The sequence below is a fragment of the Proteus faecis genome (assembly GCF_030286765.1).
Classification (GTDB): domain Bacteria; phylum Pseudomonadota; class Gammaproteobacteria; order Enterobacterales; family Enterobacteriaceae; genus Proteus; species Proteus faecis.
This window is the reverse complement of the sequence record NZ_JASVWV010000004.1, coordinates 115,344-173,014: the sequence shown is the minus strand read 5'-3', so window position 1 is coordinate 173,014 and position 57,671 is coordinate 115,344. Positions and strand designations below refer to the sequence as shown.

The following is a 57,671-nucleotide window of genomic DNA, read 5'->3' as shown; positions in this document are numbered from 1 at the left end:
TTTACGGTGCCATTTTCAGCCGTGCCCGACATGCTAAAAGAAGGTGTATATCGCTATAACGTGATACTGGGGGAGTCACGGATTAATAATACTGATTACCGACCTAAATTTGCACAAGGTGAGTTTCATTATGGCTTAAGTAACCTTGTTACACTTTATGCTGGAGGCATTGCCAGTGAAGATTATTACTCTGCGTTGATAGGTAGTGGTTGGAATTTTAGATTTGGGGCAATTTCAGCAGATATAACACATGCAAGCGCAGATTTACAGTCGGGTAAAAAAACCGGACAAAGCTTTCGTCTCGCTTATAGTAAATATATGGATGCAACATTAACCAATTTAACATTGGCTGCTTATCGTTATTCTACTCGTGATTATTATAGCTTTGTAGATTCAATTTATGCCCATGACAACTATAAAGCTTGGAAAGATTATCAAAATAATATTGTTCAACAACAAAATAATAATAATGCAATATCTGATCTTGATTTATCAACGTTTGATGCACTACGAGGTTCTAGAGCAAAAAATACGTTTACTATAAATCTTAATCAATATTTGGGTGGGCAGCGTGGTGTTGTTTTTCTTTCAGGGACACATCGAAACTATTGGAATACGGATGAGAGTAATCGCGAGTATCAGTTAGGCTATTCAAATAATTATAAAGATATTGCATATAATCTTTCTGTCTCAAAGTTAAGAAATTACGATAATCAAGAAGAGACTCGTTATTATTTTAATATTAGTGTGCCGATTTCATTTTTTGATAAAAGAGCCAATATTAATACTTCAATTTATGCGGCTGATTCACGTTACCAGCAATCTACAATTAGTATGAGTGGAACAGCAGGTAAAGATGATCTAGTTAATTATACTTTAACAGGTTCAAATCAAACAGGTGGAAATAATTTAGTCGGCGCAAATGTCAGTTATCGTCATCCATATAGCACATTATCGGCATCTTATACGGAAGCAAATAATTATCGCCAGGGAGGATTAGGTGCTCGAGGAACAGTTGTTGCCGTACCTAATCATATTGTTTTTTCAGGTAATACAGGGAATACCTATACTCTTATCGAAGCACCTATGGCCAATAATATGATGGTTAATGGAAATAAAGCCACATTAACTAATAATCAAGGGATAGTATTAGTGCCTAATAGTATCCCTTATCGTACAAATAATTATACTTTAACAAATACAGAAATGCCTTCAAATGCCGAGCTCGTTGGAAATACAACTCAGGTTGCTCCGTATTTAGGCGCAGTTAATTACCTCACATTAACAACGGATAAACGTAAGACATTTATTATTAAAGCATCTTTAGAAAATAATGAAAGTTTACCTTTCGGTACAGAAGTTTTAAATAGTAAAAAAGAGAGTATTGGTTATGTCGGACAATCAAGTGTGCTTTATTTAAAAAGTGATGAGTTACCTTCTTCACTCTTTATAAAATTAAATAAAGCTGAAAAGATGGAATGTGTTGTGGAGCATTTAATAAATACGATGGATAAAAATAGTAATATTTGTCGATAAAGGAAAGCGCTATGAAATCACCAGCTTTTATATTTATAATTTTATTAGGTGCGATAAGCCAACAGGCAATTGCTAATTGTAAACCTGAGGAAACTATTACGGCACCCAATATTAACTTTGATTTATCTACAGATTTAAATGCAACTTCAACAACTGTAACAAAAACGAGTAGAACAATATTTCCGGGTACCTTTAAATGTAATGCAAGAGGAGTATTATTTCCTAATACTGTGGGTATTGCCTCACCTTTTAATGATGGTCGAACGGGAACAATTGGTTTTAATGGTGGGAAACAGTTTGTCTCTATTACATTAACAGCATTAGAAAAAGATAATGTAACGAATATTTCAGCGGGAACACACCCTGCATCAGATTTAGATACTAATTTCACCTTAAAATTTACGCTATTGAGTAGTAAACCCTCGACCAATTATAAAGAGGTGAGTGGAAGTACAGCTATTGTTAATCCTGTTATTTTAGCGTCAGATGCATCGAATGTTGGATTAGTTCAGTGGTTACTTAATATTGTTATTAAACTTGTGCAATTCTTATTAACGTGGCAATGGCCAGTTGATCAAAATGATATTTTTTTACAACCAATGCTAATTACTTATAATCCTGTCATGACAACCTGTAATTTTTCTAATGCGGGTTTAGTTGTTTCATTGCCATTAATCAGTGTAAAAGATGCAAAAACGGTAGATAAAGCAGGATACACGCCTTTTACATTAAATTTTACGTGCCAAGACTTTTTAAGTGGTTCAAAAGCGTCTAGAAATATTAAGATGTTTTTATCAAGCCAAAGTTTATTGGCGACAGACAAAACTATATTAACTAATACAACAGCGCAAGGTGCTGGGGGGATCGGATTGCGTGTAGTAAAAAGCGATAATATCAATAGCCCCGTTATTTTTTCTGACAATATTAATTCTCAAGGCAGTGCGACCAGTATTTTCAGTGTTAATCAAGGTAACAACTTATCCTCTGCATTTTCGATAAATATGGGGGCTTATTATTATCCTTATAGTATTAATTCAGTTACTCAAGGGAAAATAACAAGTACTGCCACATTAGTGATGTCTTATGACTAAAGAGTGTATCTAATGAAAAAAATAATAAATGTTAGTTTTATTTTATTATTTATGCTTATAACATCCATAGCAAAGGCAAGTGTGGTACTTGAGCGTACACGTCTAATTTTTCCCATGGACAAATCAACACTATCATTGCAAATTTTTAATCACAGTGAACAGCCAACATTAGTTCAATCTTGGATAGATGATGGTGATATTTCATCAACGCCTGAGACGACAACAGCACCTTTTATTGTAATTCCTCCTATAATGAAAGTTTCAGCTAATGGGGGAGTACAATTAAAAATACAACAATTAGAAAATAAATTGCCTCAAGATAGAGAATCTATTTTTTATCTTAATGTGCTTGATATTCCACCTAAACCTGACAGTAGCGAAAATGCAAATACGTTACAATTAGCATTACAAACTCGCATTAAGCTTTTCTATCGCCCTAAACAACTCGAATTAACGAGTAGCACTATTTTTAAACAGATTGAGATTATAAAGAAACAGCAGAATTTAGAGATTAATAATCCTTCAGCTTATTTTTTTACGATTTCAAAAATGTATACACAAGAGAATATAGAGCAATCTTTAATTCAGACCACCATGATAGCACCTTTCTCAAAACAGGAAGTCGAATATAAAGGGCGAATTGATACTAACCAAGTTATTACAGTTATCTATATAGATGATGATGGAAATTATCAGCAAGATAAGAAGAATATACATTAGTTATATTTTTATAATAAAAAAGGCTGCATATTACTGAAGGAGTTAATATGCAGCCCGTACAGCCAACGCTTAGTCTTTAATTTATCACTTAGCTTACGTCTTCGTTATCCATCACATGGTGACGTTCAGCGTGATAGCCTTCTTCGTCATAACCAAAACGCCAATAGGGAATAGCATAAATTAAGCTACGATCGAAACCGTTATCACGGCGAATATGGCGTCTTAATGCACGAATGATTTTGTCTTCACCAGCAATCCAAAATGCCACATCTTCAGTTGGTAATTTCCACGACGTAAATTCATTAATCAAGTTTTGAGTTTGTTCTTCAACAGAACCGATTAACCAGATTATCTCTAAGCCATTAGGACGTTTAATTTCTTGGCGATGCGCTTCGTCCTCTACTCGTATAATGACTTTCCCTTGAACATTAGGTTGCATGGTTTCTATCAAAGCCATTAAAGCAGGTAAAGAACTTGGATCAGCTGCCATATAGTAATGTGACGCTGGTGCTAATAAAGGATCAGGTCCCCCCGGATTAGTGATCCCAATATAGTCTCCTTGCTTAGCATTTAGTGCAAAATGAATAGCAGGGCCAGCATCGTCATGTATTGCAAATTCAATATCTAACTCTTTTTGTTCGGGTCGAATAGCACGAACACTGTAAGTACGTACAATCGATCTTGGTTCACCTTCAGGCCATGTAGGGCCTTTCTCAGAAAAGCCTGGCACTGTTGGTTTAACTTGGCCTTCTAAAGGTAGGAATATTTTTAAATGTGCCCCCGCAGTATCTGCGGGATAAGTATCTAAATCATCACTCGTAAAGGTGATACAACGCATTCCTGGTGTAACATCAGTAATACGCTTTACTTGAACTAGGCGAGGAGGAGCGGGTTTATAAATATTTTTTTCTTGAGATATTTTTGGGTTACTCACTTTTTTTACCTGACTCATTTAATTTTTTTATTGACGTAGATATTATCATTTTCAATTAATAATGATAGTCATTATCAACACTAATGTCTATTTAGTAAAGGAATGTGTATTTTTTATTTATATAGTGTGATTAGGTTCAAATTAAAAATAAAAACATAATAATCAATATGATAAGTATGATTGGGTAACGTTGGGGCTTTAGTTAAAAAAAGTCAGAGATCAATAAAAATACGAAAATACAATGTGGGATTAGATGGGCTGGTGTTATTTTCTTTAAAGCAAGGATGTTTTCAGATAGTCGTAATAATGGTAGGAAAATCAATTAATACAGTGAGTATACTTGATCTAGTTACACTCACTGTATTGTCATATTCATTCAGTAATAGATTAAGCTTTAGGATCTGGGCCGAATCTGTTGTCACCTTTAGTACCTTCAAGGCACATAAAGACGAAAACAATTAATCCACCAACAGCAGGAATAAATGCAAGTAAGAACATCCAACCTGATTTATCTTGGTCGTGGAAGCGACGAATAGTCACTGCAAGGCTAGGGATAATAATAGCTAAAGAGTAAATACCTAAAATGATACCAACAATTGAACCTAATCCACTCATTTCACCCGTATTCATGTCTATTGATGAAATCACAATAGCATATAGGATGGTAATAATAATGGTATTTACTAGAGTAAACATCCAATATTCTTTTCTGCGAGCACGTCCTGAAAAGTTAGCATAATTATTTTTAATGACTTCCAAATACCAATTCATGATTTCATCCTTAATTTAGTAGCAACAATGAGTAAGCCTAGTGTAAGTGATCTTTCTTAGCAATTAAGATAAATCTAAATTATCAAAATATGTATTTTGAACAGACATCATCCATTATCCATCCTTTTTAATAGGGAGTGGATTTAATTCTTGAATTAATCATATGGCATATCTAAATGACACATTTGGTGTGTCTTTATAAAATAATACAGATATGAACCTGCTAGGCGGCGATATCATAATTACTTTGGAAACTTAATTCAACATTCATTCCAGCTTATTTCTAGAGGAGATAGTTTTTTACAGGATTGTTTATATCTTTATTTATCGAAATAAACACATAAAAAAGATTTTATCTCTTATTATTAATCAAAAATGATGTATTTAAAGTGATTTTATCAAGGAGTTTGATTTAAATTTAGTTAATTATGGATAAATAAAAATATTTGCTTTTGTGTTTTATGTTTATAACAAAGCAATTTATATAAAATTAGTTACTAAAAGAGTATTTAATAAGAATAGGTTAAGTTTTAATGACATTAAAGAGTCGTTCACTATCTTAAATAAAGATAAAAGGGCTGAAGATAACTCCAGCCCTTTCTTTACTTTTATTTTATAGTTTATCGTATTCGGTGTTAATTATCTTGCTGTATATACTTTACCTTTACTTGACTTTCATTCCGGCTAACGTCATTAAAAACCGAAAGAAGGAAGAAACAGCGAATAAGGCTAAAACACTACAAAACCAAATAGTAATTAACCATCCCCATTTTTTTAATAATGAGGGTTTACTTTGTATTTGTGGATCAGTGATAACCTTCTTCATAATTTGTTTTTCCTCTGAAAACGTAATAACTCCAGAATGTGTAAACGAGAATAATAGGAATGATAAACAGTGCACCAACTAGCATAAATCCTTGGCTTTCTGGTGGAGCCGATGCGTCTACAAAACTAATTGCAGGTGGAATAATGTTAGGCCAAATGCTTATCCCTAACCCGGAAAAACCCAAGAAAATTAAAGCTAGCGCACCAAAAAAAGGCAGGTAATGTCCTTGTTTTTTCACTGAACGCAAAATTAACCAAGTACTGTACAACACTAAAACAGGAACGGGTAAAAAGAAGAACAGGTTTGGTAATGTGAACCAACGTTCTGCAATTGAAGGTTGTGCTAATGGTGTCCATACACTGACGGTTGCAATAACGGCAAGCATCATGAGAGTAAGAGAGGAAGCAACCTTATATAGATTTTGTTGTAGATGGCCTTCAGTTTTCATAATCAGCCAGCCACATCCTAATAATGAATAGGCAATAATTAGCCCAAACCCACAAAAGAGTGGAAAAGGAGATAACCAATCAAAATAGCTACCCGCAAAGGCGCGGTTAATAACCGGTAAACCTTGAACAACGCTACCAACAACAACACCTTGCATAAAGGTGGCTAAGATAGAGCCAAAGATAAATGATTTATCCCAAAACCCTTTATGATTGTTGTCAGCTTTAAAACGAAATTCAAAAGCGACACCACGGAAAATTAGTGCAACAAGCATTAATGTTAAAGGCATTGATAAAGCATCAAGAATAACTGCATAAGCTAATGGGAAGGCGCCAAATAAAGCTGCACCGCCTAGAACTAACCATGTTTCGTTACCATCCCATACAGGGGCAACGGTATTCATCATTAAGTCACGATCTTGGTCACTTTTAATAAATGGATAAAGCATACCGATGCCAAGATCGAAACCATCCATCACGATATACATTAGCGTACTAAATACGATAATGATGAACCAAATAACTGGTAAATCAATTCCCATGATGAACCTCCGGTGTACCTTTGCGGATCAGTTTTAACATATAGGCATATCCAATACCGAATACAGAGCTATAAACGACCAAGAAGATCAGCAAGCTTATACTCATATGCATTTCACCATGTGCAGATACGGCATCTCTTGTCCGTTGTATGCCATAAACAACCCAAGGTTGACGTCCTACTTCTGTTGTAAACCAACCGGCAAGAATAGCGATAAGTCCTGAAGGCGCCATTAAAAACGTTAAGCGTAAGAAAGTTTTAGATTCATAAAGTTTCTTTTTATATCGTAGCCAAGTTCCCCAAACACCGATGAAAATCATTAATATGCCAAGGCCAACCATAATGCGGAAAGACCAGAAAATGATAAGTGAGTTAGGTCGATCTTCTTTAGGAAACTCTTTTAATGCTGGAACTTGTTTGTCTAAGCTATGAGTTAAGATCATGCTACCAAGATAAGGAATTTCTATCTTATATTTTGTTTCTTCGGCATCCATATCAGGTATACCAAAGAGAATTAATGGTGTTGCTTCTCCTCGTTTATTTTCCCAATGACCTTCAATCGCGGCTATTTTCGCGGGTTGATGTTTTAACGTATTTAACCCATGGACATCGCCAATGAGAGCTTGAATAGGCGCTAAAATTAAAATCATCCATAAAGACATTGAAAGCATCTTTTTCATGGCTGATGTTTTATGGCCTTTGAGTAGATGCCATGAGGCAGATGCAGCAATAAAGAAGGCGGAAGCAAGGAAAGCTGCGACCCCCATATGAGCAAGGCGATAAGGGAACGATGGATTGAAAATAACAGCTATCCAATCTATTGGAACAACTTGGTTATTTATAATTTCAAATCCTTGTGGTGTTTGCATCCAGCTATTTGAAGCCAAGATCCAAAACGTAGACATTAATGTACCTAATGCCACCATACAGGTTGCAAAAAAATGAAGTTTTTCACCAACTTTATTCCAGCCAAACAACATCACACCTAAGAAACCGGCTTCTAAAAAGAAAGCGGTAAGCACTTCATAAGTGAGTAGAGGGCCTGTAATTGAGCCCGCAAAATCAGAGAAAAAACTCCAGTTGGTTCCAAATTGATAGGCCATGACTAAACCAGATACAACGCCCATCGCAAAGTTAACTGCGAATATTTTTGACCAAAAATGAAATAGCGCTAAATAATCCTTATTGCGCGTTTTTAACCATAAACCTTCCAATACAGCTAAAAAACTAGCCAGTCCGATAGTAATTGCGGGGAAGATAATATGGAAAGAAACGGTGAACGCAAACTGGATACGCGCCAAATCAAAGGCACTTAATCCAAGCATAAAAAACCTCGTTTTATTGATATAAAAATGTAAATTGCAGGTAAATCGTGTGGATTAGTAGACCATATGACAGTAAGCTATAATAGTGACAATAAGTTTAAAAATGACTATAACAGTTTTGAGGTAAACAGTTTTATATGACTCGATATGAACAGCTTGCAGCGCAAATACGCCAACAAATTGAAGATAATATTTGGCAATCTGGCGACCGTTTACCTTCATTGCGGGATACGGTGAAACAGTCAGGTTTAAGTTTAATGACGGTTTTACAATCGTATCAGCTATTAGAAAGCCAAGGATGGATAGCTGCGCGACCACAATCAGGTTATTACGTTGCACATCGTAACAACCGCTTTGGTCAAGTGACAGCTAGCAAAGGGTTACATATGAGTGAAAATGTTGAAATAAGCACCTCTATTTTCAATGTACTTCAAGCGTGTAAAGATCCTGCTATTATTCCTTTTGGTTCCGCTTTCCCCGATCCCAGCTTATTTATTCAGCCTAAATTAAGTAGGGCGTTAGCTTCTGCTGCAAGACATTTAGCGCCCCAAAGTTCAGTGATTAATCTACCTCCGGGAAATGAAAAGTTACGCCGTAACATTGCACAACGCTATGCATTACAAGGCATTCATGTCTCTCCAGATGAAATTGTCATTACGGCTGGTGCAATGGAATCACTAAGTTTTAGCTTGCAAGCTGTTACTGAACCGGGTGATTGGGTTGTGATTGAATCACCTGCATTTTATGGTGCATTACAAGCAATAGAGCGTTTACGATTAAAAGCGATTGCCATTAGAACAGATCCAGTAACAGGAATTTGTTTAGATGAACTCGAAAAAGTGGTTGAGCAATACGAAATTAAAGCCTGTTGGTTGATGAGCCATTGTCAAAATCCGTTAGGTGGAACAATGCCTGATGAAAATAAAATAAGGCTGGTGGACATATTAACGAAGAAACAGATAACGCTAATCGAAGATGATGTTTATGGTGAACTCTATAACAGCCAGAAAGCACCTATGCCAGTAAAAGGTTTTGATAAAACAAATAGCGTTTTACATTGCGCTTCTTTTTCTAAATGTCTTGCGCCGGGATTTCGTGTGGGTTGGGTTGCTGCTGGAAAACACGCAACAAAAATACAGCAGTTGCAAATGATGAGTACAGTATCTGCGAGTATGCCAACACAACAAGCTATTGCCGATTATTTGTCACAAGGTGGTTATGATACGCATCTTCGCCGATTAAGATTATTATTAGAACAAAGACGTTATCGCATGTTACAGGCAATACAAACATATTTACCAGAAGATGTAAAAGTGAATATTCCATCAGGAGGATACTTTCTTTGGTTAGAGTTTGAATCAACATTTGATGCGAATAAACTCTATCACTTTGCATTAGAAAGAGGAGTCAGTATTGCTCCAGGTTCAATGTTTTCCACTAGCTCCCAATTTGATCATGCATTTCGTTTAAACTCTTCTTTTCAATGGAATAGTCGTACTGAAAAAGGAATGGAAATAATTGGTGAAGGGTGCAAGAAATTACGACGTAAATAGCTGACGTCAGTGCACACTTTTAAAAGTTAACTATTGATTTATTGGCGGTAATCTCCAATGATTAATCCTTAACCTCATTATCAGACTGATAGCCAGATATTGCAGGAGGATACAATGAAGCTACGTTGTTTTGATCAACAAGAGTTACCGTTTATATCATGGAATAATCAAAAAGGCACAACGCAAGAAATTGTGTGCTGGCCAGTTAATAATGATTTTTCATGGCGAGCGTGTTTAACCTCTATCGAAGAAAATAGCTCATTAGGACAGTTTCCTGACATTGAACGGCAAATAGTGTTGTTAGAAGGTAATGGTATCAATTTAATTAGTCCAGATTTTCTTAGTCATTCTGTTACAGATGCTTATCAGCCTTTTGATTTTTCAGGTGATATCTATGTTAAATCTGAGCTTATTAAAGGCGGCGTAAAGTGCCTAAATATTATGGTGCGACAAACATGCTGGAAAGCAGAGACGACCTTAGTAACACAACCGCTTATTTTGCCTAGCTCTCATGCAGGGTTAATTTATGTCACTCAAGGTGAATGGACTTTACTAGGCGCGACTTGCCAAAGTTTATCGAAAGGACAGGGGGCTTGGTGGCTACCTGATATTCGAGAAGGTGAAATAAAGCCGTTAACCGCAAATTGCCAATTATTATGGTCAGATATTCGACCACTTAAATAGAGGCATTCTTGTGGTCAAATACTGACTAGAATAATAAATAGTGCTTAGGATTAAGGCTAATTTAAAGCCAAATTAATTGCCGCAAAAGTGAGTAATCCACCTGCAATACCATCGTTATAGCGACGACGTTTTTCACTTAAACCGCCTTTTAAGCCAATATAAGCAAAAAAGGTGCCGAGTAGACCATAAATAATTAAACAAGTCGTGATAAATATCCCAGATAACAGCAATGATTGTGTTGCGATATCATTATGATGATCAATAAAGTTTGGTAAAATAGCCAGATAAACTAATAGCCCTTTAGGATTAAGAAAACTAGTTAAAAAACCTTTACGAAATAAGTGTGAGGTTTTTGAGGCATCGAGAGCTAATTGGCCTTTTTTGCAGGCGGATATCAACATTTTGACTGCAAGATAACTGATATAAAACACACCAACCCATTTAAGTAAATGAAATAAAATGGGGGATGCTGATACTAAGGCGGCAAGCCCTAATGCGCTCAATAATGCATGAGTTAAATAGCCTGATATAACGCCAGTGTTGGCAATCCATGCTGATTTCATACCCCCGGATAGTCCTTGGGAGGAGATAAAAAGAATATCGGGCCCAGGTGTACATATCAGCGGTAGAACAGTCAGTGCAAATAATAATAAAGTGTTAAATTCCATCTTTTCACCTGACAGAGATAGTTTAAGAGGAAGATCGTTTTTGCTGTGAAATTTAGCGGAAAGATTATATGATGTTTTCGAAAAAATCGGGTTGCTTTGTTGCTAACAAAAAGAATTAATTGGCAATAAAATTCCACAAATAGAATTAAGGTTAATCTTTGATGTCAATAAAATTAGATAAAATAGATAAACATATTTTGCAGGTGCTTCAGCGTGATGGCAAAATCCAGAACATTGAGCTGGCAAAAGAGGTTGGACTCTCACCTTCTCCTTGTCTTCGTCGTGTGCGTTTACTCGAAGAATCGGGTGTGATCACTCGTTATGTTGCTGTATTAGATGGTAGTAAGGTTGATGCGGGATTATCTTTATTTGCAAGAATTTGGTTTAGAGCACAAGATGCTGAAACTATTGAAGAATTTGTAAAGGCTATCAAGGTATTACCTGAAGTGGTTGAGTGCCATTTAATGGCGGGTGAATGCGATGCTCTTATTCGAATAGTGACGAAAGATTTAGCAACATATCGTCGTTTTCATGCCGATTATTTAACGCAAATTCCAAGCATCCAAAGTATAAAAACAGAAGTACCAATGGAAACGGTAAAAGTGAGTTTTGCTTTACCACTTTAATTTTCTAATCATCTAGGTTTAGTTGATTTTTAATCATCACATAATATGTTAGTAGAGAAAGCCTCTAGTTAATTTAACGGAGGCTTTTTTATAACTACTTTTTTGTAACGATAAGTTAAATTATCCCGCTTTAATAATGGAGCTAATAAATAGCTTTATTATTATATTTAATTTCTTATTTAGATTATCAATAAAGAAATTTATTTTGATTGAGATGAATTGGCAAACTCTTTTGTGACAATTTCAGCAGCTTTAGCAATAATATCTTTACGGTTTTTTGCATCTTTTTCTTGTTGTGTAAAATAAACGACTAAAATTAATGGTGCATGGTTTTCTGGCCAAATAACGGCAATATCGTTAGTCGTACCATAATCACCACTGCCGGTTTTATCGCCAACAATCCAATGTTTTGGTAAACCCGCTTTAATACTGTGATCACCTGTTGTATTACCCTTTAACCAAGTAACAAGTTGTTGACGTTGAGATAGACCTAATGCGTCACCTAATGTCAATGCCTGAAGGCTTTTAGCCATGGCAATTGGAGACGTCGTATCACGAGGATCACCATGAATTGCTGTATTTAATTCAGGCTCTTTACGATCTAGACGATAAGTTACATCATTAATTGAACGTGCAAATTGAGTGACTTTGGTTGGACCACCTAAATAATCTAATATTTTATTCATGGCTGTATTATCGCTATATTGCAATGTAGCCGCACTTAATTGAGCTAAAGACATTCCTGTTACTAAATGCTTTTCTGTAATAGGACTGTAAGCAACTAAGTCAGATTTTTTAATCGTAATGTTCTTATCTAATAATCCCGCTTGTTTTTCACTCTCTTTTAAAACAGCCGCAACAGCCATAACTTTACTTGTACTTGCCATCGCAAAACGTTCTTCACCACGGTATGTTATTTGTGAGTTATCTTCCGTGTTGATTAAAGCCACCCCTAAACGACCTTGACTGTATTTTTCAAGCTCACTTAATTGCGCTTCAATTGTATTATTGGTGTTAGCCCATAGAGTGGGGGATGCCAATAGAGATATTAATGAAACTGCGATCGCAGCAGTTTGGCGAAATGTTTTTTTAAACATAGTTATTGTTGCTCATATTAATTTAATGAAGAAAATATCAATATAAATAGACAGTTATTGCGTAGATATAGAGCCGTTTATTTATACGGTGCAATATCCTATTTAATTGATTTATTGACAATCGATAATAAATCACCTTAGCTTATAGAAAATCTAATGACTAAGCGTACTATGCGAACTCATCTCCCCCTAAATGCATTACGTGCATTTGAAGCTTCAGCAAGACATCTTAATTTTACCAAAGCGGCATTAGAGCTGTATGTCACTCAAGGGGCTGTTAGCCAACAAGTGAGGATGTTAGAAGATCGACTTGGTGTTACTCTTTTTAAGCGGTTACCTCGAGGCTTAGAAATGACGGATGACGCGCAGATCTTATTTTCTGTATTAACAACAGCTTTTAGTGATATTGAGCGTGTATTTAAACAATTTGAACGCGGTGAATATCGAGATGTGGTTTCCATTGCGGCTGTCGGCACATTCGCTGTGGGATGGTTGTTACCCAGATTGACTGAATTCAGGCAACTCTATCCAAGAATAGAAGTAAATTTGAGAACCAATAATAATGTGGTTAATTTAGCTACCGAAGGATTGGATTTTGCTATTCGATTTGGTGAGGGGTTATGGCCATTGACACATAATAAGGCACTATTTCCTGCACCATTGACGGTGTTATGTTCATCAGATACAGCGAAGCGTTTACAACATCCGACTGACTTAATAAATGAAAATTTATATCGCTCATATCGAGAAGATGAGTGGTTAAAATGGTTTGAAAAAGCAGAAATATCACCGATAAAAATAACGGGTTCTATTTTTGACTCTTCACGTTTAATGATTGAAAGTGCAATTTATGAAGGGGGAGTTGCATTAGCTCCAGCAAAAATGTTTTCAAGAGAAATTAAGAATGGACAGTTAGTACAGCCCTTTAAAATAGAAGTTGAATTAGGAAAATATTGGCTAACATATTTAAAGTCAAAGCCAATGACTGCATCAATGGAAATATTTCAGCAGTGGCTAATAAATGAAGCGCTAAAAGAGTGTTGTGAGTGATATAAAAAGCACTGATGAGTTTCAGTGCTATTTATTATTTTTACTCGCAGTATCTTCTTTCAATTATAAAGAAAAATGCTCTTTTACTATTTCTCGGCCTATTTCAATAGACGCCGTTGCAGCAGGTGATGGGGCATTACAAACGTGTAGTGAGCGTTTGCCTTTTACAAAGTGGAAATCATCTACTAATTTCCCTTCACGAGTTAACGCTTGTGCTCGAACACCCGCAGGGCCTGGATGAATATCTGCTTCACGTAAATCAGGAATGAGTTTTTGTGCATTTGCCGTAAATAGTTTTCGTGAATATGAGCGACGAAGCTCTGCCATTCCTTCACCTAAATAATTTCCAGCAATTTTCCAAAATCCTTTATAAGTGAGCACTTCAGCAAGATCTTTTAAATTAATATCGCTTTTTTTATAGCCTTCACGTTTAAATGCCAATACCGCATTAGGCCCCACATCGCGATGTCCGTTATACATGCGCGTAAAATGTACACCTAAGAAGGGAAAATCAGGGTTAGGTACAGGGTAGATAAGATGGTTTACTAAGTAGTTTTTATTACTATTAAGCATAAAGTATTCACCACGGAATGGGACTATTTTCATACCTGTGTCATAGCCTGCCATTTTAGCAATACGATCGCTAAATAAGCCGGCGCAGTTAATCAACCATTTGCTTGTAAATTGATTATTGGATGTTGTGATGGTGACAGTATCATCGGTTTCATTAATGGCTGTAACCGCTTGTCCAAACGCAAATTTTCCACCTCGTGATTGAATAATTTCAACATGTTTCGCCGCAATTTCAGGGTAATTTACAATACCTGCATCCGGAACTAATAGAGCTGCAATACCATTGACATAAGGCTCTCTGACTTTAAGCTCAGCTTCCGTCATTTTGATCACTTCAAGCCCATTTTCGATGCCACGTTGATAGATATTTTCTAATGCTTTTAACTCTGCTTCATTGGTAGCAACAATAACTTTGCCACAACGGTCATAATAGAGATTATGTTGTTGGCAAAACGCATATGTCGTAATATTGCCTTGTTTTGCTAACCTTGCTTTAAGGCTTCCTGGCGTGTAATAAATTCCTGAATGAACAACATTACTGTTATGCCCACTTTGGTGAACAGCAGGGCCTGATTCTTTATCAATCACCAGTAATTTAAGTTCAGGTTGGCTTTCTTGTAATGCACTGGCAACGCCTAATCCGACTAATCCTGCACCGATGATAATAACGTCATAAGTCATAATATTATCCATTTTACAAAGAGTGAGTTAACTGATTTTTTGTTGTAAACGCTTTAATTTGCCACGTACATTGGTTAAATGAAGACGCATTCTATGGCTTGTTTCATCGTGATCTTGTTGGCGTATTGATTCAACAATTGCCTCATGTTCTGCAATAACACGTTCTGTTTCTATTTCTCGACCTTTATTTTGGCTTAATGAATACATTAATACCCCAAGATAAAGTTCATGCATGTTATCTAAGATCCGAACAAAAAAAGGATTATGGGAAGCGACCATAATAGAACGATGAAATTGATAATCTTCTTCATGACCAATGTTTTTATTTTTTTTGGTTGCTAAAATAAAGGCTTGATGCGCGTTTTCAATAGTAAGTAATTCTTCTGGTGTCCGACGTAAAGCGGCAATAGCAGCCGCTTCATGTTCAATGACCTCACGCATTTCAAGCAAAGAATCTATCTCTTGAGGACGTGCAATTTCCATTACAATAGGTTCATATTTACTCAAGATAGAATGGTCTATAACTCGTCGCCCTCCACCTTGACGAGAGGTAATAATTCCACTCGCTTCTAAGACACCTAATGCTTCTCTGATAGGGACTCGACTGACGCCAAAGGCGTCAGCAAGTACATTTTCAGAAGGTAACTTTTCACCAATAGGGTAAGTTCCGTTGCTAATATTTTGCTTTATCTGCTCAAGAATTTGATGCGACGCTTTTTGGCGTGAGATCTTTTGTATCATCTAGTTTTCTCCAGATACATGCCCCATATTGGTTAACTGTTTTTTAGACCGTAATAAATGGAATGCACCGGTTAATAGGATCAAGGCGACACCTAAAAGGTCGGTATATAAGCCCGGTTTAATCATTAGAATTGCCGCGGCTGCAAATGCAATACGCTCAAACCACGTTGTTTTAATCATCCAGAAGTTTGCCGTTGCGATACTGAGTGCATAAATTCCGATTAATGCACTAATAACCATTAATCCAATGGAAAGTACACCTAAATTATCGCCTTGCATCAGTAAAGCAGGGTTATAGACTAAAATAAACGGAATAATAAAACCTGGAAGTGCTAAACGAACCGCATCCCATGAGGTTTGCATTGGATCAGCTCTTGCAATACTCGCTGCAGTATAACTTGCTAATGCCACTGGTGGGGTAATATTGGATAAAGCACCAAACCAGAAAACAAAGAAGTGAGCGGCTAAAGGCATTACACCCGCCTTAATTAAGATAGGTGACACTGTAACGGCTACGACAATATATAACGCTGTCGAAGGCAAGCCCATACTTAATACAATACACACCAGCATAACGACTAATAAGATCATCCATAAGGTGTTATCTGTCATTGAGACAATATTAAAGGCTAATGTTGCACCAATACCTGTCATTGTAACAACGCAGATAATGACGCCAATAGCAGCACAAGCAACCGTTACTTGAACAGAGCCTCGAGCTGCTTCAGCTAAAGCATCAGCAACTTTAGTTAAGGTCATTCGGACTGATTTATCAGGCGTTATCCAACTTGCCACTATAATGGTCAGAATACCTAAAAAGCCAGCATAAATAGGTGTTTTCCCCACTAATAAGGTGCCAATAACAATAATTAAAGGTAGTAATAATAGACCTCGTGCTTTCAATACGGCTTTAACTTGTGGAATATTCTCTTTACTTAAACCTTTTAATCCTTGTTTTTTGGCTTCGATATCAATTGCCATAATTAAGGCTGCGTAATACAGCAATGCTGGAATAATCGCTGCAATAACAATGGTGGTATAAGAAATACCTAAAAACCCTGCCATAATAAATGCAGCAGCCCCCATAATAGGTGGCATTATCATACCGCCTGTTGATGCCGTCGCTTCTACGGCACCAGCAAAACGAGGTGTCAATCCAATGTTCTTCATTAAAGGAATGGTAAAAGTACCCGTTGTTGCAACGTTGGCAACAGCACTACCACTTAATGAACCAGTTAAAGCGGATGAAATAACCGCGACTTGAGCAGGGCCACCACGGCGACGTCCCGCAAGAGCAAGTGCTAAGTCATTAAACAGTGCTGTTGCACCACTGACACTTAAGAACGAGCCAAAAAGAATAAAGACAACAATCGCTGTTGAGGCAGTTGAAAGGGTGATCCCAAAAATGCCTTCACTGGTCATAAATAAACGATATAACAATCTTTCTACAGAGAACCCTGCATGACCGAAAATACCCATAAAATACTGGCCAAATAAAGCATAGATAATGGCAAAAGTTGCAAGTCCTGGAATGAAATATCCAGTAGTTCTTCTTGCTGCTTCAAACAGTACAATAATTCCTAATATAGCCATGACGTAATCGGTAGTATTTGGAATACTTTTTCTTACAACGTGAAGATCAACGTAATTAAAGAAAAAATATCCATAACTGATTAGTGTTAAAGCAATAAAAAGATAATCCCATCCATTAAATTTAGGCGTTGAAAAACGCTTAGAGAATGGAAATAAAATAAAGCCTAAAATTAAAATACCGCTAAGAAAAATAGTATTACGGTAAAATTCTTGAGTATTTGATAATGCGTTGGAATAAATAGCGTAAAGCGAAATTAATATTGCAAGAGTCGTGGTAATTTTCAGGTAAATACCTGCAAGTTGGCGATTGCCGGAGCTTGCTTCTTTATCTAATGCAGGTGGCTCTACCGGAGTTAGGTGGTCATTGTTAGTCATAACTCACTCCTGTTATTTATTATTAGTCTGCGTTTGAGCTTCTGGTGGAATAAGGTAATCAGGGATCTCTAATCCGATTTCTTTGTAGTAGCGGTAAGCCCCTAAATGTAATGGTACAGAAACACCTTTTAATGCATTTTCTGTGGTGATGTACTTGGCTGCACTATGGACTTGATGAACCTCAGGAAGGTTCTCAAACATGGTTTTTGTTAACTCATAAACCAGAGCATCATCAATGGTAGTTGTGGTCATTAAGATATTAGGTTGAGCAATCGTATTGACCATTTCAGTTTGACGAGGGTAGGTATTGGCGGGGATTTCAAAACGAAACCATGAATTCGCTACATGATTGATATCATCAAGCTGCTTATCTGTGACTTCGAGTAATTTTGCACTGACACCACTTGCGTACATATCAGTTACCGCAGAAGCGGGCACCCCAGCAGGTAATGCACCACCATCAAGGCGACCATCGCGCATGGCCGAAACGGTATCGCCATACCCTAGATATTCAGGTGTGATATCTTTTTTAGTTAAATTAACGCCTTGAAGAATAATAATCGTGGATTGTTCAGTACCACTGGCTTGAGGGCCTACAGAAAAGCTAGTTGCGCGAATATCGTCTAACGTACCAGTTTTTACTTTGTTATCCATTAAAACAAAGTGTTCAACATTCGGCCATAACATAGAAATTGAACGCAGATCTTTTTCTGGTTTGCCTTCAAAATTACGCACGCCTTCATAAGCCTCTACGGCTAAAAGGCTTTGCAGTATTGAAAGTTGAGCTTCATTTTTCTGCATTAAATAGATATTTTCTATTGAGCCTGCAGAAGATTGTCCTGTAACTTGAACACCTCTATCCTTAAGATGTGTACTCCATACGTTTGCTAAACCTACTCCCATCGGATAATACGTTCCTCCTGTTGAAGCGGTTGCTACAGAGAGAAATTGTTTATTCGCATTCTCTTTTTTGCCGATTACTGCTAATGAGACAACAGCAATAACAGCAACAATACCGATGGCAAGCTTTGTTTTTCTTATTCTCATGATGTTGTTCCTGTACATAAAAACGCAGGTGAATGTTTCACACCAACTTGTATACAACATGACAACTTTTATAGAAATAAGGAACGTTAAGAAATTGTGAGGTTGATTAATTAAATCAAAACAAAAAAATAACATTTTGTGATCAATATAGTAATTATGCAATTTTTAATCATAATTATGGTGATAGTCATAAAACACAAAAGAAAATATCAATAACTTGCTAGCGAAACGATAAAATGAGCTAAAAAATAGCCTATTTATCGATAATAAAAAATAAAATGAAAAAATAGAGGGATCAGAAAATTGTTAAATCATCTGATAAAGAAAGGAGAAAAATAGGCTATTTTAGTGTTAAGAAAATAAGTAACGTTTAGCAATAATTGCAGAACTTATAGCACAATGGAAAGTACACCTGTCGCAATCAGCACAAACATCGCTGACCAAATTAATGCAGAAATAGCACTGGTAATATAAATAGTGTATGTGGGTAGTTTTAGTAAGCCGGCACTAAAAGGAGTTAAATAACGAAATACTGCAAGGAATCGAGAAATAAATAAGATGTAGTGAGTTTTATTTTTCAATAGTTGCTGAACACGATTAATTTTTGTCTGATAACGCTTAACCCATGCTCTAAGTCGAGGAAATCGATAAATAGAACGACCTAATTCATAGCTAATAATTGAGCCTAAAAGTGCGCCACAACTGCTTGCTAACCAAAGAAAAACAGGCGAATAAAGAGGTAAGCAAGCACTAAAAATAAAGATCAACATTAAAGATGCAGGAGGTAAAAATGAAGAAATACCAATAGTCGATTTTCCAGCTGTGATTAATATTATGGAAAGAAAAAGTGTAATAGGAGATAAATGACCCAGTGAATTTAATAGGGAGTGAATCAGTTCCATTTTATTATCTCCAGCAACAAAATAAACAACAAGGAAGACTAATAATAGATAAATAAACCTTAAGAGTATTATGAGTTAATTTTACGATTTTTATTCATTTCAACTAGCATTTTAGCCCATTCAATGGGAGAGTTTTTCATCGGTAATTTTAACTTTTGGCTTAATGAGTATAGCGTAGGTGCAGGTATATCTGAAAGAGATTGCAGCGTTGAACTCATTAATACGCTTTCAGGGGCGCCATCAGCAATCAGTTTTCCTGAAGATAAATGGATAACCCGCTGAAAATGACGTGCCGTAAAATCAAGATCATGGCTAATAGCAAGAACAGATGTGCCTAATGTTTTTTGCACTTGAAGCCAGTTCTCAAAACACGTTAGCCAATATGCATCGAAATCACGAGTCGGTTCATCAAGCAGTAATATTTGAGGAGATAAAATACTCAAACTTGCAACAGCAACCATTCTGCGTTGACCTGCGTGTAAATCTAAAGGGTGAACATCAGCAACATCACTTAAACCACAAAGCATTAATGTTTCATCTAAACGTTTTTTAATCTCTTCTTTAGAAAACTTGCGTTGTTTTAGGCCAAAAGAGACTTCTTTTTCTACGGTATTATGAAATATTTGTCGTTCAGGCTCTTGGAATAATACACCAATATACTGAGCACGTTGCTCTGCTTTCATTTGAGATAATGACTGATGGTTGAGAGTTACTTCACCTTCATTCGGTGTTAACAATCCTGCAATTAAACGTAATAAGGTTGATTTACCCGCACCATTATCACCAACGAGTGTTATCCATTCCCCTTGATTTAACGTTAAAGATAATTGAGAAATACAGGGTGGAACATCTTCACTCCAACGATAAGTTACTTTATCAAGCTGTAACATAAAATTCCTTAAAAGCCTTAAGTAAAGCTTTATCGTTATTTACAATATTTTTATTCCAATGATGATTTTCAATTAACCAATTTAAAGCTAGCCAAGCATCAGGTGCATTAATTGTTGTAAATAAAAAAGGAAATATATCTTCTAAGGCGCCTGCTACTTTTGTTTTTCCTGCTTCTAATAATAAAAATTGTTCACTAAGTGTTATTGCTGGTAATAAATTACGTTCAAAAATAATCACACTACATTTGTGCTCTTGTGCATACTGTTTAATGCGTTGTTGCAATTGTTGTGTTGCATTAGGTGTTAAACGACTAAAAGCTTCATCAAGTAATAATAATTTAGGGTGCATAGCAAGGGCGCTTGCAATTACAACACGCTGAGCTTCTCCGCCTGAAAGAGTAGAAGGGTGACGAAAACGAAGGTTGTCACATTGTGTTAATATCATTGCTTCTTTTACGCGAAATCGAACTTCATTATCACTTAACCCTAAATTTTCAGGGCCAAAAGCAATCTCTTGTTCTACTGTAAAAGCACAACCTGAAAGTTGTAATTGAGGGGATTGTTGGACAAGTTGTCTTCCTGGAGCCAGTGATACTAACCGACTCTTATCTAGAGCAATGTTTTGCACAGTACCTAAGCCTTGCACTGAGCCTGTTAATAAATCGGGATACCAACCTGCTAATAGTTGGGCAAGAAGGCTTTTTCCACTGCCATTTCCTCCCAAAACAACAAGCCATTCCCCTTGTTTTAGTTGCAGATCAATAGGGCCAAGAATAGGTTTTTCATCGCCTTTGGGGGTAAAACTAAATTGCTGAAGATTTAATACCATAGCCAAATAGCTCCTTCAACAAAGATAAGCAGTAAAATAAAATAGCGTAGCATCTCTTGTAGTGGTGTATCGACAGGAGGAGAAAGCGTGGTACGTTTGGCAATAATACGAAATCCTCGCATATCTAATGCAGCACTACGAATAGTCAAATCACTTAATACATGGCTAATCAGTGGTAGGATAATGGCTGGTAATGTTATTAGGCGTTGCCAAAATGAACCATCAAGAGGTACACCACGTGCTAACTGTGCTTCTCTTATATTGTGCAATTGTTGGTGTAGCTGTTCTACAAGTAACAAAGGACCCGCAAATAAATAGGAAAGGCTCATAGGTAGACGGCTAGCAAATAAGGCTCTAATAAATTGTTCGGTTGAAGTGTATTGTAACCACAATTGAGCACCACTTATTATTGCTAATAATCTTAGCCATAGCGTTATTGCCATAGTTTGTTTACTGGTATCTAAAATGCCACCCGTTAACCAATAAGCAAGCCAACCACTATGAACTAACCATAAGCCTATCGCCATGGGGATCATCAGCCATGCAATAAGACGCCAACGCCAGCGAGAGGCTTTCCAAAGTAATAAGCCAATAAAAGTACCACTGCTAATAATCAGCAGTGGTAAGCTTAGTGATAAGAAAAGCACACTGGCACTTAGCCAAAGCCATAATGCCAGTGAGGTAAAGGGATGCATTATCAGCGAACCTTAGCCATTGCAGGAAAACTACGTTGTGTCCTTTGCGGTAATTGACGGACTAATAACCAAGCAATAATCGCTGATAATATTTTATCGGCGAGATTGGCACCTAATACAGTGATTGCAACGGATTCAATCAGCCCTTCACCAACCGCATGAAAATAAGCGACAAAGAAATCTGCACCACTGCCTGTGGCTCCACCAAATAAATAAGTACGAATTGGAACGGCGACAATCATTAACGCTAAAGTAATAATAATACCTGAGCCAATAACGCGAATTAATGAACGAAAACCTCCCGCACGCGCTAATAAACCTGCACTTAATCCTATCATCATAGCAACAGGTGCAAATGCAGCCGCCATTGGACCACTAATTAATCCCCATAATAGGTTGGTTAATAATCCAGTAAATAATGCAATCCATGGACCACCTAATAAGGCACAAATAAGTGTACCGATAGAGTCTAAAAAGATAGGAAGTTTGACCATTGAGGTGATTTGACCACCGATCATATTTATTGCAATAGAAACGACAATGAGCACAAGAGTGCGGCTCGAAATTTCAGGCGTTGTAGACATAGTTTAAAAACCTTTACAAAGGATAGTTATTATTGGTTTTATTATTTTGCGTTAATAAGGTTCTTTGTAAAAAGACGATTAACGCGGTGTGATGACCAACTCCTCATAACCAGAGTATTCACAAGGCTGACGGCTAAAAGTCACTTGCTCTAACTCACCAATAACGAGCTCTAGCGTCGTGCGCACTGTACAACCTGGCATCATATGTCCACCACACATAATTTCATTTTCATCTGATACGGCTAAATGAAGATGTTCGCCTTGGTTATCTAATGTGCCAATCAGTGAGACAACTTCAAATTTACCCGTAAGATAGCGATTTTCTTCGCGTCCTGCAAAGCGTAATACCGCAATCACATCTTCATCAGGTAATAATCTAACAGCAAAAAACGTGTAGTAGAGAAGTGCGATTAAGGTTGAAACATAATAGTTATCCTGATGATTTATTGTACTAAATTAGTAAGTCAGCGTTATTTTAGATGTTAAAGGTAGCAAACCCGATAAGATAAAGCTTAGTTTTAGTTTACATCTATAAAATATAAAATAATTGCAACATATTATTAATAGAAAAATCGCAAGGGGGAATAGAGAATAACGTTTTGGTGATAAAAAATTTTATAGCAAAATATTCGCTACACTATTTTTTTAGTGGGTGCAGAAATTAAGTAATCAAATTGTTTAATAATCAATGATAGGATCGTGTATGAATATTATCTGGATTCTTATCATTTTTAATCGACCATATATTGGTATTAATTATGAATAATATATATTTATATCTTAAGGCTCATGTAATGAGAAGCTCTGTAGCTGCTGTTGAATTCGCGAAGCGTAATCCTTCTTTAAGTAATATACAATTTGCAGAAAAAATATTAATAATAAAATCAACAAGTGAAAAATTAAAATTAGAAAAATGCTCTGGTAATAAAATTTTCCAGCATGAAAAGTTAACTAAATATATTTCATTGTCTAATGAAATAAAGAAAATTAGAAATGATTATACAAATAAAAAAAGAGGAGTAATAAGATTAACTGGATCCTCTACTCCATTTAAGCGCCCATATGATTTTAGTAATGAAAATCTAATTGGTGTTGATCTAAAAAATAAAGATCTCAGAAAGGCTAACTTTATTTCTTCGTATAGTATTGATGAAAATCGGGAAAATAAAGGTGTTGATTTTTCAGGATCTAATCTTAAAGGTGTTGATTTAACGCAAACAAAGCTAAATGGTTCAATATTTATAAATTGTGATTTGACCGGTGCTAAAGTTTATTTAAGCGATGCTAATTATTCAAATGCAAAGCTTGATGATGCAGAAATAAAATTTAGTGATGAATTTTTATTTTTAGCATTAATAGATGGAAGTTTGAGCAATTATACACTATTTAATACCATTAATTCTATAGATGATAAATACTATAAAATAAAAATATCTCTTATGAAAAAAATAACAATTATGATGAATTCTATTATTAAACAAAATGATAGAAATATTAAATCTATAAATAATCTACTTATTATAGACTTAATAATAGACAATGTTTTATCTAAAGAATATTATCTTGATGATGAAAAAATCTATGAGCTTACTAAGTATTTATTTAGAGTTAAATATAGAAATGATCATTTTTATAGCAACTTATTTCAAAATGGATTCTTCAAAAGAAATTTGTCGTTTTATTTAGATGTGGTTTCTGAACTTTATAAGGATGGAAGGTCTCATTATAGAATGACACGAAATTGTGGTGATTTTATGATAACGAATAATAATGAATTTATTGAGTTAATGGTATTGTCTCTTCATCATGAGAATAACGATATCCAAGAAAAAGCCAGAAGACTATATAAAAAGTATCTTGATTTGAAAACTGTTAAACCTTTTGTTGAAAAAGAAGATTTTGGTAATGGAAATCATGAAGTAGATTGGAGTGAAAAAGATTATAATAACTACATTCTTCTTAGTGATAATAAATATTATTCTAATAAGAGGAATGTTATTATAATTAGCCATGAAAATTTAATAAATATGTTATTTTCGCATGATACAGAGCATGAAATAAGGTGGAATAATTTTTTCCTCTATATTGATAATGAAAATCAAGCTATGGAGAGAATTAACTATTATGATTTATTTAATAATGATTTTAAAATATTTAAAAATAATTATAATAAAAATATTAATAAGGTTATGTGTAATAAGATATTACCAATGTTAAAGTTAGATAATTTCTATAATCAATTTTATTCTGCTTTTATAGGTAATGCTATTATTCCTGAACAAAAGTTAGTTAGTATTGAGAATCAACAAAAATTAGCTGACATATTTAAAATGTTCTTGGTTTTTTCAAATGAAAATATTAAACATGCCTCATTGAAAGAAGAGCATTATCACGAGCTTTGTCAAAGCTTAGAGATTGAGTCACTAAATAATGAAGAAAAGGCCAAATATTTATTAAGTCTCGCAACGCTTTTTGTTAAATACTCATCTAATGCTGTATTTGGCACAGAAAGCGAATCACCTGAAATATTAAGAAGCTACGCTTATGCGTTACTGAGTAAAGCAAGTGAATTAAATGTGGATCTAATGAATGATTGTTTTAATAATTGGGGAAATAGATTGTTAGGTTTAGATAAGGCATTTACATGTACTGATATCCTTTTTTCAACAATGAATTATTATATGAAAGAAAACTTTAATAATATTTATAATGTTATTATGCCTTCACATTGGAGATGATTTACTTAGAAGTAAAGTTAATTATTGTTTAGTCAAAAACACATTATTGGTGAGGAAAAAAGTTAAATTAATATATTGTTTGAGTGATTTCTAAATAAAAAAATGACGTAAGGATGTTATTTTTTATAAGTAAATAATGCAACCCATGGGCCACCTAATAAGGCACAAATAAGAGAGTCTAAAAAGATAGGAAGTTTGACCATTGAGGTGATTTGACCACCGATCATATTTATTGCAATAGAAACGACAATGAGCACAAGAGTGCGGCTCGAAATTTGAGGCGTTGTAGACATAGTTTAAAAACCTTTACAAAGGATAGTTATTATTGGTTTTATTATTTTGCGTTAATAAGGTTCTTTGTAAAAAGATGATTAACGCGGTGTGATGACCAACTCCTCATAACCAGAGTATTCACAAGGCTGACGGCTAAAAGTCACTTGCTCTAACTCACCAATAACGAGCTCTAGCGTCGTGCGCACTGTACAACCTGGCATCATATGTCCACCACACATAATTCCATTTTCATCTGATACGGCTAAATGAAGATGTTCGCCTATAGCATCTAATGTGCCAATCAGTGAAACAATTTCAAATTTACCCGTAAGATAGCGATTTTCTTCGCGTCCAGCAAAGCGCAATGCAACATCAGTTAGGCTACCTACACAACCTGCAATGTAAGACGATTGTAGTTGATTATCGGCGATTATCTGCCGTAATGCCACAATCACATCTTCACCTGGAATAAGGCGAACCGCAATAAAGCGGACATGAGAAGAGGGATGTTGTGCTTGAGACATGATGATTTACCTTATGATTAATTACACTGCATTAGTGAAGTTTGCTAATTCTAAATGTTGTTATTATTAGGCGAGATAAGTGTAAATACAATTTATTCTGTTTATAAGATAGAGAAGGTGATACAACCTAATTTATTTTTAAAGTCGATTTTGCAATATTGCTCTCTATAATCGTTACCAGTACTACTGACTAAAGCTGTAGCATTCCAACTATTTGAAGAGGACGATCTTTCTGTAATATAGGGAATATAGGGTGGTATCTGCAGCTTCATTGGTATATATATCAAATTTGGCTCAGTGTGATTTCCAACATTTCATGTTTACTATTGTATTGTATGGAATTTTGTCAAGACGGGTTTGCTGCCTGTGCTGTTGATAAGTTGATGGTTAGTGTGGTAGCTATAAACAACAATGATTTTATAATATTTTTAAATCTTAATGTTGCTCCTTTTATTATAGCGTATTTGATTAATGATTTTTATAGTGTTTATGACATCAATGTAAAACAGATTAAAACTATTTTATCTACTTTGATATAATCACATAGAGGAACATCATGATTAACGTATTGCAATATTTAAAACCACATTCATCTAATAGAGCATTATCTGCGCCTGATTTGACACGTAACAATCTATCTTTAAATAATACTTCTCTCTCAGGTAACTTACTAAGTTGTGAAATAAAAAATAAGGACGTCACATTGAGTAATAGAAATAAAGGTTTTAAAAATAGAGAGTTAAAAGATATTAAGTTTGATTTTTTAGTTTCTAATCTAAGTAATGTTAATTTTACAAATGCCAATTTCGATGGTGTCGAACTTAATTCTAAAGCTAAATCTTTTAATAAAACTGAAAGTGATTATCTCTTAAGCGAAAAGTTAAGTGGTAATGCATTAAATAAAATAAATGCAATAAATAAAATAAGTGATGAATACAAAGAAATAAAAATAGAACTTGTAAAACAGATTATAGAGCCAATAAATAATAGTAGTGAGATAAAGCTAAAATCATTTCCTATTGATTCAATGATCGATAATATAACATCTAAGAAATATTATTTAAAAGATGAAAATATTAAAGGTTTTGCTAAAAAATTATTAGATATTAAGGCGTTAAATGAGAGGGTTAACATGTATTCTAATAAGCTCTCTTCTGGTACTTTATCCTTTATTTTAGATCAAATCAATGAGCTTGATAATAAAAATCTCAAAGAATACATGATGGGAAAAAATGGTTGTTTTATTAAATTGATGGCATTGACTGTTTATCATAATGACTTAGCAATTCAGGAAAAAGCAAGGTCATTATACAATAAGTATCTTGAAATAGAAAAGATAAAAGGCTTTGTTAAAGAAGAAAATCTTTGGAATAATAAAACAGTTGACTGGAGCGATAAGAAAAATAAAAATTATATTATTGTAAGTGGTGATAAAACGATAGTTATTAGCCATGAAGACCTAGTAAATATGTTATTTCCTGATGAGATAGGGATGCATACAAGTTGGAATAAATTTTCTCTTTATATCAAAGGTGTAAGTAAAAACATTTTACAAGTCAATTACCATGAATTATTTAATGAAGATTTTGAAATGTTTAAAAATAGTTATAATGAACTCAATGCAAAGCGAAGTTAGATAAGTTATTGCCGTTATTAAACATAGGTGTTAGATATAATGTTTAATCGACATGTGACAATATATTGGACTCGATTTAAATAAGAAATATTTTTAAATTTAGAATATGGCAGGAAGCCAAATATGAGAAGTTTTCGTTAAAAAAAACACAAAGCTAATTTGTAGTGGCTTTGTGTTTTGATTTCATTCTTATTGGGGGCTTCTTTGTGATTAGTTTCGTATCATGCTAAATAATCAAATTATAATCTATATGTTTCATTAATTTAGCGTTATCACAGTAATCGACGGGAATAGCAAGAATAGCAGGACCATTAACAGTCATTGCTTCATGTAAGACGGTACGTAATTGAGAGGCACATTCAACAGAAAACCCTTTAGCTCCGAAAGATTCAGCATAACGTTTAAAATCAATTGCACCAAATTTTACGCCAGAACAACGACCATATTTTTCTTGCTCTTGCATTTCTACCATATTATAAGCGTTATCTACCCAGATAATATGTAAGATATTTGTATTTAAACGAACCGCCGTTTCTAATTCCATGGACGATTGCATAAAGCCGCCATCACCAGAAACAGAAATAATTTTATCAGAAGGCCGAACAAAAGAAGCACCAATTCCCCAAGGTAATGCAACTCCCATAGTTTGTTGTCCATTAGAAATTAACATTTGTCTTGCTCTAAAGCTATAAAGATAGCGTGCAAGCCATATATGAAAACTTCCCATATCAATACAGAGTGTTACATCGTTATCAATAATATTTTGCATCTCATGGATGATGGTTAAAGGATGAATAGGGGAACCATGTCGAAAATAACTATTTTGTTGCAAAATTTCTCTTTGGTGACGAATTTTCTCTAAAATCTGACGAGTATTATTTGAGAGTGTAATTTGTGATGTAGATTGTTTAGCAAAATACTGAGTTAAATTATTTATTGTTAATTTGATATTACCTGTTAATTCTAAATCAGGACAGTAAGCTAAATCAATTTCAGCAGGGATCTCGTCTATATGAATAATATTGGCATTATTGTGATTCCATAATGACGGTTCATATTCTATAGGGCTATAACCTAAAGTAATCACTAAATCGGCATGAGATAATAACTCATCACCCGGTTGATTATTAAATAAGCCAATACGGCCAGCAAATAAAGGAAAATGGCGTTGAGCGATCGCACCTGCTGATTGATAAGTGCCTACAATCGGGAGCGGGCAAATATCGAGTAGTGCTTGTAATGCTAATGCATTTTCAGGGTAACTAACTTGTAGTCCTAATAAAATAACGGGACTTTTCGCATTCAGCAGTAATTTAACGGCTTCTTGGATAGCATCATTATTAGCGCCTCCCATATTAGATTTTGATTTTGGTACTAATATTGGGCTATCAACTTCATTATTTAAAATATCCATTGGAAATGTTAAAAAAGCTGAACCGGGTCTTCCTGATTCTGCATGGCGAAAGGCATTAGCCATGGTTTCAGAAATAGATTTTGAAGAATCAATTTCTGCACAGAATTTAGTGATAGGATTAAACATGGTAACGGTATCCATGCTTTGATGAACTAGTTTTAATCTATCTGAGGACTTTACTGCTCCTCCCAATGCAACTAATGGATCGCCTTCTGATGTGGCAGTGGCGATGCCTGTCGCAAGATTAGAACATCCTGGTCCTGATGTTGCGATAGCGACTCCCGCTTTGCCTGTTAAACGTCCAACTGCGGCTGCCATAAAGGCAGCGTTAGCTTCATGACGAACCACCACTGTTTCAATAGTTGAATCAACAAGAGAATCAAATACACGATCTATTTTTGCGCCCGGAATACCAAATACTTGTTTAATGCCATGTTGTTCTAATTGTTTGACAACTAAATCTGCACCACATTTCCAATGAGGAGTATTCATATAACCTTCTTTAATTTTGCAAGTGAATAAAAAATTAGATTGAGAATAAAATGAAGCGGCTTTTAAATTAATTTTCGGCTTGTTCTATTGCCTGGCGAAGATTATCTGGCATTAAGTTCGCTTGGAGGAAAGTTGAATGACTGGGTAAATCAATAGTAAGGCGGGAAATAACACCGATTTGTAAGATGCCTTGTTTTAAATAATAATCAAGGACGTGACCACCACCTTGGCGTTGTTGATTAATATAATGTTCATGAAATCCTGCAACATTTATTCCTTGAGTAAATTGTGGTGAGCGAAATCCAGCAATAATTCCAGTCTCATTGTGAAATGTAAAAATAGGTTGATTTTCAATAGCCTCTAACATTGGAAGATAGGGGGGGGCTTGACGGGGAACGGTACGTGTTTTGACTAGCTCAAATTCGCCTTCAATTTTGATCGCACAAAATAAATTATCAGAAGGAACATACTGATTAATGATATTGTGTATCTCTTTTTGTGATGCACCATAAGAAAAGTGATGTTCAATATCACAATTAAAAAATGTCATTACAGCGAAAGGAGATTTTTGAGAATGCAAAGCTTCACGAGCACTACCATCAGAGCGTAATTGAAAAACATTATTGTCGAATGCAACGAGTTCGCCATCAAGTTGTTCAAATGTGCCTAAACCAAAATCACCATGCTTTAATAATTCAGCAATTGTGATATCACTATCATAAACACCTGCAATCAAACTGCTCATTAATGAGTTTTGATAAACAGTACATTCGGGATGTTTATTAATATAATTGTTTAAGTTTGTAATTATTTCTTGTCCACATTGACAATAATTATTTTTATTATTTTTTATATCACTATTATCTCGCACATTAGATTGAAAATTATTATTCATGGTAAAGCCATTCCTTTCCTTTATTTAATAAACAATAATCATTAACTGATTATGAATTAAGTATTAGCCTTATTCATAAATATTTCAAATGTTTTTATTGTAATTAAATAAGAAGTGATAGTTATGATTCCGTAAATTAAATATAACTTAATTTTTATAATTAATTATTTTTTAAAGATATTAATCAGTGGGATTTTATTAATAAGATAGAGTTATAAATATGATAGGTGAAAGTTCTAGCTAAAAAGAGTTAGATTAATAGTTTTATAGGTGGGTTACTAGAAAGATAAGATAAATTATCTTTTGATATCTAAAATATTCGCTTTGGGTGATGAAAGTGTATGCGAATAGGTTCAGGAAAAGACGTGAATGTAATAGTGAGTATATTGTAGTTTCTATTTGTAATTATTAGTTAATGGAAGGAAAGTTTTTAATGATAACATTTAAATTAAATTGAAATATCGATAAAAAACCCACGAATTATTCGTGGGTTTAGATATGATGTTTAGTATAAATAGCTATTACACATTAAATAAGAAGTTCATTACATCGCCGTCTTGAACGATATACTCTTTACCTTCTGCACGCATTTTTCCTGCTTCTTTCGCCCCTTGTTCACCACCGTAAGTGATAAAATCGTTATAGGCGATGGTTTGGGCACGGATAAAGCCTTTTTCAAAGTCAGTGTGGATTTTACCTGCGGCTTGCGGCGCTGTTGCACCTACAGGGATTGTCCATGCACGTACTTCTTTAACGCCAGCAGTGAAGTAAGTTTGTAAGTTCAGTAATGAGTAACCCGCGCGAATAACACGGTTTAAGCCAGGCTCTTCAATGCCTAAATCTTGCATAAACTCTTCACGTTCAGCATCTTCTAACTCAGCAATATCAGCTTCAATTGCGGCACAAACAGGAACAACCACAGAGCCTTCTGCTTCGGCAATTTTGCGAACAGTTTCAAGATAGGGATTGTTTTCAAAACCATCTTCATTAACGTTTGCAATATACATTGTTGGTTTTAACGTTAAGAAGCTTAAATAACGAATAGTCGCTTTTTCTTCTTCCGTTAAATCTAAAGCACGTAACATACCCGCATTTTCTAAATGCGGTAAGCATTTTTCTAACACTTCCATTTCTGCTTTAGCAACTTTATCGCCACCTTTGGCTTTTTTCTGGTTACGATGCATTGCGCGTTCACAGGTATCTAAGTCAGAAAGGGCAAGTTCAGTATTGATAGTTTCGATATCTTCAGCAGGATCAACTTTGCCCGCAACGTGAATGATATTGTCGTTTTCAAAACAACGAACCACATGGCCAATGGCTTCAGTTTCACGAATATTAGTTAGGAATTGGTTGCCTAAACCTTCGCCTTTAGAAGCCCCTTTTACTAAACCTGCAATATCAACAAATTCCATTGTGGTAGGTAAAATACGCTGTGGTTTAACGATTTCAGCCAGTTTATCTAAGCGAGGATCAGGCATTGGAACAACACCTGTGTTTGGTTCGATAGTACAGAATGGGAAGTTGGCTGCCTCAATACCTGCCTTAGTTAAGGCATTAAACAGTGTAGATTTTCCTACGTTAGGCAGACCGACGATACCACATTTAAATCCCATAAACGTTCACCTTGTCACATAAACACAACAGAAGGGAGTATTCCTGTTGTGTGCTGTTAAAAAAATTTGGCGCTATTATAGAGCAAATCCCCGATTGATTAAATCATCAGGGAGTATTCGCACAAAAGAAGAGAGGTTTTACCCTCTGAAAATTAAAATTACTCAATTTATCAATATAATGATTACGCTTTAAAGCTATGTAATCGGTTTATTGCTTTCTCATAACCATCACGCATTAAAATATCTGTGCATGAAAGTGCTTCATCAATAGCATCATCAATTAATTTTTGTTCACTTATCGGCGGTTTGCCTAATACAAAACCCACTACTTTATTTTTATCACCAGGGTGACCAATACCAATACGCAAACGATAGAAGTTAGGATTATTAGCAAACTTACTTTGAATATCTTTTAATCCGTTATGGCCGCCATTGCCACCACCTAACTTCATTTTGACAACACCGGGTGGTAAATCGAGTTCATCATGTGCAACTAAAATTTCATCAAGCTCAATACGATAGAAATTTGCCATTGCTTGTACCGCTTTACCACTTAAGTTCATAAAAGTTGTAGGCACTAATAATCGAACATCATTACCATTCAAATTAATGCGCGCGGTATAACCAAAGAATTTACTCTCTTCTTTTAGAGATTGTTGATGACGTTGAGCCAATAAATCAACATACCAAGCTCCCGCATTATGGCGAGTCTGGGCATAATCTGCACCGGGGTTTGCTAACCCGACGATAAGTTTAATTTTACTCACAATAGCCTTTCACTGTTATCGTCTTAAAAGAAAGGTCATAGTTTACCTGTCTAAGCTCAGAAGCACAAAATAGATTACATAGAATGTTTTTTTGAAATGATAATCAAAGGGAATGTCACTTCTTTGATTTAACAAAAAGAGCGAAATTGACAAAATTGGTTCTATTTTCTTCTTTTGAAATAAAAAAACACATTTTTTGTTAAGAATTATCAATAAATTTCGAGGCGATGTGATCCCTTCGACAATAACTTCTTAGTATTTATGGCTATAATAACTACAAAGAACAAAAGGTTATTCGATGTATTTTGTTGTTGAATCGTCTGACGATGCGCTTGGAGGTGCAACATGAAATATAAACATGCATTTGCAGTTGGTAATTTATGTATGGCTATTGGGATGATTGTTATGCTCGGTAGTCTAGGTTATACACTTCTTACTCATATTTTCCCATTAGGATTGCCTGAATTTTTATCAGATATCTCTTTGATGGGGATCTTTATTGGTGCTTTAGTTTGGTTAGCAGGTGCCCGTATCGGTGGTAGAGAAACAATAGCAGAAAGATATTGGTGGTTACGTAACCATGATGAGCGTTATCGCCGTCATGACAATCATCGTTATCCATAATGTTATTATCACAAATAAATATCAGAATAGATAAAAAAAACAATGAAGCTAAAACTGATGTTGAGTGAATAATAGTTGTCATTACGCATTGTAATACACATCTATAGACCCGTTTAATGATAACGGGTTTTTTGTTGCCTAAAATTTTTAATTTAGAAAAAACAACAAAAAACCCGCCATAACAAATGCTATAGCGGGTTTAGTTATCTCAAATTACAATGAATGTTATAACAAATTAATGTTCAAACATTGCAGAGATTGACTCTTCATTGCTAATACGGCGAATTGCTTCAGCCAACATGCCAGAAAGAGTCAATGAGCGGACTTTATTTAATGCTTTGATTTCTGCTGATAACGGAATTGTATCGCAGACAACCACTTCATCAATAACAGAGCTTTTGATGTTCTCAACAGCATTACCAGAGAAGATTGGGTGAGTCGCGTAAGCAAATACGCGTTTCGCACCACGTTCTTTCAGCGCTTCAGCTGCTTTACACAATGTACCGCCTGTGTCGATCATATCGTCAACAAGGATACAGTCGCGGTTAGCAACATCACCAATAATATGCATAACTTGAGAAACGTTAGCACGAGGGCGACGTTTATCAATGATAGCCATATCAGTGTCGTTTAGCAGTTTAGCGATAGCACGAGCGCGAACAACACCGCCAATATCTGGAGAAACAACAATAGGGTTGTCCAAATCTTTTTGAAGCATATCTTCTAAAAGAATTGGGCTGCCGAAGACATTGTCAACCGGTACATCAAAGAACCCTTGGATTTGTTCTGCGTGTAAGTCACAGGTTAAAACGCGGTCTACGCCTACACTAGATAAGAAATCCGCAACAACTTTTGCCGTAATAGGAACACGGGCTGAACGAACACGGCGATCCTGACGGGCATAACCAAAGTAAGGAATAACAGCAGTGATACGACCAGCGGAAGCTCGACGTAATGCGTCAACCATGACTACTAATTCCATTAAGTTATCATTAGTAGGTGCACAGGTTGATTGAATGATAAATACATCACCACCACGTACGTTTTCGTTGATTTGCACACTGACTTCACCGTCGCTAAAACGACCTACAGCCGCGTCTCCTAGGCTAGTGTAGAGTCGGTTGGCAACACGTTGAGCCAGTTCCGGGGTTGCGTTACCAGCAAAAAGCTTCATATCGGGCACGAGAAAAACCTCAGGCTTGCGTCCAGAGAGAGATATTGTTGACCTGTAGAGAACGTGTTTATGAACATAAGGTTTGTAAACATCATTTTACGGGTGCAATAACACAGGTATCCTTGAGCGGAATAAATGCAGAGGGGAAATGTTGACGCCTTGCGCTACAAACCCATGCACCCACTCAGGGGCGTTAATTAACACTTCACTAGCGGCAACTTGTGAGTCGAACTCGCCGAACACACATGCACCTGTCCCAGTTAAGCGTGACGGTGCATATTCTAACAGCCACGAAAGCAGATATTCAACCTCACGAAAACGTTTTCTTGCGATCATTTCACAGTCATTTTCAAACGGAGCCTTTAATAATGCGCCAAGAGAGCGAATAGGAGAATTACGTTTTAATTCTGGATCTGTGAAGATTGTCGGTGTTGGAATGGAAATTCCAGGATGTGCGACCAAATACCACTGCTCTTTTGGTTCTGCTGGGGTCAAAATTTCACCAACACCTTCGGCGAATGCGGCATGACCTTTTACAAATACGGGGACATCTGCGCCCAAACTAACACCTAATTCGGCTAAGATTTCGTCGCTTAGTCCTGCTTGCCAATGGTAATTAAGTGCAATTAATGTCGTTGCTGCATTGGATGAACCGCCACCTAAGCCACCTCCCATAGGAAGTTTTTTATCGACACTGATATCTGCACCGTGATACTGCAAAGGGATATTATGTTGTTGGCAATAATCACGCAGCAATTTAGCGGCTTTAATAATTAAATTATCTTTATCTTTTACACCATCAATTGGCGTTAAGATAGTTAACTGGGTATCATCACGAGGTGTAATGGTTAATGTGTCACCATAATCTAAAAACTGAAATAACGTTTGCAAATTGTGATAACCATCAGGGCGTTTTCCCGTGATGTAGAGAAAAAGATTTAATTTGGCAGGAGAGGGCCAACTTAGAGTCATTGCTGTATATCCCAGTTATCCATTTTTAATTTGATAGTACGTTCGCCTTGTTTTAACTCAAGGCGCTGTGGCAAGTTGGGGGTGGTACTTGAATCATAAGCTTGGTAAGTCACGATCCAATCACCTTCAGGTGCTGGTAATGTGACAGATTTTAATAAGTGATTAGCATCTAACTCGAAATCAGTTGCATCACCTGGTAAACCAATAAGCCAAGCACGCAGATTTTTGAGTGGAATAACCATACCTGTAAGTTGGTAGATCATCTCTGCAGGGTTGTCGCTATAATATTTTTTACCTTTATTATCAGTAACTTCAATTACGCCGGGCATGACATTTAAATCAAGTTCGGTTGTACCTAAAGGATTGGTAAGTAATAAGCGATAACGTTCATCGGCTCTGTCTTGCCAATAGAATCGGGCATAGGTTTTGTTGGTATCTTCGATATAAGCAAAAGCGCCTCGAGTTTCATATTGTGAAATTTTTTTTAATGCTTGTTGGCGAGCTTGCCATTGCACATCGTTATCAGATGCCAAACCTTGAGTCTTTATCTGATTTAGATTACAGGCACTCAGCAACAACGCCGTTAGCGGGATAAGGCGCAGGAGTTGTTTGGTTGAAAAAAAGCGTGAACACATAGCTGAGACATTCCTTTAATTCGTTATTAGTTGAAAAAAAGAGTATCATAAACCTTATGATATAACGATATTTCGTTAAATTGTGTATAGAAATCTTCTATCACTCAAGTAAGCTCTTTTATTGAATCTGTTCATCAAGTAGAATGACCGGAATGAAGAGTCCATACTAAATGCGCTGTTTTAGGTTTACACTAAGTCAAGTCGCGAGGCGGTATTTATTCATAACTCGATATAGTTGATATGACGTTATTAGCATTAGGTATTAATCATAAAACAGCCCCCGTTGCTTTACGTGAGAAAGTCTCTTTTTCTCCCGATACCATGGGTGATGCCTTAAATAACCTCTTACAGCAACCCGCTGTTAGAGGCGGTGTTGTGCTGTCTACTTGTAACCGTACTGAGCTCTATCTTAGTATGGAAGACAAAGAAAATAGCCATGAACAGCTTATTCGCTGGTTATGTCAATATCACCAAATAGAGCCAAATGAACTGAAAAATAGTGTTTATTGGCATCAGGATAATCAAGCTGTCAGCCATTTAATGCGAGTGGCGAGTGGCTTAGATTCTTTAGTATTAGGTGAACCGCAAATATTAGGGCAAGTTAAAAAAGCCTTTGCCGATTCTCAAAACTATCACTCACTCTCTTCAGAGCTGGAACGTTTGTTTCAAAAGTCTTTTTCAGTTGCGAAAAGAGTGAGAACAGAGACTCAAATTGGTGCGAACGCAGTTTCTGTTGCTTTCGCTGCTTGTACATTAGCACGTCAAATATTTGAATCGCTGTCTTCTTTGACTATTTTGTTAGTAGGGGCCGGTGAGACAATAGAATTAGTTGCTCGCCACTTGCGTGAACATCAAGTTAAAAAAATCGTTATTGCTAATCGCACAAAAGAACGTGCTCAGCGTTTAGCAAATGAAGTGGATGCCGAAGTCATTACATTATCAGATATTGACGAATGTCTTTCACAGGCTGATATCGTCATTAGTTCTACGGCAAGCCCATTACCGATTATTGGTAAGGGAATGGTTGAAAGAGCGCTTAAAAAGCGCCGTAATCAGCCTATGTTGCTGGTGGATATCGCGGTTCCCCGTGATATTGAGCAAGATATCGAAAAACTGAATAATGTTTATCTTTATAGTGTTGATGATTTAGAAGCGATTATTCAACATAACCGTGAACAACGCCAAGCTGCTGCAATTCAAGCAGAGCATATTGTCCAGCAAGAAAGCGGACAATTTATGGATTGGCTACGGGCACAAGGTGCTGTGGGGGCAATTCGAGAATATCGAGACAGCGCTGAAATGTTACGTGCAGAAATGACAGAAAAAGCCATCACATTGATACAAAATGGAGTGGATGCAGAAAAAGTTATCCAACAACTCTCTCATCAATTGATGAATCGTCTTATTCACACACCAACAAAATCTCTTCAACAGGCTGCCAGTGATGGTGATATTGAACGCCTGAATTTATTACGTGAAAGTTTGGGTATTACCCATAATTAACTTTGTCTAACAGGATCTTAATCTACGAATGAAGCCTTCTATTGTCGCTAAGTTGGAAGCTCTACAAGAGCGTTATGAAGAAATTCAGGCACTTCTGTCAGAAGCCGATGTTATTGCCTCTCAGGAGCGTTTTCGTGCGCTTTCAAAAGAATACTCTCAATTGACTGACGTCACGACTTGTTTTAGCCAATGGCGAAAAGTGCAAGACGATATCGAAGCAGCTGAAATGATGCTTGATGATCCTGAAATGAAAGAGATGGCACAAGAAGAGCTAAAAGAAGCACAAGCATTAAACGATGATTTAGAGCAACAACTACAAGTGCTGTTACTGCCTAAAGATCCTGATGATGAATTTAACTGTTTCCTTGAAATTCGTGCGGGAACTGGAGGCGATGAAGCGGCATTATTTGCGGGTGATTTATTCCGTATGTATAGTCGTTATGCAGAATCACGTCGCTGGCGTATTGAAGTCATGAATGCTAACGAAGGTGAGCATGGTGGCTATAAAGAAATCATTGCAAAAGTCGTCGGCGATGGCGCTTATGGTGTATTGAAGTTTGAATCTGGTGGTCACCGTGTTCAACGTGTTCCTGAAACGGAATCTCAAGGTCGTATTCATACATCTGCTTGTACGGTTGCCGTATTAGCTGAAGTACCTGAAGCTGAATTACCTGAAATCAGTCCAAGTGACTTGCGTATTGATACATTCCGTTCTTCAGGGGCGGGTGGTCAGCACGTTAACACTACCGATTCTGCTATTCGTATTACGCATATTCCAACAGGAATTGTGGTGGAATGTCAGGATGAACGTTCACAGCACAAAAATAAAGCTAAGGCGATGTCTGTATTAGGCGCACGCATTCGTGCGGCTGAAATACAAAAGCGTCAAGAAGCAGAAGCTTCTGAACGTCGTAACTTATTGGGCTCAGGTGACCGTTCTGACCGAATTAGAACGTACAACTTTCCACAAGGTCGTGTCACTGATCACCGCATCAACCTCACTTTTTATCGTTTAGATGAGGTGATGGAAGGAAAATTAGAACCATTAATTCAGCCTATCGTGACCGAATATCAAGCGGATCAACTTTCAGCACTTTCTGAGTTAAATTAATGAATTATGAACAATGGCTGCGTAAAGCAGCCTTGCAATTAATCGAAAGTGACAGCCCTAAACGAGATGCTGAAATTCTCCTTGGTTACGTAACAAAACGTACTCGCACTTATTTAATTGCCTTTAATGAAACGGTACTTTCGTCAGACGAATTAGCTCAATTATCGCAATTGCTTACTCGACGCATTAAAGGTGAACCTATTGCTTATTTAGTCGGCGAGAGAGAGTTTTGGTCACTGCCTTTAAAAGTCTCACCTGCAACATTAATTCCTCGTCCAGATACAGAATGCCTTGTTGAAAGAGCATTAGAAAAACTGCCATTAGAGCCAACCTGTATTCTTGATTTAGGAACTGGAACCGGCGCTATTGCGTTAGCAATGGCATCAGAACGCCCAGACTGCCATATTGTTGGTGTGGATTTTCAAGCTGAAGCAGTGAAATTAGCGCAAGAGAATGCAAGCAATTTAGCATTAAACAACACCGAATTTATGGAAAGTTGTTGGTTTAGTTCACTCTCTGGGCATCAATTTGGTATGATAATTAGTAATCCTCCTTATATTGATGAAAATGATGAGCATATTCATCAAGGGGATGTTCGTTTTGAACCTTTAACTGCATTAGTTGCTGGTAAAAATGGTTTTGCTGATATCGAAATTATCATTGAAACTGCTCGTCAGTTTTTAACTGATAATGGTTGGGTATTATTGGAGCATGGCTGGCAACAGGGTGAAGGTGTACGCAATATTTTTATTGATAAGGGTTACTGCTGTGTGGAAACTTTCCGTGATTATGGCGGTAATGAGCGAGTGACAGTAGGTCGTTGGAATTATGATAGAAACCATAGCTGATTACGAATTTAATAAAGCCCCTTTAGTTAAGGGCATGATCCTTATCTCTCAGGCTATTCGACCTGATTTTCCAACCACTTCTGTTGGTTACCAACTAGCACAGTTAGTTGAACAAGCAGAAGCTGAAATTCCCCAACAAGGAAATATTAAAGAGCAGCTAGAAGCATTGCTAAAACTGTTTTATAAACAGTGGCATTTTAGTGGTGCTAGTGGCAAATATCGCCTTTCTGATACTTTATGGTTAGATAAAGTATTAGCGACTCATGTAGGCTCTCCTGTTTCATTGGGCTCGATTCTTATTTATATCGCGCAAGCGTTAAATTTACCCTTAGTACCGGTTATCTTTCCTACACAACTTATTATCAGAATAGATATTCCTAATGAACAACCGTTATTTTTAAATCCAATAAATGGTGAATATCTATCGCAACATACTTTAGAAGTTTGGTTAAAAGGGAATGTAGGTGGCTCTTCTGTATTATTAGCGGCAGATTTAGAAGAATCAGAATATAGCTCTATTATTCGTAAGCTTTTGGATACATTGAAAGTATCTTTAATGGAAGAAAAGAATATGGAGCAAGCATTAAAAGCCAGTGAAACGGTGTTAATGTTTGATCCTGAAGATCCTTACGAAATACGTGATCGCGGACTTATTTTTGCTCAGTTAGAGTGTAATCATGTGGCGATTTCTGATTTAAACTATTTTGTTGAGCAATGTCCTGAAGATCCTATTTCAGAGATGATCAAAATCCAAATTCATTCGATAGAACAAAATCCTATTGTTCTACATTAAAAATTTAAGAAACGTACTTCATTAACACAGTACATTACAAACAGTATAGGGATAAATATGCAACATAAAGTGGTGAATATTGGTGATATCAAGGTAGCAAATGACCTGCCATTTGTGCTTTTTGGTGGCATGAATGTATTAGAATCGCGCGATTTAGCCATGCGTATTTGTGAGCATTACGTCACTGTAACTCAAAAACTGAATATTCCTTATGTATTCAAAGCTTCTTTTGATAAAGCAAACCGTTCTTCAATCCATTCTTACCGTGGCCCAGGCTTAGAAGAAGGGATGAAAATTTTCCAAGAGTTAAAAGAAACTTTTGGCGTTAAAATTATTACTGACGTTCATGAAGCTGCACAAGCTCAACCTGTATCAGAAGTTGTGGATGTTATCCAATTACCTGCATTTTTAGCGCGTCAAACTGATCTTGTTGAAGCGATGGCAAAAACAGGTGCAGTGATCAACGTGAAAAAACCGCAGTTTGTCAGCCCTGGTCAAATGGGGAATATCGTTGATAAATTTAAGGAAGGCGGTAACGACCAAGTTATTCTGTGTGATCGCGGTAGTAATTTTGGTTACGATAACTTAGTTGTTGATATGTTAGGTTTTCATGTCATGATGCAAGCATCACAAGGTGCACCAGTTATTTTTGACGTTACGCATTCATTACAATGCCGTGACCCATTTGGTGCTGCATCTGGTGGACGTCGTGCACAAGTTGCAGAATTAGCACGTGCAGGTATGGCTGTTGGTCTTGCTGGGTTATTTCTTGAAGCTCATCCAGAACCAGATAATGCTCTTTGTGATGGCCCATCAGCGTTACCACTTGCAAAATTAGAGCCTTTCTTAGCTCAAATTAAAGCAATTGATGAAGTGGTAAAAAGTTTCCCAGAGTTAGATACCAGTAAATAAAATGTGTTATGCAACTGCATACGGTTGTTAATATGTTCGGCGCTGATCTTCAGCGCCGTTATCACGAAAAAATCCACAAAATCACCCTTCATGGCGGTTTCAATTGCCCTAATCGTGATGGTACGCTGGGGCGAGGTGGCTGTACCTTTTGTAATGTTTCTTCGTTTGCTGATGAATTAACGCAATATCACTCTATTGAAGAACAAATCGCGGAACAAGCGAGAAATATTAGTCGAGCTCGCCGTTATCTTGCTTATTTTCAAGCCTATACAAGTACTTATGCTGAAGTAGAATACTTACGCAATCTATATGAAACTGCATTATTGCAAGCTAATATGGTGGGGCTATGTGTAGGAACTCGACCAGATTGTGTCCCTGTTAGTGTGTTAGATTTGTTACAAAGCTATCAAGACCAAGGTTATGAAGTGTGGTTAGAGTTGGGTTTACAGACTGCACATAATAAAACATTAAAACAGATTAACCGAGGGCATGATTTTCAGTGTTACCAAGCCACAACTCGAGAAGCAAGGCGTCGTGGTTTAAAAGTGTGTACCCACTTGATAGTGGGGCTTCCTCGTGAAGATCATGCACTTAATATGCAAACCTTAGAACGCATTGTTGAAACTGGGGTTGATGGCGTGAAATTACATCCTTTACATATTGTTGAGGGCAGTATTATAGCCAAAGCATGGAAAGCAGGGCGTTTAACGGCATTAACACAAGAACAATATGTTTATACTGCTGGTGAAATGATCCGTCATACACCACCTGAAGTTGTTTATCACCGTGTTTGTGCCAGTGCAAGAAAGCCAACTTTATTAGCGCCTGAATGGTGTGAAAATCATTGGCTGGGTATGAATGCACTTTATCAAGATTTATTAAAAAAGGGTGTGCAAGGCAGTGGTATTGGTAATGCGTTTATTCCTTATTAAGGATAAAGTTGAAATTAATAATTTATCAAATCAAATATTATAATTATTCGCAATTAAAAACGCCTTTAATTTTAATTAAAGGCGTTAAGTTTTTATCTGAAAAATCTAAATAATTACTGAATTAATTCCAAATCATCCAGTGCTTTTTGTAATGAAGGATAGAAATTCAGTGTCCCTTCAATTGGTGTAACTCTTGCTCTTGCCAACGTTTTTAATGGTTGGAAAGGAATATCACACACAATCACATGAGTATCGTCTTTAACATCAGTAACGAAATGCTGGAACGCATGTAATCCACCCGCATCTAATACAGGAACTGCATCCCATTGCATAATAATGGTTTTATAACCTTTACTGCGTTCGCGTAACTCATTAAAGATACGTTCAGCAGCGGCAAAGAATAATGGGCCATTAACACGTACAACCAATAACTGCTTATCATCATCAGTATAAGTGGATTCAGTTATTTTGGTCATATTAGCAATACGGCGCATAAATAACAGTGAAGCCAACACAATACCGATAGTAATTGCAATAACCATATCAAAGAGAACGGTAAGCGATAAGCATAATATTAAGACAATAATATCGTCTTTAGGGGCGTGTCGAATAAGATCAATAACTTTACGCGCTTCACTCATATTCCATGCAACAATTAACAGCAGTGCTGACATTGCGGCTAAGGGTAAATAAGAAAGAAAAGGGGCTAATACAAGTAAAGTGAGTAACACTAATAATGAGTGAACAATAGCTGAAACTGGTGATGTTGCACCTGCACGCACGTTGGCAGCTGAACGTGCAATAGCTGCAGTCGCTGTAATACCACCAAAGAAAGGAGCAACAATATTGCCAACACCTTGTCCAACTAACTCGCCATTAGAGTGATGTTTTTTGCCTGTCATGCCATCAAGTACAACTGCACATAATAACGATTCAATTGCACCTAATATTGCCATTGAAAAGGCTGCGGGTAATAAAGCAGAAACGGTGCTCCAATTTAATTCCAGTGATGTACCTGAGCTAGGTAAATTCCAAGGTAAAACAAACTGAGGCAAAATAGGTGGAATACCTTGGCCGGTTGTTCCATTAGGAAGTATATAACTAAATTGCGAGCCAATTGTTGCAACATCATGACCGAACATATTCACAATACCCATTACTGCAGTACCCGCGATTAAAGCGGGTAAGTGTCCAGGTAAACGTAAATTCAGCTTAGGCCAATAAATTAAAACAAATAGAGTTGTTAGACCAATAAGCGTATCACCAAGATGAATAGTTGGTAATGCAGAGCCTAGAGCAATAACTTTGTCGATATAAGTTTCTGGCACATGTGCTAATTCAAGACCAAAAAAGTCTTTTACTTGCATCGTGGCGATTGTAATAGCAATCCCTGATGTAAATCCAAGTGTTACAGAAACAGGAATATATTCAATTAGCTTACCAAAACGAGCTAATCCCATAACCACTAAGATCACGCCAGACATAAGCGTAGCAATCAATAAGCCACTCAAACCAAACTGTTGTGATACAGGATAAAGGATCACAACAAAAGCAGCTGTAGGGCCTGAAACGCTGTATCGAGAGCCACCAGAAACAGCAATAACTATACCGGCAATAGCTGCGGTATAAAGACCGTATTGCGGAGGAACACCGCTACCAATTGCCAAAGCCATGGCTAAAGGTATCGCGATAATTCCGACGGTGATCCCTGCAATAATATCTTTTAATAAACGCGCAAAAGAGTAAGGCTCTTTTACACATGCATCAATAAATGCACTAAAGGGGCGAACCCGGTTAACTTTATGAGTTTTCATTTAGGATTAAACCAAAATAAGAAGTCAGATGCCGAATAACGACGATAAGGAAAAAAGAGGATATCGCTTTTATTCGCTGATAATAATGTGATATATCAAATTATTAATGCATATCTTAAAGCTTAGTAAAAATAAAATCAATTAAACTAATAAGTTAACCTAAATAGATAATGTAATGTATCTTATTGTGTTTATTCTGTTGCTTGCTTGAAAATAAAGTTTAAATTTATTTAAAATTATAAAAAGCGTTTTGTTTTAGAATAAATGTCGTTTATAGATAAAATAATGAAAACATTTTCATGTCATAAAAATCTGATAGGTATAAATAACAAATACATAAGTTATTTTAATTCATTAAAATTAATTATCAGAGATTATTAAGTGATAAAAGAAATTATTAAATAAACGATTAAGCAAAAAATAGAATAAAAAATATGTTGTATACTAACAATTATATCATCAAAAAATGAAGGGGAATGGATATCAATAACTTAGTGAAGAGAAACGAGGCTATAAGTGTGTTTTTTGAACAAAAAAACAGAGCTTAGCTAAAAAGCTAAGCTCTATCTTAGAATATGGCGGTGAGAGAGGGATTCGAACCCTCGATACGTTGCCGTATACACACTTTCCAGGCGTGCTCCTTCAGCCTCTCGGACATCTCACCGTATTGTTGTTGGATATGTACTTAACATCTCTCAACGGGGCGCTACTATATGGAAAAGGATCATAGGCGTCAACAGCTAAATGCATTTTTCCTTTAACTTTTGTATCAAGCAGTCAAATAAAAAACAATATGCACAAATGCTAGACAAATTATGCAGTAAAGCAATACCAATATGGAGTGTTGTATTGAAAACAGAATGAAGAATTTCGTTAACTGGTTAACATTCTCAACATTTTTATTAACAACTTATTCAAAGAGACTTGAAATCAGAACGTAACCCTCGCACCCTATGATAAAAATGCTGGAGGAAGGCAAAATGAATATTATTTATTATCATCCTTTTTTTGACGCAGAAACATGGATCAATGGTATGAAGGCGCGTTTGCCAAATGCCAATATACGCATTTGGGAAGCGGGTGATAATCAACCTGCTGATTACGCGATGGTTTGGCTTCCTCCTTATGAAATGCTTGCAAGTCGTAATCACCTTAAAGGTATTTTTGCATTAGGGGCTGGTGTTGATGCTATTTTAAAACAAGAACAACAAAAGCCTGGCACATTACCGACAGGTGTTCCTGTTATGCGTTTGGAAGACACCGGGATGGGGCTTCAAATGCAAGAATATGCGATTGCTAAAGTGATGTATTATTTTCGTCGAATGGATGATTATAAACGTCAACAATCACAACGCTTATGGAAACAGCTTCCTGCGCATTCTTATGATAATTTCGTGATTGGTGTGTTAGGTGCGGGTGCTTTAGGTGGAAGTGTGGCAACTAAACTTGCCGAGCTTGGTTTTAAAGTTCGTTGCTGGAGTCGCAGTGAAAAACAAATTAAAAATGTTGAAAGTTTTTTTGGTAAAGAGCAACTGAGTGATTTCCTTAAAGAGTGCAATTTACTGATTAACTTATTACCCTATACGCCAGAAACTCATGGTATATTGAATTACTCACTCTTTGAACAACTTAAACCTTCTTCTTATTTAATTAATCTTGCTCGTGGTGCGCATTTAGTTGATCAAGATTTATTAGAGGCAATTGATCAAGGGCATATTGCAGATGCTACTTTGGATGTTTTTGCTCAAGAACCTTTAGCGGGAATGCACCCATTTTGGACACACCCTCGCGTTTCTATTACACCACATATTGCTGCTTTCACTATTCCACATATAGCTATGGATACGATTGTTGATAATATTCAGCGAATTGAAAAGGGAGAAAAACCTTTTGGTGTAGTTGATATGAAGAGTGGTTACTAAGTCTATTTTATTTATTTTTAATTTTAGATAATAGGCAACAAAATTTTAATTTGTTGCCTATTTTTTACTTCTGACTTTCAAAAAAAAATATTTTTTTAATTTTTATATAATCTCATAAAAATCTGATTGTAAAAAGATAGCATTTGTAGCTCATCTTATTGATTATTGCCTTATCGATTTAACCATTATGAGGCATATCATATGACTAATGAAATAAAACCAGTAATCAGTAAATTAATACCTATCGGTATATATGATGGAAGCAAAGAAAGGCATCGAGTAAAAAAGGTAAAAAATAGCAATAATACCTATATCAAAAAAAATGAAAAACATAAAGAACATAAATTTAGCTTAAATAACGCTAATAACTATGTATATTTAGGCTCAACAAATACATCTTTACTTAATAATATGGGAATTACTCTTGCAGATGATGGGTCCTTACTATTAATTAAAGGTAAAACGCATGATTTAATTACAGGTTTATATCATAAACACTTTAAAGGAGGATTTAAATATAATGTTTTCAATATAGAACCCCAACAAGGTGATAATATGAAGTTTAAAGAGCTCTATGTTGATCCTAATGGTTTTTTGATTGGAAATAAAAGAAGCGAAAATAAATCTGATAGTGCAGAAGAAAATAAGAATGAATTATATAAAATTAAGTTTAATAAAATTGAAAAAGACTATAATTTAAACGATAGCTCATTAAATTCTATTGAGAATAGCTTTATTGTTGAATATGAAAAATACATAATTGATGATGAACTAAAGCAAGATTTATCCAGCATCAATAATATAGTGGAATTAAAAGAGAGTAATGAATTAAAAATTAATCGTGAAGGATTAGATTTAAGTGTTAGCCTTAAAGATAATATGCTTTATATAAAGGGATTACCTAAAGAAATTATTTCCAGCGATCAAGTTGATAGTGGGAAAATAGAAGAATATAATGTCGTAGAAAATAAAGAAGTAGAAAATAAAGAGGTAGAACATAAAGAGGTAGAACATAAAGAGGTAGAACATAAAATAAAAATCCCTTTAAAATCGACAGATAAAATATTAGCAATTAAACCCATATTAAATCAAATCCAACTCGTTGTGGATAAAGGTAATAAAATAAAAATATATTATCTTGATCCTTTGAATATTTTTTCTCTTAAAGATTATCAGTATGAAGTTACTCGTTTAAAGCAGGAGCCTCCTTTATCATTTTATTCAATGGTAGGTGAAAATAATTATAATAACTATCATTCAGGTCAGCCGTTTTCTACTCAAAAAATAGGTAATTTTAGTAGTCGCCACATTCCCTTTTTCGCATCTTTGATTGATAAGGCAAGAATTAGTCTTGATAAGGCAAAACAACAATATGCATTAAAAAAATATAAATCGATGACATCAAATATTGCGAAAACTGTTGATCCAGGATTTAGAGGGCTTGTTTCAAATATAAAAGGGATTTCAAATTCATCCACATTACCATGTGAGAATAAATTTGAAGCATTACAAAGTGCTAAAAAAAATATGCAGGAAGCTAGTAAAGTATTAAGCAAATACATTAAAGGAGTCAAGAATGGAAAGACACCAGGTGAAGTTATTTACTCTTTAGTTAAAGAAATGAAAGAAAAAAGTAGTGTTACTATTGCTGATACTAAAGGGATCCGTGCTTTCTTTAGTACAAGTTTATTTAGTCTTCACGCAAATATTGGTGTTAATGCATTTATATTAGCAAGATATGCAAAAACACATACAATAACACTTTCAAAAAATGAAAAAAATGAAGTGATATTTTCATTTATTAATGAGAAAGATGTTAATTTATCAGGTGGTTTATCTGCGGGGGGTAATGGATACGAAAAAGTATGGATGGGAGATAATGTTAGTTGTAATGTAGCAACACCATTAATAGCGAGTGCTTATCTTAGCTTAAATTATGAAAGAAAATCTAATTTTTCATTTAAAATAGGATTGGATGATGTTGTTGATTTTATTGATAAAGGAATGGAGTTTACTTATGATCAACTAAAATATAATACAACACTAAATAATGATAAAAATATATCATTTGGAATATCGGCAGATATAAGAAGTGAACTTAGTTTAGGTGTTAATTTGTCACTTTATAATAAAATTCAAATGTCAATACCTAGAAATGCGGTTGGGTTAAATGTTATTGCTAATTTATTAAAGGTTAATTTCAATGTAAATAAATTTTTTGACTATGGGGAAATAAGTGAAGCTAAAAAAAAGAAAGTAATTGATTTTAAATTATTAGAAATTCTTCTTGATATTTATAGAGATTTGAAATTTTATCCATCAAAAACAAGCTCATCCAGTGAAAGACGATGGCTTCCTCTAACAGAAATGAAAAATTTTGAATTTATGCTTCAGAAGAAATTAAATAGTTTATTTAGTCTTAATGTTTTTAATAGTCAAGAATTAGAAGAGAAAAAAGAATTTGAAAATAATAGAAAGAATTTAAAAGAAATATATAAAAGGGTGAGGAAAATAAATAATTTATTTGATGAAAATACAATTGCTTATAATGTAAGTAAAAATATCTCTAAACTTGATAGTGTTCATTTAACAATGCTAATCAATAAAAAATTAAAAAATAGAATGAAAAAAGATCCTGTTTTGTTAGATGAGATAGGAGGGGGAGCTGATTTTGAAAAGTTGAAGTGGAAAGGTAATTTAAAAAATCAATTTTTATTAGATTTAAAAGAAAGGAAGAAAATATTATCTTCTCAAGAAAAAAACAATAAAAATGAGAGATTCAAGTCTTACTCTGTTTTTCAATATAAACTAGATAAGAAGAGTGATATTATTTATAAAAAAGCTAAAGAAATGTTTAATGAAAAAATAAATGAAATAATGAAAAATGAGAATATCACGAATGATTATATTAAATCTACATTAAGCAATTTATATGATAAACTTAAGGATGATTTTAGTAAGATGAAATATCAGCTTAGCTCAATTGATATTATGTCGATTAGTGAAGTATTAGATAAAGACAAATCAATACCACTTGTGTTGGTACAATTAGAGAATGCAAAAGGAATTATTTATCACCAGATAAAAGGTGAAATCAAATTTTCATATGATGAAGATAAAGAACAATTAGAGAAGATGTCGACAAATTATTATTTTTAAGAAAACATTTGTTAGTCTTATGTTTTTAAGTGTGAAAGTGGAAGATTTTAATAACATTCTATTTATTAAGGTATTTTTCTATGCTTTAAGCAGAGTGATTTTTTATTTATTCTCGTAAATTTCTATTTGTTCAGAATTAAAATCTGATGAATTGGTGTTATCAGAAAGATAAATTTATTAAATTGTTATTTTTCTATACTTGGTGTTATAAAGTAAGTTCCCATGTTTATCAGACAATATACTTTATGAATATAGCAGAGCTTCTTGAGCAAATAGCAGAGAAAGGATGGTGTGTATGGGATAATTTCCTCACACCTGAGGCTGTTCAACAATTAAGCGCTTGTTTTGATGGTGAAGCACAACAAGCGCGTATTGGTCGTCATGAGAATCGACTTGAAGAAACAACGATTCGGAGTGACAAAATACGTTGGTTAGAACCTGAAATGGGGACGCCGGTTCAGCATTACTTAATGCAAATGGCGTCTATTCAGAGCGCAGTCAATCGTGAGTTTTTTCTAGGACTTTTTGAGTACGAAGCGCATTTTGCTTGTTATGAAAAAGGTGCTTTTTATAAAAAACATCTGGATGCATTTAAAGAAAATGTTACTCGACGTTTAACAACAGTATTGTATCTTAATGAGGATTGGAAAAAAGAAGACGGTGGCGAGTTAGTTATTTATGATTTGGAAAATAATCAACTTGCGACAGTTGAGCCTAAAGGTGGGCGTTTGGTCGTTTTCCTTTCAGAACAATTTCCTCATGAAGTACTTCCTACTAATAAAGAGAGAATAAGTATTGCCGGATGGTTTCGCGTGAATGGTGTAAGAGATAATTTTCTTGATATAGCCAGTTAACAAATGCAATAAAATGCTGTTGTCATAAAGTCGTTTTTAATACTTTTTATAAAACTACTTTATAAATAGCATGGGATTAGGCGCGTTTCTTATATTAAGTAAAAGACTTAATTATAAGAGCGCGCTTTTTCTGTTTTTAGTGATTAAAGATAGTAAGATTAATATTAACAATATAAAGAGAAATGGCGAAAAAAGTTGATTTTCTTTCTATTAAAAGCACAATAACGCGAAACTTTTTAGGATAAAAATACAATGAATGAATTTTCAATAGTTTGCCGACTTTTAGGCACATTATTTCAGCGCGCTCCCATAGATCCTATTCTATCACCAATTATTAAAATGATTGGTGAAGGAAAACTTAGTCAACTATGGCCATTAGAGCAAGATGAGTTATTTAATGCATTAAAAAACAGCGTCAAAGATTTGGCTATTGTAGAAGCCGATTATCAATCTCTTTTTGGAGGTGAAGTGCCCGCTGTGTCTGTTTATGCCCATGATTATGAAGAGATCAAAGAAGATGATATTCGTCAATTCTTAGTCATAAGGGGTATGCCTGTTACTGATAATGCAACAGACAGTTTTGGTGCTTTATTACTGGCAGCGTCGTGGCTTGAAGATAACTCTGCAGAAGATGAAGTATTAGCACAAATACAATTATTTGATGAGTATCTGCTACCTTGGGCGGGAACATTTTTAGGTAAGGTTGAAGCTTATGCAACAAGTGGCTTTTATCGTACACTAGCTGGTATTGCACGTGGTGCGTTATCCGCATTACGTGAAGAGCTCTCTGATGATGAAGAGAGTGATAAGACAGAAAATACAGAAGCCGAGTAATATAATATTTCTTTGTAAAAGTATTCTAGTATTCATAAAAAAGGCAAACCATTAGGTTTGCCTTTCTCATTAATGACGATAAATATTTTTAATTAACTCGCGTAACTATTAGAGCTGGATAACGAATTTACCAGGTTTAACTTCAATTCCTTTAGCCAGTTTAAACGCGGCGGCTTCAGCGCTGTTTTTTTCTGGATTAAGAACGTAAACAGGATGATTATCAAAGTAAGTCGCGATTGTTGTATCTAAATAAGGTTTTAGTGCCACCACCACAGCATCCATTTTTTCTGGAGAGACTTTATAACTATCAATAGTCATTGATTTTATGTATATCGCTCCTTTATCTGCTTGATAAGAAGGCTGGCCTGATAATGTAAGCTCAACTTTAGCGCTTGTCTTGCCAAAGAACGAATTAATTATCAGATCGGTTGTACCAGAAAGATTAATTTTACCGGGCTCAGTACGACCAATTTGAATGGAAAGATTACTCAATTTAATATCAGCGGATACAACTTCATCTTCACCAATATGTTTCTGGAGATTTATTTTTTGGCTGATATAGTCATTAATAAGATTTTCACTCACATCAAATTGCTTGAGTTGATCACACCCAGAGACTAAGCTTGTTAATACTAATACAGTTGTTAGAAAAATGGCTTTCATAAACACTCCTTGATCATTGATAACTAAGAGTTTAACTGATCTTTAGGGAGTAAGCATGGCTGTTTCTATTTTTTTACGATTAAATTGGCGATGTAATGCATAAAGTGTTATTAAACCTACAGTTCCTAGTAAGAACCAAGGCAATTCAGGCATATCAAATTGATTGCCTAAATCATACATCCATCCACCACCTGTATATCCAATTGCACCACCAAACGCTAAGCCTAATCGGCTAAAGCCCATATAACTACCACGAGCTCGAGGATCGGCAAGTGATGCACTTAATGTTTCGCGTGCAGGCTCTGCTGTAATAGTACCAAGATAAAATAGGCCAATAATTAAGAAGATGCTTTGTAATGAATGGATCATACCAACAGGGAACATACTAATGCTCATTAAAAATAAGCCAGCCATTAAGCGCTGTTCTAATTTGAAATGTTTTTCACTCCAGCGAGCAATAGGATAAAGCAACGTTAAAGAAAGTAGGGCTTCAATGGCATACATCCATTTTACGGCAGTTGGCGTACCCGCAATATCATTGACAATAATAGGAAACATCAACATAACTTGAACGGATAATACAAAATAACCTGTTAGCGTTAAGACATAACAGACAAAACGCTTATCAAGAAATACTCGTTTTAATCCTTCTTTAATCGGTGTTCGAGTTGTAGATATACGATAAGCAGGTAATAACCAAGCATTAAATAAGGCTGCGATAACAAAAACACCCGCACCGACCCAACAAACTAAATGAAAATCATATTGTAATAACCAGCTACCGATGAGTGCACCAATAACGGCGCCAGCACTGTCTTGCATTAGTAATAAAGAGTAAAAACGACCGCGCTCATAAGGACGGGTTAATTTGATAACTAGCGCTGTGCGAGGGGGATCAAATAAAGTGCCGCCTAATGCAGATAAAATGCAAGATAACCAAAGTATCCAAGGTTGATCTGCCATTGCCATTAAAGCAAAACCTAAAGCGCGTAATAACATGCCCGTTATTATCATTGGCTTTGCACCAAAACGGTCTGCAATTGCGCCACCAAAAATGCCGAGACCTTGTTGTACTAATTGTCTAAGCCCTAATGCAAAGCCGACAATAACACCAGCCCAACCTAATTGTTCGACGAAACGAATAGAAATAAGCGGAAAAACGACGAAAAAACCTAAGACAACTAACATATTGTCAATTAGGAGAAAGTATTTACCCAAAGTACGGGCTTGTGTCACCAGCGCCATTACTCACCATCAATAAGCAAATAATTTAAATAAAATAAGGGGGGAATGAAATAATTTATTTCTTCGACTATTCTGTCTCTAAATATGCTTAATTCCTAGTAAATTAAAGATGATATTTTTTTATTAAGGTTAGTGGCAGAATAAGAAGAGTTGCTTCAGAATTAGACTTATTTTATATCAAAGGATAATGAGATCGTAATGTTTGGTTATCGTGGCGGAATTCCTAAAATTCGTTTTGAAACACAGAGAATGGTCATTCGTTTAGCATACGAGCGAGATGCTGAAAGATTGGCTGATTATTATACATTAAACCGTCGTTTTTTAATTCCATGGGAACCCGTAAGAGATAAAACACATTATTTACCTTCTGGTTGGGAACATCGTTTACAATTTATGAATGAATTACACCGACAAGAAAGTGCTTTTCATTTTCTGCTATTAACACAAAAAGAAGATGAAGTTATCGGTGTTGCTAATTATAGCAATGTGATGCGTGGCGCTTTTAATGCCTGTTTTTTGGGGTATTCAGTCGGTGAAAAATGGCAAGGTCATGGCTATATGTCTGAAGCGTTAACAGAAACACTTCGCTATATGCAACGACAACAAGGGATGCATCGTATTATGGCGAATTATATGCCTCATAATTTACGCAGTGGAAACCTATTAGCTAAACATGGTTTTGAACGTGAAGGATACGCCAAAAACTATCTGCAAATTAATCAAGAGTGGCGAGATCACGTACTGACTGCATTAACAACGCGAACTTATTTTAAACGTTAATATTGGTCATCATGGAAGAAAAGCACTGCTTATTATTATATTAAAAATACCCTTATGTCAGTGCTTCTGCCAATTTTTTTATAGTAAAAGGGATAGCTAATAGGTCACCTAAGTCAGTTTTTTCAACATATAGTACCAATGTTGAATATGGAAAATAGACTGTGTTAAGCGCGATGATTCTTCTTTTTCAATATAAAATCCATTCTTTTTATACAAATAAAGTGCACCCTTATGATGAATATCGACATGAAGTGATAAATAGGCTTTTTTCAGAATATCTTTACTATATTGGGTTATCCACTCCAGTATAGCGTAGGCAATACCATGTCCTTGATATGATGATAAAACGGCAATGTGTGCCAAATAAGCCTCATTTTCATTTGGTGTATAATCAAATAAAGAAAAGAAAATCTTTTGCTTAATATAATGAGCAATACCAAAACGCCAATAATTCAAGAAAGGTGTTTTAATAAAAGGATTTGAAATAAAGTTGTTTTCTTTTACCACTAAACAAAATGTTGCAATTATCTTTCCATCATCAGTGACAATAAATTGTTGGCTATTTTTTTTACATGCTAATGAATTCCAAATAGCCTCTAATTGCCGACATTGGTTAAGATTAGTGCTATCAATATTAAAAGCGTTCAATTTAAAGCGAAATGCTTGTGCAACTAATTGAATAATTTCAGGAATATCTGAAGGCTCTGCAACACGAAGCTGATAGTGTTCATGAAGTAATTGCATGATATCGTTACTCTGCAATAATAGGGTTAACTTTTTAGACTGCTTGGTCTAGTTATTTATAGACTATTCAGTCTAATTTATTTTGTCCAGAGATTTTTTATGTTATGAACAAGACTGTTACTGAAAAACAAAAAGCGAAAATGAAGCATATTATTGATGCTGCAATACGTTGCTTTGCTGTAAAAGGTTTTCACTCGACATCAACAGCAGAAATCTGTCATGAAGCAGCCATGAGCCCTGGAAATGTATTTCATTACTTTCCGAATAAAAACTCGATTATTGAGGCGATTGCATTAGAGGATATACACCTGTTTAATGATATCTTTTGTCGCTATGAAGCCGAAGAAGAGTGTATTCAAGCAATCATCGATTTAATAAAGGAAATTATAGCGCTCTATAATCACCCCGAATATGCGCGTATTAGTATTGAAATTTTTGCTGAAGCATCGCGTAATGCGAGCATTCACGAGGTTTTTATTGAAAATGAAAGAAAAAACAAACAGCGTTTGATTGCCATGTTGAAAAACGGTATTAAAAAAGGGCAGATAGACTCAACACTTGAACCAGAGAAAGTTGCAACATGGTTGTTAGCCATCGCAGATGGTTCTATGGGCAGAAATATTATCGAGCCTGAATTTAATGAGGGGGAGGAGAATGCGATGTTGGAAGTGATGTTGAGAAAAATACTCACGAAGCCATAAATAGCTATTTTTTAATCGCTTTGGTTAGTCGAAGATAAGCTGAGTTAGCCTATTCTTAGCGAATTGAAGATTGATTTTTCGATGTTAGAGACGGAGTATAGTCCCTTTCTTTTTATTCTATTTAACAAAAATCAGAATGACTTTATGAATTTACTTAAATCACTTGCAGCAGTGAGTTCTATGACCTTATTTTCACGGGTACTAGGATTTATTCGTGATGCAATTATTGCGCGTATTTTTGGCGCAGGTATGGCAACCGATGCCTTTTTTGTTGCTTTTAAATTGCCAAACTTATTACGTCGTATTTTTGCGGAAGGTGCATTTTCTCAAGCATTTGTTCCGATCTTGGCAGAATATAAAAATCAGCAAGGTGAGGAAGCTACGCGTACCTTTATTGCTTATGTTTCGGGTATGCTGACGCTTATTTTAGCAGTGGTTACCGTCATTGGTATTATTGCTGCGCCTTGGGTGATTTATGTTACAGCACCAGGTTTTAGTAGTTCACCCGATAAGTTTCAATTGACGACAGATTTATTACGGATCACTTTTCCTTATATTTTCCTGATATCATTAGCTTCATTGACGGGCTCTATTTTAAATACTTGGAATCGTTTTTCAGTCCCCGCGTTTGCACCAACGCTACTCAATGTCAGTATGATCTTTTTCGCTTTAGTGGTCGCTCCTTATTGTAATCCTCCTGTTATGGCATTGGCGTGGGCAGTTGTTGCTGGGGGAATATTACAACTAGGTTATCAATTACCACATTTGAAAAAAATCGGTATGCTTGTTTTACCGCGTGTTTCATTTAAAAATAGCGGTGTTTGGCGTGTGATGAGATTGATGGGGCCGGCTATTTTGGGCGTGTCGGTTAGTCAAATATCGTTAATTATCAATACGATTTTTGCTTCTTTTTTAGTGTCTGGATCAGTTTCTTGGATGTATTATGCAGACCGTTTAATGGAATTACCGACAGGGGTATTAGGCGTTGCATTAGGTACAATCTTACTTCCTTCATTATCTAAAAGCTTTGCCAGTGGTAATACTGAAGAATATAGAAAATTGATGGATTGGGGATTAAGACTGTGTTTCTTACTAGCACTGCCTTGTACTATTGGTTTAGCGGTATTATCTGGACCTTTAACAGCGTCTTTATTTCAATATGGTAATTTTAATGCGCATGATGCACTCATGACACAACAGGCGTTAATCGCTTACTGTGTTGGATTAATGGGGCTGATCATCATAAAAATATTAGCACCAGGTTTTTATTCACGTCAGGATATTAAAACACCAGTAAAAATTGCAATTGCAACATTGATCCTCACACAATTAATGAATCTTGCGTTTATTGGTAGTTTAAAACATGTAGGTCTTGCGCTCTCGATCGGTATTGCGGCTTGTTTTAATGCCTCTATGTTGTTTTGGCAGATCCGTAAGAAAGATATTTATCAGCCTTTAGCTGGTTGGCCTGTGTTCTTATTAAAACTTATTATCGCGCTTGCCGTAATGGCGGCTGTATTAGTTGGAATGTTGTGGATCATGCCAAGCTGGGATGTCGGCAACATGCTAATGCGTATCTTGCGCTTGTTGCTAGTTGTAGTAGTCGGAGCAGGAAGTTATTTTGTTGTGTTGTATGCGTTAGGATTTAGACCTCGCCATTTCTCACTACGTGCTTTATAAAACTGATAATACAGACTCCTCGCTTTTGTATAAAAGTGAGGAGTTGCAAAATTAACAATCTTTTCATCAATGCAATTTTCCTTATTTAGAACCTTTCTCTATTTTTAGACTATTTTTAATGTAACATTGATCACATTTCTAGCATTTAGTTATGTAGATTTGGCTATCCTTAAAAAAACAAAAAGTGAGAAAAATGCAAAAATCTTTTTTCTCACTATTTTTTTTATTAAATTTTTTTTCCAATTTCTAAATGATTTATACAGTTTTTCGGTGTTGGAATGCATTTTTTAATTGATATTGATAAATTTATCTAAACATTAATCATATCGAATATCTTTAGACAATTTGTTTACTAGTCGTGAGATTCTACATAAAGTAAAAAAATAGACGCTATATTCTAGGTACTTACGGTTTGACGAATTATCTTTTTTTAGATAAACTCTCTTGTGTTGTAGAGGTTTAAAAATTGGCACATCTGTTAAATATTTCTTACTTAATGATGAGATATTACAAATATTTCAAAAAATTGCAGTATATTTTAAAATATTTGATTTTTTTGATTTGAGACATATTATTATTTCTTTATTCAGGTAGATTAACAGTGACTGTAAAGTTATTTGCTTGTTATCGTTCAGTACTAC

The 57,671-nt window shown here is 35.5% G+C and carries 52 protein-coding genes, 1 tRNA gene and 2 pseudogenes (1 of these 55 only partly in view); 23 read left to right on the top strand and 32 right to left on the bottom strand.

Going from position 1 to position 57,671, the window contains the following annotated elements; translation table 11 throughout:
* The 3 genes in view from QSH13_RS07855 to QSH13_RS07845 are tightly spaced (at most 12 nt apart) and all read left to right on the top strand, a layout consistent with a single transcriptional unit that may run on beyond the window.
* On the top strand, positions 1–1,536 hold the 3' portion of the coding sequence (locus tag QSH13_RS07855; protein WP_286039001.1) for a fimbria/pilus outer membrane usher protein. Its footprint begins 978 nt before the window's first position; 1,536 of the gene's 2,514 nt are visible here — the last part of the coding sequence; its start codon lies off the left edge, out of view; the stop codon is at positions 1,534–1,536.
* Positions 1,537–1,547: 11 nt separating this feature from the next.
* Positions 1,548–2,627, top strand: coding sequence for a fimbrial protein (locus QSH13_RS07850; protein ID WP_109397633.1), 1,080 nt, complete (start codon positions 1,548–1,550; stop codon positions 2,625–2,627).
* A 12-nt stretch (positions 2,628–2,639) separates the two neighbouring features.
* The gene (locus QSH13_RS07845) at positions 2,640–3,347 is read left to right on the top strand and encodes a fimbrial biogenesis chaperone (RefSeq protein ID WP_286039002.1); all 708 of its coding nucleotides are present in this window, start codon (positions 2,640–2,642) and stop codon (positions 3,345–3,347) included.
* 88 nt (positions 3,348–3,435) lie between these two features.
* Here QSH13_RS07845 and QSH13_RS07840 read toward each other — a convergent pair whose 3' ends face one another.
* From QSH13_RS07840 to QSH13_RS07820, 5 genes are all read right to left on the bottom strand, one after another.
* Positions 3,436–4,299: a siderophore-interacting protein gene (locus QSH13_RS07840; protein ID WP_109397631.1), complete on the bottom strand. Its 864-nt coding sequence runs from the start codon at positions 4,297–4,299 to the stop codon at positions 3,436–3,438.
* 369 nt (positions 4,300–4,668) lie between these two features.
* Positions 4,669–5,052 (bottom strand): DUF805 domain-containing protein, encoded by a 384-nt coding sequence (locus QSH13_RS07835; protein WP_006536506.1) that lies wholly within the window; start codon positions 5,050–5,052, stop codon positions 4,669–4,671.
* A 664-nt stretch (positions 5,053–5,716) separates the two neighbouring features.
* The gene (locus QSH13_RS07830) at positions 5,717–5,878 is read right to left on the bottom strand and encodes a DUF2474 domain-containing protein (RefSeq protein WP_109397630.1); all 162 of its coding nucleotides are present in this window, start codon (positions 5,876–5,878) and stop codon (positions 5,717–5,719) included.
* Entirely contained in the window at positions 5,859–6,866 is a 1,008-nt protein-coding gene (cydB, locus tag QSH13_RS07825; protein ID WP_286039003.1) for a cytochrome d ubiquinol oxidase subunit II, read from the bottom strand. Before cydB ends, QSH13_RS07830 begins: the two co-directional genes overlap by 20 nt.
* The gene (locus tag QSH13_RS07820; protein ID WP_286039004.1) at positions 6,856–8,190 is read right to left on the bottom strand and encodes a cytochrome ubiquinol oxidase subunit I; all 1,335 of its coding nucleotides are present in this window, start codon (positions 8,188–8,190) and stop codon (positions 6,856–6,858) included. The genes cydB and QSH13_RS07820 overlap by 11 nt, the downstream gene beginning before the upstream one ends.
* 137 nt (positions 8,191–8,327) lie before the next feature.
* Here QSH13_RS07820 and QSH13_RS07815 point away from each other — a divergent pair, with 137 nt between their 5' ends.
* On the top strand, positions 8,328–9,743 hold the full coding sequence (locus tag QSH13_RS07815) for an aminotransferase-like domain-containing protein (protein ID WP_109397627.1): 1,416 nt from the start codon (positions 8,328–8,330) through the stop codon (positions 9,741–9,743).
* 114 nt (positions 9,744–9,857) lie between these two features.
* Positions 9,858–10,427, top strand: a complete 570-nt coding sequence (locus QSH13_RS07810) for a HutD/Ves family protein (RefSeq protein ID WP_286039005.1) — start codon at positions 9,858–9,860, stop codon at positions 10,425–10,427.
* Between the two features lie 56 nt (positions 10,428–10,483).
* Here the strand turns inward: QSH13_RS07810 and QSH13_RS07805 are convergent, their stop codons facing one another.
* A complete protein-coding gene (locus tag QSH13_RS07805) occupies positions 10,484–11,095 on the bottom strand; it encodes a LysE family translocator (protein ID WP_072064053.1) in 612 nt (203 codons plus the stop codon).
* 161 nt (positions 11,096–11,256) lie between these two features.
* Here QSH13_RS07805 and QSH13_RS07800 point away from each other — a divergent pair, with 161 nt between their 5' ends.
* Positions 11,257–11,721 (top strand): Lrp/AsnC family transcriptional regulator, encoded by a 465-nt coding sequence (locus tag QSH13_RS07800; protein WP_023582027.1) that lies wholly within the window; start codon positions 11,257–11,259, stop codon positions 11,719–11,721.
* A 200-nt stretch (positions 11,722–11,921) separates the two neighbouring features.
* On the opposite strand, the gene bla is transcribed toward QSH13_RS07800, so the two are convergent.
* Positions 11,922–12,818 carry a class A beta-lactamase gene (gene bla, locus QSH13_RS07795; protein WP_109397625.1) on the bottom strand — a complete coding sequence of 299 codons (897 nt, stop codon included), beginning with the start codon at positions 12,816–12,818 and terminating at the stop codon, positions 11,922–11,924.
* Between the two features lie 171 nt (positions 12,819–12,989).
* Here bla and QSH13_RS07790 point away from each other — a divergent pair, with 171 nt between their 5' ends.
* Positions 12,990–13,868 (top strand): LysR substrate-binding domain-containing protein, encoded by an 879-nt coding sequence (locus QSH13_RS07790; protein WP_109406528.1) that lies wholly within the window; start codon positions 12,990–12,992, stop codon positions 13,866–13,868.
* 63 nt (positions 13,869–13,931) lie between these two features.
* Here QSH13_RS07790 and lhgO read toward each other — a convergent pair whose 3' ends face one another.
* The 10 genes and pseudogenes from lhgO to QSH13_RS07740 all read right to left on the bottom strand — a co-directional run bounded on the left by lhgO (position 13,932) and on the right by QSH13_RS07740 (position 23,189).
* Positions 13,932–15,134, bottom strand: a complete 1,203-nt coding sequence (gene lhgO / locus QSH13_RS07785; protein WP_109397624.1) for an L-2-hydroxyglutarate oxidase — start codon at positions 15,132–15,134, stop codon at positions 13,932–13,934.
* Between the two features lie 15 nt (positions 15,135–15,149).
* Complete coding sequence (locus QSH13_RS07780) at positions 15,150–15,863, bottom strand: FadR/GntR family transcriptional regulator (protein ID WP_109397623.1); 714 nt, start codon at positions 15,861–15,863, stop codon at positions 15,150–15,152.
* Positions 15,864–17,831 carry a TRAP transporter permease gene (locus QSH13_RS07775; protein ID WP_109397622.1) on the bottom strand — a complete coding sequence of 656 codons (1,968 nt, stop codon included), beginning with the start codon at positions 17,829–17,831 and terminating at the stop codon, positions 15,864–15,866.
* 12 nt (positions 17,832–17,843) lie between these two features.
* Positions 17,844–18,878, bottom strand: a complete 1,035-nt coding sequence (locus tag QSH13_RS07770; protein ID WP_286039006.1) for a TAXI family TRAP transporter solute-binding subunit — start codon at positions 18,876–18,878, stop codon at positions 17,844–17,846.
* Between the two features lie 389 nt (positions 18,879–19,267).
* Positions 19,268–19,780: a DedA family protein gene (locus tag QSH13_RS07765; RefSeq protein ID WP_109397620.1), complete on the bottom strand. Its 513-nt coding sequence runs from the start codon at positions 19,778–19,780 to the stop codon at positions 19,268–19,270.
* Positions 19,781–20,028: 248 nt separating this feature from the next.
* Positions 20,029–20,670 (bottom strand): annotated as a pseudogene (locus QSH13_RS07760) (energy-coupling factor ABC transporter ATP-binding protein); the annotation flags it as partial.
* Positions 20,657–21,499: an energy-coupling factor ABC transporter ATP-binding protein gene (locus QSH13_RS07755; protein WP_196544343.1), complete on the bottom strand. Its 843-nt coding sequence runs from the start codon at positions 21,497–21,499 to the stop codon at positions 20,657–20,659. The pseudogene QSH13_RS07760 and the gene QSH13_RS07755, both read right to left, overlap by 14 nt.
* Positions 21,490–22,194, bottom strand: coding sequence for an energy-coupling factor transporter transmembrane component T (locus QSH13_RS07750; protein ID WP_196544344.1), 705 nt, complete (start codon positions 22,192–22,194; stop codon positions 21,490–21,492). The genes QSH13_RS07755 and QSH13_RS07750 overlap by 10 nt, the downstream gene beginning before the upstream one ends.
* Positions 22,195–22,196: 2 nt before the next feature.
* Positions 22,197–22,778 carry an ECF transporter S component gene (locus tag QSH13_RS07745; RefSeq protein ID WP_196544345.1) on the bottom strand — a complete coding sequence of 194 codons (582 nt, stop codon included), beginning with the start codon at positions 22,776–22,778 and terminating at the stop codon, positions 22,197–22,199.
* A 78-nt stretch (positions 22,779–22,856) separates the two neighbouring features.
* The gene (locus tag QSH13_RS07740; protein ID WP_196544351.1) at positions 22,857–23,189 is read right to left on the bottom strand and encodes a PCC domain-containing protein; all 333 of its coding nucleotides are present in this window, start codon (positions 23,187–23,189) and stop codon (positions 22,857–22,859) included.
* Between the two features lie 347 nt (positions 23,190–23,536).
* On the opposite strand from QSH13_RS07740, the gene QSH13_RS07735 reads away from it, so the two are divergent.
* Positions 23,537–25,516 (top strand): pentapeptide repeat-containing protein, encoded by a 1,980-nt coding sequence (locus QSH13_RS07735; RefSeq protein WP_286039007.1) that lies wholly within the window; start codon positions 23,537–23,539, stop codon positions 25,514–25,516.
* Positions 25,517–25,644: 128 nt separating this feature from the next.
* Here the strand turns inward: QSH13_RS07735 and QSH13_RS07730 are convergent.
* From QSH13_RS07730 to QSH13_RS07720, 3 genes and pseudogenes are all read right to left on the bottom strand, one after another.
* Positions 25,645–25,809: pseudogene (locus QSH13_RS07730) on the bottom strand (ECF transporter S component); the annotation flags it as partial.
* Between the two features lie 78 nt (positions 25,810–25,887).
* A complete protein-coding gene (locus QSH13_RS07725; protein ID WP_286039008.1) occupies positions 25,888–26,313 on the bottom strand; it encodes a PPC domain-containing DNA-binding protein in 426 nt (141 codons plus the stop codon).
* A gap of 101 nt (positions 26,314–26,414) precedes the next feature.
* The gene (locus tag QSH13_RS07720; RefSeq protein WP_196544348.1) at positions 26,415–26,585 is read right to left on the bottom strand and encodes a hypothetical protein; all 171 of its coding nucleotides are present in this window, start codon (positions 26,583–26,585) and stop codon (positions 26,415–26,417) included.
* 284 nt (positions 26,586–26,869) lie between these two features.
* Between QSH13_RS07720 and QSH13_RS07715 the strand changes: the two genes are divergently transcribed.
* A complete protein-coding gene (locus QSH13_RS07715) occupies positions 26,870–27,949 on the top strand; it encodes a hypothetical protein (protein ID WP_196544349.1) in 1,080 nt (359 codons plus the stop codon).
* 226 nt (positions 27,950–28,175) lie between these two features.
* Here the strand turns inward: QSH13_RS07715 and alsS are convergent, their stop codons facing one another.
* The 4 genes from alsS to pth all read right to left on the bottom strand — a co-directional run bounded on the left by alsS (position 28,176) and on the right by pth (position 33,130).
* Positions 28,176–29,855: an acetolactate synthase AlsS gene (gene alsS, locus QSH13_RS07710; protein ID WP_109406220.1), complete on the bottom strand. Its 1,680-nt coding sequence runs from the start codon at positions 29,853–29,855 to the stop codon at positions 28,176–28,178.
* Positions 29,856–29,922: 67 nt separating this feature from the next.
* Positions 29,923–30,750: an acetolactate decarboxylase gene (budA, locus tag QSH13_RS07705; RefSeq protein WP_109397614.1), complete on the bottom strand. Its 828-nt coding sequence runs from the start codon at positions 30,748–30,750 to the stop codon at positions 29,923–29,925.
* 521 nt (positions 30,751–31,271) lie between these two features.
* Positions 31,272–32,363: a redox-regulated ATPase YchF gene (gene ychF, locus QSH13_RS07700; protein WP_109397613.1), complete on the bottom strand. Its 1,092-nt coding sequence runs from the start codon at positions 32,361–32,363 to the stop codon at positions 31,272–31,274.
* A gap of 182 nt (positions 32,364–32,545) precedes the next feature.
* Entirely contained in the window at positions 32,546–33,130 is a 585-nt protein-coding gene (gene pth, locus QSH13_RS07695; protein WP_069369045.1) for an aminoacyl-tRNA hydrolase, read from the bottom strand.
* Between the two features lie 345 nt (positions 33,131–33,475).
* Between pth and ychH the strand changes: the two genes are divergently transcribed.
* A complete protein-coding gene (ychH, locus tag QSH13_RS07690; RefSeq protein ID WP_109397611.1) occupies positions 33,476–33,754 on the top strand; it encodes a stress-induced protein YchH in 279 nt (92 codons plus the stop codon).
* Between the two features lie 235 nt (positions 33,755–33,989).
* Here the strand turns inward: ychH and prs are convergent, their stop codons facing one another.
* From prs to lolB, 3 genes are all read right to left on the bottom strand, one after another.
* Entirely contained in the window at positions 33,990–34,937 is a 948-nt protein-coding gene (gene prs, locus QSH13_RS07685) for a ribose-phosphate diphosphokinase (protein ID WP_036912921.1), read from the bottom strand.
* An 87-nt stretch (positions 34,938–35,024) separates the two neighbouring features.
* A complete protein-coding gene (ispE, locus tag QSH13_RS07680) occupies positions 35,025–35,900 on the bottom strand; it encodes a 4-(cytidine 5'-diphospho)-2-C-methyl-D-erythritol kinase (protein ID WP_196544255.1) in 876 nt (291 codons plus the stop codon).
* Positions 35,897–36,535, bottom strand: a complete 639-nt coding sequence (gene lolB / locus QSH13_RS07675; protein WP_196544256.1) for a lipoprotein insertase outer membrane protein LolB — start codon at positions 36,533–36,535, stop codon at positions 35,897–35,899. The genes ispE and lolB overlap by 4 nt, the downstream gene beginning before the upstream one ends.
* Positions 36,536–36,775: 240 nt before the next feature.
* Between lolB and hemA the strand changes: the two genes are divergently transcribed.
* The 6 genes from hemA to mnmL are packed head-to-tail and all read left to right on the top strand — an operon-like array spanning position 36,776 to position 42,634.
* Positions 36,776–38,038, top strand: coding sequence for a glutamyl-tRNA reductase (hemA, locus tag QSH13_RS07670; RefSeq protein WP_196544257.1), 1,263 nt, complete (start codon positions 36,776–36,778; stop codon positions 38,036–38,038).
* A gap of 28 nt (positions 38,039–38,066) precedes the next feature.
* On the top strand, positions 38,067–39,149 hold the full coding sequence (gene prfA, locus QSH13_RS07665; protein WP_109397607.1) for a peptide chain release factor 1: 1,083 nt from the start codon (positions 38,067–38,069) through the stop codon (positions 39,147–39,149).
* On the top strand, positions 39,149–39,997 hold the full coding sequence (prmC, locus tag QSH13_RS07660; protein ID WP_196544259.1) for a peptide chain release factor N(5)-glutamine methyltransferase: 849 nt from the start codon (positions 39,149–39,151) through the stop codon (positions 39,995–39,997). Before prfA ends, prmC begins: the two co-directional genes overlap by 1 nt.
* Positions 39,981–40,790 (top strand): invasion regulator SirB1, encoded by an 810-nt coding sequence (sirB1, locus tag QSH13_RS07655; protein ID WP_196544280.1) that lies wholly within the window; start codon positions 39,981–39,983, stop codon positions 40,788–40,790. The genes prmC and sirB1 overlap by 17 nt, the downstream gene beginning before the upstream one ends.
* A gap of 57 nt (positions 40,791–40,847) precedes the next feature.
* A complete protein-coding gene (gene kdsA / locus QSH13_RS07650; RefSeq protein WP_109397604.1) occupies positions 40,848–41,702 on the top strand; it encodes a 3-deoxy-8-phosphooctulonate synthase in 855 nt (284 codons plus the stop codon).
* Positions 41,703–41,710: 8 nt separating this feature from the next.
* On the top strand, positions 41,711–42,634 hold the full coding sequence (mnmL, locus tag QSH13_RS07645) for a tRNA modification radical SAM protein MnmL/YtqA (RefSeq protein WP_109397603.1): 924 nt from the start codon (positions 41,711–41,713) through the stop codon (positions 42,632–42,634).
* A gap of 113 nt (positions 42,635–42,747) precedes the next feature.
* Here mnmL and dauA read toward each other — a convergent pair whose 3' ends face one another.
* Positions 42,748–44,448, bottom strand: coding sequence for a C4-dicarboxylic acid transporter DauA (gene dauA, locus QSH13_RS07640; protein WP_109397602.1), 1,701 nt, complete (start codon positions 44,446–44,448; stop codon positions 42,748–42,750).
* 576 nt (positions 44,449–45,024) lie between these two features.
* Positions 45,025–45,112 (bottom strand) — tRNA-Ser (locus QSH13_RS07635).
* A 316-nt stretch (positions 45,113–45,428) separates the two neighbouring features.
* Between QSH13_RS07635 and ghrA the strand changes: the two genes are divergently transcribed.
* From ghrA to QSH13_RS07615, 4 genes are all read left to right on the top strand, one after another.
* Complete coding sequence (ghrA, locus tag QSH13_RS07630) at positions 45,429–46,370, top strand: glyoxylate/hydroxypyruvate reductase GhrA (RefSeq protein ID WP_286039009.1); 942 nt, start codon at positions 45,429–45,431, stop codon at positions 46,368–46,370.
* Between the two features lie 201 nt (positions 46,371–46,571).
* Positions 46,572–49,529 (top strand): hypothetical protein, encoded by a 2,958-nt coding sequence (locus QSH13_RS07625; protein ID WP_286039010.1) that lies wholly within the window; start codon positions 46,572–46,574, stop codon positions 49,527–49,529.
* 245 nt (positions 49,530–49,774) lie between these two features.
* On the top strand, positions 49,775–50,383 hold the full coding sequence (locus QSH13_RS07620) for a 2OG-Fe(II) oxygenase (RefSeq protein ID WP_196544263.1): 609 nt from the start codon (positions 49,775–49,777) through the stop codon (positions 50,381–50,383).
* 252 nt (positions 50,384–50,635) lie between these two features.
* Positions 50,636–51,217 (top strand): TorD/DmsD family molecular chaperone, encoded by a 582-nt coding sequence (locus QSH13_RS07615; RefSeq protein ID WP_235376018.1) that lies wholly within the window; start codon positions 50,636–50,638, stop codon positions 51,215–51,217.
* Between the two features lie 108 nt (positions 51,218–51,325).
* On the opposite strand, the gene QSH13_RS07610 is transcribed toward QSH13_RS07615, so the two are convergent.
* On the bottom strand, positions 51,326–51,880 hold the full coding sequence (locus tag QSH13_RS07610) for a lipoprotein (RefSeq protein WP_109397597.1): 555 nt from the start codon (positions 51,878–51,880) through the stop codon (positions 51,326–51,328).
* A 42-nt stretch (positions 51,881–51,922) separates the two neighbouring features.
* A complete protein-coding gene (gene mdtH, locus QSH13_RS07605; RefSeq protein WP_109397596.1) occupies positions 51,923–53,125 on the bottom strand; it encodes a multidrug efflux MFS transporter MdtH in 1,203 nt (400 codons plus the stop codon).
* A gap of 198 nt (positions 53,126–53,323) precedes the next feature.
* On the opposite strand from mdtH, the gene rimJ reads away from it, so the two are divergent.
* A complete protein-coding gene (rimJ, locus tag QSH13_RS07600) occupies positions 53,324–53,905 on the top strand; it encodes a ribosomal protein S5-alanine N-acetyltransferase (protein WP_109397595.1) in 582 nt (193 codons plus the stop codon).
* Between the two features lie 108 nt (positions 53,906–54,013).
* On the opposite strand, the gene QSH13_RS07595 is transcribed toward rimJ, so the two are convergent.
* Positions 54,014–54,649, bottom strand: a complete 636-nt coding sequence (locus QSH13_RS07595; protein ID WP_196544265.1) for a GNAT family N-acetyltransferase — start codon at positions 54,647–54,649, stop codon at positions 54,014–54,016.
* Between the two features lie 104 nt (positions 54,650–54,753).
* Between QSH13_RS07595 and QSH13_RS07590 the strand changes: the two genes are divergently transcribed.
* Together QSH13_RS07590 and murJ are read left to right on the top strand one after the other, a co-directional pair.
* Complete coding sequence (locus tag QSH13_RS07590; RefSeq protein WP_196544266.1) at positions 54,754–55,350, top strand: TetR/AcrR family transcriptional regulator; 597 nt, start codon at positions 54,754–54,756, stop codon at positions 55,348–55,350.
* Positions 55,351–55,494: 144 nt separating this feature from the next.
* Positions 55,495–57,030: a murein biosynthesis integral membrane protein MurJ gene (gene murJ / locus QSH13_RS07585; protein ID WP_235376019.1), complete on the top strand. Its 1,536-nt coding sequence runs from the start codon at positions 55,495–55,497 to the stop codon at positions 57,028–57,030.
* The last annotated feature ends 641 nt before the right edge of the window (positions 57,031–57,671 follow it).

Excerpts from the sequence above, each read along its gene's own strand:
- QSH13_RS07830 (WP_109397630.1), bottom strand. The coding sequence starts at position 5,878 with ATGAAGAAGGTTATCACTGATCCACAAATACAAAGTAAACCCTCATTA.
- QSH13_RS07750 (WP_196544344.1), bottom strand. The coding sequence starts at position 22,194 with ATGCATCCCTTTACCTCACTGGCATTATGGCTTTGGCTAAGTGCCAGT.
- lhgO (WP_109397624.1), bottom strand. The coding sequence starts at position 15,134 with ATGGATAATATTATGACTTATGACGTTATTATCATCGGTGCAGGATTA.
- ychF (WP_109397613.1), bottom strand. The coding sequence starts at position 32,363 with ATGGGATTTAAATGTGGTATCGTCGGTCTGCCTAACGTAGGAAAATCT.
- QSH13_RS07820 (WP_286039004.1), bottom strand. The coding sequence starts at position 8,190 with ATGCTTGGATTAAGTGCCTTTGATTTGGCGCGTATCCAGTTTGCGTTC.
- QSH13_RS07615 (WP_235376018.1), top strand. The coding sequence starts at position 50,636 with ATGAATGAATTTTCAATAGTTTGCCGACTTTTAGGCACATTATTTCAG.
- mnmL (WP_109397603.1), top strand. The coding sequence starts at position 41,711 with ATGCAACTGCATACGGTTGTTAATATGTTCGGCGCTGATCTTCAGCGC.
- cydB (WP_286039003.1), bottom strand. The coding sequence starts at position 6,866 with ATGGGAATTGATTTACCAGTTATTTGGTTCATCATTATCGTATTTAGT.
- QSH13_RS07835 (WP_006536506.1), bottom strand. The coding sequence starts at position 5,052 with ATGAATTGGTATTTGGAAGTCATTAAAAATAATTATGCTAACTTTTCA.
- QSH13_RS07845 (WP_286039002.1), top strand. The coding sequence starts at position 2,640 with ATGAAAAAAATAATAAATGTTAGTTTTATTTTATTATTTATGCTTATA.
- QSH13_RS07810 (WP_286039005.1), top strand. The coding sequence starts at position 9,858 with ATGAAGCTACGTTGTTTTGATCAACAAGAGTTACCGTTTATATCATGG.
- lolB (WP_196544256.1), bottom strand. The coding sequence starts at position 36,535 with ATGTGTTCACGCTTTTTTTCAACCAAACAACTCCTGCGCCTTATCCCG.
- QSH13_RS07715 (WP_196544349.1), top strand. The coding sequence starts at position 26,870 with ATGATTAACGTATTGCAATATTTAAAACCACATTCATCTAATAGAGCA.
- QSH13_RS07780 (WP_109397623.1), bottom strand. The coding sequence starts at position 15,863 with ATGATACAAAAGATCTCACGCCAAAAAGCGTCGCATCAAATTCTTGAG.
- QSH13_RS07725 (WP_286039008.1), bottom strand. The coding sequence starts at position 26,313 with ATGTCTCAAGCACAACATCCCTCTTCTCATGTCCGCTTTATTGCGGTT.
- bla (WP_109397625.1), bottom strand. The coding sequence starts at position 12,818 with ATGTTTAAAAAAACATTTCGCCAAACTGCTGCGATCGCAGTTTCATTA.
- budA (WP_109397614.1), bottom strand. The coding sequence starts at position 30,750 with ATGAATAATAATTTTCAATCTAATGTGCGAGATAATAGTGATATAAAA.
- QSH13_RS07765 (WP_109397620.1), bottom strand. The coding sequence starts at position 19,780 with ATGGAACTGATTCACTCCCTATTAAATTCACTGGGTCATTTATCTCCT.
- QSH13_RS07745 (WP_196544345.1), bottom strand. The coding sequence starts at position 22,778 with ATGTCTACAACGCCTGAAATTTCGAGCCGCACTCTTGTGCTCATTGTC.
- ghrA (WP_286039009.1), top strand. The coding sequence starts at position 45,429 with ATGAATATTATTTATTATCATCCTTTTTTTGACGCAGAAACATGGATC.
- QSH13_RS07620 (WP_196544263.1), top strand. The coding sequence starts at position 49,775 with ATGAATATAGCAGAGCTTCTTGAGCAAATAGCAGAGAAAGGATGGTGT.
- QSH13_RS07755 (WP_196544343.1), bottom strand. The coding sequence starts at position 21,499 with ATGGTATTAAATCTTCAGCAATTTAGTTTTACCCCCAAAGGCGATGAA.
- dauA (WP_109397602.1), bottom strand. The coding sequence starts at position 44,448 with ATGAAAACTCATAAAGTTAACCGGGTTCGCCCCTTTAGTGCATTTATT.
- kdsA (WP_109397604.1), top strand. The coding sequence starts at position 40,848 with ATGCAACATAAAGTGGTGAATATTGGTGATATCAAGGTAGCAAATGAC.
- QSH13_RS07590 (WP_196544266.1), top strand. The coding sequence starts at position 54,754 with ATGAACAAGACTGTTACTGAAAAACAAAAAGCGAAAATGAAGCATATT.
- QSH13_RS07805 (WP_072064053.1), bottom strand. The coding sequence starts at position 11,095 with ATGGAATTTAACACTTTATTATTATTTGCACTGACTGTTCTACCGCTG.
- mdtH (WP_109397596.1), bottom strand. The coding sequence starts at position 53,125 with ATGGCGCTGGTGACACAAGCCCGTACTTTGGGTAAATACTTTCTCCTA.
- alsS (WP_109406220.1), bottom strand. The coding sequence starts at position 29,855 with ATGAATACTCCTCATTGGAAATGTGGTGCAGATTTAGTTGTCAAACAA.
- QSH13_RS07840 (WP_109397631.1), bottom strand. The coding sequence starts at position 4,299 with ATGAGTCAGGTAAAAAAAGTGAGTAACCCAAAAATATCTCAAGAAAAA.
- ychH (WP_109397611.1), top strand. The coding sequence starts at position 33,476 with ATGAAATATAAACATGCATTTGCAGTTGGTAATTTATGTATGGCTATT.
- prmC (WP_196544259.1), top strand. The coding sequence starts at position 39,149 with ATGAATTATGAACAATGGCTGCGTAAAGCAGCCTTGCAATTAATCGAA.
- QSH13_RS07800 (WP_023582027.1), top strand. The coding sequence starts at position 11,257 with ATGTCAATAAAATTAGATAAAATAGATAAACATATTTTGCAGGTGCTT.
- QSH13_RS07815 (WP_109397627.1), top strand. The coding sequence starts at position 8,328 with ATGACTCGATATGAACAGCTTGCAGCGCAAATACGCCAACAAATTGAA.
- QSH13_RS07720 (WP_196544348.1), bottom strand. The coding sequence starts at position 26,585 with ATGAAGCTGCAGATACCACCCTATATTCCCTATATTACAGAAAGATCG.
- QSH13_RS07790 (WP_109406528.1), top strand. The coding sequence starts at position 12,990 with ATGCGAACTCATCTCCCCCTAAATGCATTACGTGCATTTGAAGCTTCA.
- QSH13_RS07850 (WP_109397633.1), top strand. The coding sequence starts at position 1,548 with ATGAAATCACCAGCTTTTATATTTATAATTTTATTAGGTGCGATAAGC.
- QSH13_RS07595 (WP_196544265.1), bottom strand. The coding sequence starts at position 54,649 with ATGCAATTACTTCATGAACACTATCAGCTTCGTGTTGCAGAGCCTTCA.
- QSH13_RS07625 (WP_286039010.1), top strand. The coding sequence starts at position 46,572 with ATGACTAATGAAATAAAACCAGTAATCAGTAAATTAATACCTATCGGT.
- hemA (WP_196544257.1), top strand. The coding sequence starts at position 36,776 with ATGACGTTATTAGCATTAGGTATTAATCATAAAACAGCCCCCGTTGCT.
- QSH13_RS07610 (WP_109397597.1), bottom strand. The coding sequence starts at position 51,880 with ATGAAAGCCATTTTTCTAACAACTGTATTAGTATTAACAAGCTTAGTC.
- QSH13_RS07735 (WP_286039007.1), top strand. The coding sequence starts at position 23,537 with ATGAATAATATATATTTATATCTTAAGGCTCATGTAATGAGAAGCTCT.
- QSH13_RS07775 (WP_109397622.1), bottom strand. The coding sequence starts at position 17,831 with ATGACTAACAATGACCACCTAACTCCGGTAGAGCCACCTGCATTAGAT.
- prfA (WP_109397607.1), top strand. The coding sequence starts at position 38,067 with ATGAAGCCTTCTATTGTCGCTAAGTTGGAAGCTCTACAAGAGCGTTAT.
- murJ (WP_235376019.1), top strand. The coding sequence starts at position 55,495 with ATGAATTTACTTAAATCACTTGCAGCAGTGAGTTCTATGACCTTATTT.
- QSH13_RS07770 (WP_286039006.1), bottom strand. The coding sequence starts at position 18,878 with ATGAGAATAAGAAAAACAAAGCTTGCCATCGGTATTGTTGCTGTTATT.
- ispE (WP_196544255.1), bottom strand. The coding sequence starts at position 35,900 with ATGACTCTAAGTTGGCCCTCTCCTGCCAAATTAAATCTTTTTCTCTAC.
- rimJ (WP_109397595.1), top strand. The coding sequence starts at position 53,324 with ATGTTTGGTTATCGTGGCGGAATTCCTAAAATTCGTTTTGAAACACAG.